Origin of the sequence: Acinetobacter terrae (assembly GCF_013004375.1) — a bacterium.
Lineage (GTDB): Bacteria > Pseudomonadota > Gammaproteobacteria > Pseudomonadales > Moraxellaceae > Acinetobacter > Acinetobacter terrae.
This window is the reverse complement of record NZ_JABERI010000022.1, coordinates 1-57,671: the sequence shown is the minus strand read 5'-3', so window position 1 is coordinate 57,671 and position 57,671 is coordinate 1. Positions and strand designations below refer to the sequence as shown.

Genomic DNA, 57,671 nt, shown 5'->3' with positions numbered 1-57,671 from the left:
ATTGGCAATAACATGTTTATGTGTACGACACATCAACGTTTGATTGCACTTGATCCTGCCACAGGTAAGGAAAAATGGAGTTTTGATCCGAAGTTAAAAGCGGATAACACCTTCCAGCATTTAACCTGTCGTGGTGTTTCTTATTTTGATGCGAACAACACTGTTCAATTCGCAAAAAGTCTAGAAAGCAAACGCTCAACGTCGACACTTTGTCCACGTAAAGTCATTCTTCCTGTGAATGATGGCCGCCTTGTTGCAATCAATGCAGACAATGGTCAGCGTTGTACCGACTTTGGTAACAATGGTGAAGTCGATCTTCAAAAAGACATGCCATTCCCGTATCCAGGTGGTTATGTACCCACTTCACCTCCAGTGATTACCGGAACAACTATCATCATTGGTGGTTCAACCACAGATAACTACTCAACAGAAGAACCTTCTGGTGTGATCCGTGGTTATGATGTAAACACCGGTGAACTGCTTTGGGTATTTGATACTGGCGCGGAAGATCCGAATCTAATACCTGCTCCTGGTCAAAAATATGTTCAAAACTCACCAAATGCCTGGGCACCTTTGGCTTACGATGAAAAATTAGACATCGTATATGTACCAACAGGTGTAGGCACTCCGGATATCTGGGGGGGTAATCGTACTGAGCTTGCTGAGCGTTATGCAAATTCAATGCTTGCACTTAATGCATCTACAGGTAAATTAGTTTGGGACTTCCAAACCACACATCACGATTTGTGGGATATGGACGTACCATCACAACCTTCTTTAGCTGACATCAAAGATAAATCTGGCAACATCGTGCCTGCAATCTACGTATTGACTAAAACAGGGAATGCCTTTGTTTTAGACCGTCGTACAGGTGAAGCAATCGTTCCGATTACTGAGAAACCAGTTCCACAAACGGTGAAACGTGGTCCACAAACCAAAGGTGAGCGTTATTCACCCACTCAACCGTTCTCTGATTTCGATCTTGCACCACAAGATAAATTGACGGATAAACAAATGTGGGGCGCAACCATGTTTGACCAGTTAATGTGTCGTGTTTACTTCAAATCATTGAACTATGATGGTATTTATACACCACCTTCTGAAAACGGTACTTTAGTGTTCCCAGGTAACTTGGGGGTGTTTGAATGGGGCGGTATGTCTGTCAACCAAGACCGTCAAGTTGCAGTGATGAATCCAATTGGTTTGCCATTTGTGACGAAACTTATTCCTGCAGATCCAAACCGTAAACAAACTGCCAAAGGTGCGGGTACGGAAGCGGGTGTTCAGCCGATGTATGGCGTGCCTTACGGGGTGGAAATTAAAGCATTCTTGTCACCACTGGGTTTACCTTGTAAACAACCGGCTTGGGGCTTCGTAGCGGGTGTTGATCTCAATACACATGACGTGGTTTGGAAAAAACGTATCGGTACAATCCGTGACAGCCTACCAAACCTGTTCCAGTTACCAGCACTTAAAATTGGTGTTCCTGGTCTAGGTGGTTCAATTTCTACCGCGGGTAACGTCATGTTCGTTGCGGGTACTCAGGATAACTATATCCGTGCCTTCAATGTGAGTAACGGTGATCAATTGTGGGAAGGTCGTTTACCGGCAGGTGGCCAAGCAACTCCAATGACTTATGAAGCGAATGGTAAACAATACATTGTGATTATGGCAGGTGGTCATGGTTCATTCGGTACTAAAATGGGTGACTATTTAGTAGCGTATGCTTTACCAGATCAAAAAAAATAATTATTAAAATTAAAAAAGCCTGATTCGTCAGGCTTTTTTAATGTCAATATAAAAAATTGGGGCTGTAATAGATAGTATTGTGATAATCTATACTTATAAAGATAACTAGATGTAAATTAAATAGAAAAATTCAAAAAAACTATGAGGATTTTTTGTTGCTTGAAGGCAATAGTACTGCTATTGCGATAGAATTCAGCTGATTTATTAAGAGTACAATCGAATTATGCTAGGTGCTTAGAGGACAAGTCTCTTTATGCAGGTCGTTTTAACTCAGATCTTTAACATCTAAAAACTACAAAAAATTGCTCATATTTAACTTTAAGTATGAGCTTTTAAAAAAAAGAATCTTAAAAATAGGGGGAAATATGGCTACTTCAGGTTCAGTTCTAAAAACGATTTTGGTCATCGTGGCCATCATTTTCGGTTTAGTGCTGCTGATTGGTGGAATATATCTTGCAGTGCTTGGTGGGTCTTGGTACTACATCATCGCAGGTTTATTCTTCATCGCTACTGCAATTTTATTGCAAAAATTAAAAAGTTTGGCACTTCTTGTTTACGCAGCTTTTGTATTAGGTACTGTGGTATGGGGACTTTGGGAGGTTGGTTCTGACTTCTTCGCGTTAGCGCCTAGGTTAGATATTCTCGGTATATTTGGTCTTTTTTTACTCATTCCTGCAGTGACTCGCGGATTCGAAAATACAAAAGGTGCAAAACTTGCCCTGACCGGAACATTGGCAATCACAATTGCAGTAATGATCTACTCTATCTTTAATGATCCTCAAGAAATTCATGGTGAATTAAGCACCAAACAGCCTGCAATATCGCAACCTATTCTGGGTGTTGAAGATGGTGACTGGCCAGCTTATGGTCGTACCCAGTCTGGATTGCGTTATTCTCCATTGGCTCAAATTAACGATCAAAATGTAAAAGATCTTCAAGTCGCTTGGGAATATCATACTGGCGAAAGTAGAACTGAAAATGATTCTGGTGCAACAACCAATCAGGTTACTCCAATTAAAGTGGGTAACAATCTTTATCTCTGTACCATGCATCAACGTTTAGTTGCTTTAGACCCAGTCACAGGTAAAGAAAAATGGAGCTTTGATCCTAAACTCAAAGCGGATAATACTTATCAGCATTTAACTTGTCGTGGTGTGTCTTACTATGATGTCAACAACACGGTTGGTTTCGAAGCAAGCCTGCAAAATAAAAAATCATCATCAGCACTTTGCCCACGTAAAGTGATCTTGCCTGTCAGTGATGGTCGTCTGGTGGCAATCAATGCAGACAATGGTCAACCTTGTAGCGACTTTGGTAAAAATGGCGAAGTTGATCTGCAAAAAGACATGCCATTCCCGTATCCGGGCGGTTATATCCCAACCTCTCCACCCGTGGTTACAGGGACTACCATCATCATTGGGGGGTCAACGAATGATAACTATTCTACTGAGGAGCCATCGGGTGTAATCCGTGGTTATGATGTCAATACCGGTGAACTTCTTTGGGTGTTTGATACGGGTGCTGAAAATCCGAATGCAATTCCTGCACCGGGTCAAAAATTCGTTCAAAACTCGCCAAACGCATGGGCACCATTGGCCTATGATGCTAAATTGGATATCGTCTACGTTCCAACGGGTGTCGGTACGCCTGATGTCTGGGGTGGTCACCGTACCGAGTTAGATGAACGTTATGCAAACGCAATGCTTGCGCTAAATGCTTCAACAGGCAAGTTAATTTGGGACTTCCAAACTACCCATCACGATTTATGGGATATGGACGTACCGTCTCAACCGACATTGACTGACATCAAAGACAAATCTGGCAACATTGTTCCTGCAATCTATGTATTGACCAAAACAGGGAATATCTTTGTTTTAGACCGTCGTAATGGTCAACCAATCGTTCCGATTGAAGAACGTGCGGTTCCACAAACGGTGAAACATGGTCCTCAAACCAAAGGCGAACGTTATTCTCCTACACAACCGTTCTCTGATTTTAATATGGGGCCTAAAGAGAAGTTGACGGATAAACAAATGTGGGGTGTCACTATGTTTGACCAGTTGTTGTGTCGTGTATCTTTCAAAAAATTGAACTACGATGGCATGTATACACCACCTTCTGAAAATGGGACTGTGGTCTACCCGGGTAACTTGGGTGTATTTGAATGGGGCGGTATGTCTGTGAACCCAGACCGTCAAATTGCAGTGATGAACCCGATTGGTTTGCCATATGTGACTAAACTTATTCCTACAGATCCAAATCGTCCAAAAATTGCTAAAGGCACAGGTATAGAAGCTAGTGTACAGCCAATGTATGGCGTTCCTTATGGTGTAGAAATCAGTGTATTCTTTTCACCATTAGACCTACCTTGTAAACAACCGGCTTGGGGTTATGTTGCTGGTGTAGATTTGAATACCCATCAAGTGGCGTGGAAGCGTCGTATTGGTACCATCCGTGACAGTATGTCGAGTATTCCATTGCCGCCACTTAAAATGGGTGTGCCAATGCTTGGTGGTTTAATTTCTACAGCGGGTAACGTGATGTTCATTGGAGCAACACATGATTATTACCTCCGTGCCATCAATGTGACGAATGGTGATGAACTTTGGAAAGGTCGTCTACCTGCAGGTGGCCAAGCAACCCCAATGACTTATGAAGAGAATGGTAAACAATACGTTGTGATTATGGCTGGTGGTCATGCTTCATTTGGTACCAAAATGGGCGATTCCATCATGGCTTATGCTTTACCTGATCAAAAGAAATAATCATTAAAATTTTAAAAAGCCTGATTCGTCGGGCTTTTTTATTGGGTAAATTTAAACATTTTTAAAAATTTCATTTTCTTAATATAAAAATAGAGAAGTTTACTCGCTTAGATTTTTACATTAATGCTTTATATGAAAAATAATGATAAGCAAGTGAAAACAACATCAAATCTGATTAAAGGCAGCATGATTCGGCTGTATCGCGCTATATCAGTGAAATCCCGACATGCTTATCAATAAAACCGCTATTAAATATGTAAAAAACGCATTTTGTTGATAGTTTAAATCTCGTTATGCTGTCAGCCGTTATAATGAACCTACTAGCTGTACGCCATGTATTTATATACTGATTTCGATCAGCAACTGATCAATGAACGTGTTGCACAGTTCCGTGACCAAACGGAACGTTATTTAGCGGGTAAATTGACGGAAGATGAATACCGTCCGCTACGTCTCCAAAATGGTTTATACGTGCAACGCTATGCGCCAATGTTACGTATTGCTGTGGCTTATGGTCTGATGAATTCGAACCAACTTCGTAAAATTTCGGATTTGGCTAAAGAATATGACCGTGGTTATGCACACGTATCAACACGTCAAAACATTCAGTTTAACTGGCCTGCACTAGAAAATGTGCCTGACATGTTGGCAGAACTTGCAACAGTTCAAATGCATGCCATTCAAACATCGGGTAACTGTATTCGTAATACCACAACTGACCAATATGCAGGTGTGGTTGCCGGTGAGATTGCTGACCCGCGTCCGACCTGTGAATTGATTCGTCAATGGTCAACCTTCCACCCGGAATTTGCTTTCTTGCCGCGTAAATTTAAAATTGCGGTGTCTGCATTGGCTGAAACAGACCGTGCAGCAGTTTCATTCCATGATATCGGTGTGTATATCGTGAAAAATGAAGCAGGCGAGATCGGCTATAAAATTAAAGTCGGTGGTGGCCTCGGTCGTACACCAGTGATTGGTAGCTTTATTCGTGACTTCTTGCCACGTGAAGATTTAATTGCTTATCTTGAAGCAGTCCTTCGTGTGTATAACTTGCACGGTCGCCGTGACAACAAATATAAAGCACGTATCAAAATTTTGGTAAAAGCGTTAACCCCTGCAGTATTTGCTGAAAAAGTTGAAGCTGAATTTGCCCATACTATTCAGACCTTGAAAATTCAGCCTGAAATCTTGAAAAAATTGGATGAAGAATTCACGCCATTTGATTATCAAGATTATGCAGATGAAGATTTTGCTGAACAGTTCGCTGCGCATCCTAAATTCAAGCAATGGTTCAACATCAACACCAATGCACATAAAGTGAAAGGCTATCGTATTGTTACGATTTCACTTAAACGTGCCGGTATTGCACCGGGTGATATGACCGTTGAAGAAATGAATTTGATTGCAGATCTTGCAGACAAATATACTTTCGGTGAACTTCGTACCACACACGAACAGAATATTTCATTGGTTGATGTGCCGCAAAAAGACCTGTTCGAATTGTGGCAAATTCTTGAGCAAAACAACCTTGCACGTGCGCATATTGGTTTCTTAACAGACATCATTTGCTGCCCGGGCGGTGACTTCTGCTCGCTAGCAAATGCAAAATCAATTCCGATTTCTGAAGCAATCTCGCGTCGTTTCGATGACTTGGATACCGTATATAACTTGGGTCACATCGACTTGAATATTTCAGGTTGTATGAATGCCTGCGGTCATCACCATGTCGGTAATATTGGTATTTTAGGTGTCGATAAAAAAGGCGCTGAATTCTACCAAATTACTTTAGGTGGTAATGCCGATCATGATGCTTCAATTGGTGACATCTTGGGGCCATCATTTGCAGCAGACCGTGTACCTGACGTGATTGAAGAAATCCTAAATACCTATCTTGATTTGCGTACTGAAGGTGAAGAGTTTATCGAAACCTACCGTCGTGTTGGCATTCAACCATTCAAGGAGCGTGCATATGCTTAATACCGCACTAAAAGTGCTCTCTAAAGATGGCACAATTGCAGACAACACTTATCAATTGATTGGTGAAGATGGTGTTTTACCGCAAGGTGATGTTGTTCTAACTGTAGAGCAGCTTGATCAATTGGCAAATGTATCTGGCAAAAAAGCCTTATACATTACTGTTGATGCTTCTCCTGAAGTCAATGAATTTCCGCTAGATGAGCTTGATGCAATCTTTATTGAATTTGCAGGCTTTAATGATGGTCGCGGCTATTCATTTGCAGCGCTTTTACGCCGTCAAGGCTATCAAGGTGAACTTCGTGCAACTGGCGATATCTTTAAAGATGTGCTGAACTATTTAAAACGTTCAGGCTTCGATACTTTCGTGATTAAAGAAGGTAAAGATATTCATGAAGCTGCTGCGGGTTTAAATGATTTTAAAAATCCGTACCAGGCATCAACTGCGGTTGCACAAGCACATTATCAAACAGGTGTTTAATCTAAATTAAGTTGCTGTAAAAAAAAAGCCGGATTGATTCCGGCTTTTTTATGCATGGTATATAGGAGAATTTAATATCACATTGCTTCTAGTTGACAGTTCACCATCCATTTAATTCCAAACTGATCGGTAAAAGCACCATACAGCGCACCCCAGAAAGTCTTTTCTAAGGGCATTTCAATTTGACCATTCACAGATAAAGCATCAAACAAGCGTTTTGCTTCAGCTTGCTCATCAGCATTCAGATTAATCGAAATATAGTGATTATTACCTTTAGTGAAAGGGCTATTGCTTTGCGCACAGAATTGATCATTGGTATCGGATGCCATCAATTCTGTAAACTCATTGATCGGTAGCGAAACATGCAGAATAAGATTTTTATCTGCTTCAGATAGCGTGACACCTTCTTCAGGCGGCATTTCACCATAACGGGTCAGATTCGAAAACTCGCCACCAAAAACAGATTTATAAAAATTAAATGCGGCTTCAGTTTCACCTTGGAAATTCAGGTAATGATTGAGTTGCATGGGAAAGCCTATTTTTTGTTTTTTGATGGTTCTAATTTAACAGGGTTGAACATAATAAAAGATGAAAAAGTGTAAGCATAAAAAAGCCCTCAAAAGAGGGATTTAAAATGCCCCTCCTTTTTCAAAGGATGAGGAATAAAATTCCGTAAGAGGGGAGGATTGTAAAAGCCCCTCTCTCTAGCTCTCTCTCTTGCATTTCAATTTAAAGCAGTGCTTTAAATATCATTCAGGGAGAGAGCATTAAAAACAATACATTAAAGCAACTCAATCGCTACAGCAGTCGCTTCACCACCACCGATACACAGTGCAGCAATACCTTTTTTACCGCCGGTACGTTTAAGTGCATGAATCAAAGTCAAAATAATACGAGAACCAGTTGAACCTACTGGGTGGCCAAGTGCGCACGCACCACCATAAATATTAACTTTAGCTGGATCAAGCTTGAAATCATCCATTGGACACATAGTCACCATGGCGAATGCTTCATTAATTTCCCAAAGGTCAACATCTTGCGCATCCCAACCAGTTTTGTTTAACACTTTTTGGATTGCGCCAACAGGTGCAATAGTAAATTCAGAAGGGTGTTGAGAATTTGATGCATAAGCCACAATTTTCGCCAAAGGTTTTAAACTTTTTGTTGTTGCATTGTCTGCTGAAGTAAGTACAAGGGCAGACGCACCATCTGAAATTGAACTGGCATTAGCTGCAGTAATGGTGCCATCTTTAGCAAATGCAGGACGTAATGTTGGAATTTTTGCAATGTTGGCATTAAAAGGTTGTTCATCCTTATTTACAACCACATCACCTTTACGTGTAGAAATCGTCACAGGAACAATTTCATCAGCGAAGTAGCCTTCATTGACTGCAGTTTGTGCGCGTTCTAAGGAACGAATGGCAAAATCATCCATTTGTTCACGTGTATAGCCACGTGTATTTGCCATATCTTGTGCAAAAGAGCCCATGAGACGACCTGTTTCAGCATCTTCAAGGCCATCAAGGAACATGTGGTCTTTTACATCACCATGGCCCATACGGTAACCCACACGTGCTTTGGTCAATATATAAGGTGCATTGCTCATTGATTCCATACCGCCTGCAACCACAATTTCAGCAGAACCTGCTTTAATCATATCGGCAGCTTGCATCACGGCTTTCATACCTGAACCACAAAGTTTGTTGATGGTGACTGCGCCAGTTGAATCAGGCAGACCAGCTTGTCGCATTGCCTGACGTGCAGGACCTTGCTTTAAACCGGCAGGAAGTACGCAGCCCATAATGACTTCTTCGACATCAGTTGGTTGTAATCCTGCACGAGCAATGGCTTCCTTAATTGAAGCTGCACCAAGTTCAGGTGCTGTTACATCCGCTAAGCTACCTTGAAAACCGCCCATAGCTGTACGTGCGCCATTTACAATTACGATGTCTGTCATTTTTTTCTCTCCGAGATTTACTTTTTAGTGGATTATTTTCCAAACTTAAGCAGTATATTGAAAAATGAGCAGGAATAAAGTCTGTTTGTTCTACACCTTTAGACTGATAAGTTTTTAGCAGCTCAGTGGATTCTCAATACGGGTATGTCCCATAGGACTAAGAACAATCTTATAATGAGGTTGTTGGTAAATAGAGCAATAATAGAAACTGCCATTTGATCCATTCGGAAGCCCATTTTCAGCTTGAAAAGTTAAGCTGGGAATACTTAACGTACCTCTCCAATCTAAATTTCCATATTTCAGCTCAGTTGATTCTGTAGAGATAATTTTTTCATCAGTATCCGCCTGTCTGTTTTTATTTGTATCTAAAAAGACAATAAAACCTGAATTCCATTGGCTTGCTTGGCAATTCACTTTATTTGGACTGGGACAAATAACGACATTGGTGTGGTGTATAGCAGCATGTGATTTTGCCAATTGAATACTTGAAACCAGTGTGTTGGTAATTTTTTTGATTTCTTGTTTAGCCATTGTTTCGTGAAAAGAAGGTAAGGCTATAGCAGCTATAATCGCTAAAATAGCAAGCGTAACAATGAGCTCAATGAGTGTAAAACCCGTTTTTTGTTTGGAAATCATTAAATTAACCTTGTAATGTATTTTTTTTTAATTGTTTATGTTATTAATATTTTGTTTTTAATGGGTTTTTTTGCGAGTAAGATTTATTACTCAACTTTTAAGAAAGCTGTTAAAATAATCGGCAAGTGACAATAAGCTATTCACAAGAATAAATTGAGTAAAAAATTACCGAATTACAACGGAAATTGTAAGTAATTTTGTCAATAATTTACTTGATTAAAATTATCAAGCACTTGGAAAAAAAATAAAGTGTTTGTATGATTCAAAGTGAATGGCTTAAAAATAAAACTGGGGTATTAGAAAGCCCATCTCAGAATAGCCCAAATTTAGGCTTGAGCTTGAACTTGAAAACAATTGTTATCTCTGGAGGATAATTCCATGAAAATGAGTCGTATTGCATTAGCAATGCTCGTTGCTGCACCTTTGGCTGCTGCTAACGCTGGCGTAACTATTACACCATTAATGCTGGGTTACACTTGGCAAGACACTAAACATAACAATGGTCAATCACAGTTGTTATCTTCTAAACTTGGTCAAGGCGAAATGCAAAGCGATTTATTCGTTGGTGCTGCGCTTGGTGTTGAATTGACTCCATGGTTAGGTTTTGAAGCTGAATACAATCAAGTAAAAGGTGATGTTAATAAATCACTTAACGCAATTGATCTTGACAATTTCCCAGCAGGTTCAACCAAAACTAGCCCAGGTGTGAGTAAAGTTGAAGCTGGTGCTGAGTATAAACAAACTCAAATCAATGGTAACTTCTACGTTACTTCTGATTTAATCACTAAAGATTACGACAGCAAATTTAAACCTTACGTATTAGCTGGTGCAGGTCACTACAAATACAAATTTTCTGGTGTTGATCGTGTAAATCCATCTGGTACGCGTGACCGTGGTAACACTGAAGAAGGTACTTTAGCAAATGCGGGTATCGGTGCATTCTATCGTTTGAATGACGCTTTATCTTTACGTGCTGAAGGCCGTGGTACTTATAACTTCGATGAGCAATTCTGGAACTACACAGCTTTAGCTGGTCTTAATGTCGTTCTTGGTGGTCACTTGAAACCAGCTGCTCCTGTAGTTGAAGTCGCTCCAGTTGAACCTGTAGCTCCAGTTCAACCAGCTCCACAAGAGTTGACTGAAGACCTTAACATGGAACTTCGTGTGTTCTTTGATACAAACAAATCAAACATCAAAGATCAATACAAACCAGAAATTGCTAAAGTTGCTGAGAAGTTAGTTGAATATCCAAACGCTACTGCTCGCATCGAAGGTCACACCGATAACACTGGTCCACGTGCATTGAACGAACGTTTATCTTTAGCTCGTGCTAACTCTGTTAAATCTTCACTTGTAAATGAATACAATGTAGATCCAGCTCGTTTGTCTACTCAAGGTTTCGCTTGGGATCAACCGATTGCTGACAACAACACTAAAGAAGGCCGTGCTATGAACCGTCGTGTATTCGCGACAATTTCTGGTAGCCGTACAGTTGTTGCAGAACCTGCTCAAGAACAAGCTCCAGCAGCTCAATAATTTATTATTGAATTGATATAAAAAAGCAGCCTTAGGGCTGCTTTTTTATATCTGCTACATAAGCATAACTTGTTTAATACACTGTTTTATTTTTATCTTGTTCTAATAAACACCCTAAACAATAAAAAGAGGGTAAAACAATGAGCCAGATGTTAACGACGAAAGATGGTACCTCAATTTATTATAAAGATTGGGGAAGTGGAGCTGTAGTTGTTTTTTCACATGGATGGCCTTTATCGAGTGATGCTTTTGAAGACCAAATGCTATTTTTAGCTGAGCATGGTTATCGGGTCATTGCATTTGATCGGCGTGGACATGGGAGGTCAAGTCAACCTTGGGCTGGACATACCATTGATCAATATGCAGAAGATTTACATCAATTGGTTGAACATTTAAATTTGGATCATTTTGCGTTAGTGGGGCATTCTACGGGTGGGGCGGTAGTCACACGTTATACTGCAAAATATGGACAGCAGAAGGTCACTAAACTTGCGTTGATTGCTGCTGTGACTCCATTAATGATTAAGCGAGATGACTATCCAGACGGCGTTGATCCAGAAGTATTTGATGAAATGCGCGCAAATTTATTGGATAACAGAGCTGATTTTTATCTGGATTTTGCTAAAAAATTTTATGGTTACGATAAATTACTCAATAAAAACTCTGAAGGTGTGGTGCAAAATTTTTGGCGTATTGCTATGCAAGGTTCAATCAAAGCACATTACGATTGTATTGAGGCTTTTTCCGAAACAGATTTACGTGAAGATTTAAAACAGATTACAGTGCCGACTTTGGTGCTTTATGGAACCGCAGATGAAATTGTACCACCCGAAATTTGTAGTCAGCAGGCGGTAAAGCTTCTAAAGCATGGCGTAGAAGAGCAAATTAAAGGGGCGCCGCATGGTTTATGTACTACCCATAAAAATGAAGTTAGTTTTGCTTTAAAACAATTTTTTGCTGAAGATTCATTATTATAGAAATAAAAAAAACAGCCTGAAGGCTGTTTTTTTTATTTAAATAGAATAGAAACTTAATCACGTTCTACGTTCATAGGTTGAACATCCATTTCTTTATATGGAATAAGTTTGGTTTTATATTTCCATTTATAACCTAACCAGATCGCAAGAAATAACGGAATACTGATATAGGTTGAAAGTAAACCTAACCAATCAATTTTTCCACCAATCACTGCTTCATAGTTCTGACCTAGAATAATGATCGAGCAAAGGATAAAAGCAAACCAGGGTGCAAAAGGGAAGAACTTGGCTGTATATGCCAAATCTTCGAGTTTATAGCCTTGTGCTAAATAGCCTTTACGGAAACGGTAATGTGAAATTGCAATGCCTAACCAGACAATAAAACCACACATCCCTGACATGTTGAGCAACCAGTTAAAAACTTCTTGTTCGCCAATAAACGTGGTTAAAAAGCAGAGTGCAGCAATTGCAGTGGTGGCATAAAGCGCATTCATCGGTACGCCACGAGGGTCAAGTTTAGCAAACCATTTTGGTGCGCGTCCCTGACGTGCCATATCAAATAGCATACGGGTGGATGAATACATGCCTGAGTTGCCTGCAGACAATATTGCAGTCAGGATTACCGCATTCATTAAGCTTGCAGCAAAAGCAAAACCTGCTTTTTCATACAACAATGTAAATGGTGAAAGGGTAATGTTGTCGCTTGCAGCAGCTTGTAAAAGACGAGGATCATCATAGGCAACTAAAGTCCCGATGATGAAAATACACACCACATAGAACAATAAAATACGCCAGAAAATTTGCTTAATGGCAACAGGAATAGTTTTTTTAGGATCTTTAGATTCACCTGCGGCAACACCCACCATCTCGGTTCCCTGGAACGAGAAGCCGGCAATCATCGCAACGCCAATCATCGCTTGTAAGCCGCCAACAAAAGGCGCATCGCCTTTGGTCCAGTTGGAGAAAGTGACCATATTCGGTGTCAGCATGATTTTCGCAATCATGGCAATACCAATAATGATAAAGACAATAATCGCAATGACTTTGACGAGAGAGAATAAAAATTCAGTTTCACCAAAGCCTTTGACGGTCAGGGCATTAATACCAAAAATAATGGTAAGGAAAATGGCACTCCAGTAGAAACCTGGAATATCCGGGAACCAGAACTTCATAATAAACTGTACCGCAACCAGTTCAAAAGCAACGGTAATGGCCCAGTTATACCAATAGTTCCAGCCTAAGGCGAAACCAAAACCACCTTCCACATATTTAGTCCCATAGGTGAAAAATGCACCTGAAGTGGGGTTGTGCGTGGCCAGTTCGCCCAAACTCGTCATTAAGAAATAAATCATTAAACCAATAAGAGCATAAGCAAGCAATGCACCACCGGGACCTGCATTGGCAATGGTTGCACCAGAAGCCAAGAATAAACCTGTACCGATGGAACCACCAATGGCGATCATATTAAGATGGCGAGCACCAAGCTTACGCTGTAGGTGTGGTTGATTTGTTTCGCTCATCATTGTTCCTTAACATTTTTTTTCGTGTTGGCGAACAACACTTTAAAGCCTTGTTGGTCTGCTTTAGTCGTACACTGACCAAAATTTTGCTCAATTAAAAGTGGATAATTCAGAAAGCGGTTTGCCACAATCCATAATTCACCGCCCGATTTTAAATGACGTCGTGAAGTTTTACATAAGCTTTCACTGGCGTTGTAATCGGTATGGATGCCCTGATGGAAAGGCGGATTGCTGACGATGGCATGTAAAAATAGCGGCGCATCTTCAATACCCGTCACTGCGGTAATTTCAAGTTGCTCTGGCGAAAGACTATTTTTTTCAAAGGTCATTCGGGTAGAAGCCAATGCAAAAGCATCGACATCCATCGCAAAAATTCGATTTTTCGGATTTAGTTTGGCTAGATAAGCACTGATCACACCCGCACCACAACCAAAGTCAGCAATTTTTCCTGAAGTCACTTGCGATAAAAAAGGCAAGAATACGGCTGTACCTACATCTAGACGATTCTGACTAAACACACCCGGAAGGGCACAAATGGTTAAATCACCATTTGGCGTCGCTACTGTATATTCTTGCGCCCAATCTGCCAAAGCTTTCGCAGTCACTGTAGAGTCAATGGTGACTTGCCACATTTGGCAATGACGTGCGCTGTCGAGTTTTAGTGCTTTGCCATAAGGCTGTAATTGCTTGGCTGCACGTTCGACCCCCGCTTTCTTTTCACCCACCAGGAAGATAGAAGCACCTAGACCTAAACGGCTCACGACATTATGTAAGATGTAATTTAATAATTCTTTTGACTTAGGCACAAAAATGATCGCTTGATCAAAACTGCCTTCAGGAAGGTCGACACCAAAATGTACATTGGCTTGTTGCGACTGAAAATATTGAAACTCATTATAATTCCATGTCCACAAACATGCAGTGATGTCTTTCTCTAAATTGGAAAGTAAGTCATCTGTCGGTGCATTAACAAGTAACACACGTCCAGAAAGATATTCGTGCTGTCGAATGACAACTTCACTTCTTGGATCCATTTTTTATCTCGCCATTGAAAAATTCTGCCCAGACAATGCTGGGCAGAATTGATGCTGAAATGAAATTATTTCTTCGATTCAGGAAGAATAATATTTAATAACAATGCTGCAATACCACCAGTCGCAACACCAGAACTGAAGATGTTACGGAATAACTCAGGCAGGTGTTCAAGAATTTGTGGCACTTGTGCAACACCTAAACCCAATGCCAGCGAGATTGCAATAATCAATAATGCACGGCGGTCTAATTGCACACCTGAAAGGATGTTAATCCCCGAAGCTGCAACAGCACCGAACATCACCATAACAGCACCACCCAGAACGGCTTGCGGAACCGCTTGAATGACACCGGTAACCGCAGGAAGCAAGCCAAGGATCACCAATAATGCGGCAATCCAGATGCCTACATAACGGCTGGCAACACCAGTCAGTTGAATGACACCGTTATTTTGTGCAAATACAGAACTTGGGAAAGTGTTGAAAATACCTGCTAGGAAAGAGTTTGCACCATTTACAAGTACACCACCTTTAATACGTTCCATCCATTTCGGACCGTCTACCGGCTGGTTTGAAATCTTGGAAGTCGCGGTGATATCACCAATCGCTTCTAGTGACGTCACCAGGTAAATAAAGGCCATTGGAATAAACAAACTCCAGGAGAAACTTAATCCAAAGTGCATTGGGGTTGGAATTTGAACAATCGGTGCATCTTTCAAGCCCGAGAAATCAAGATGTCCCATGAAACCGGCAAGAGTATAGCCAATAATTAAGGCAATCAGAATCGCTGAGCTTTTTACCCAGGTAATACGGACACGATTCAAAATGATAATGATCGCCAGTACGGTACATGACATGATCAGGTTATCAGCGTTAGCAAAAGTTTTATCGCCCATGGCTTGATAACCACCACCCATACTAATCAGACCTTCTTTAATTAAGGTCAAACCAATAAGCAGTACAACAATACCTGTAACCAGTGGAGTAATCAGCATTTTCACCCACGGTAAAATGCGTGAAACACCCATTTCAATAAATGAACCTGCAATCACCACACCAAAAATAGAGGCCATTACCGCTTCAACAGGGGTGCCCGCAGCGACCATTGCTGAACCAATACCAATAATTGGACCAATAAAGTTGAAGCTGGTTCCTTGAACAATCAGCAAGCCTGCACCAAAAGGACCGACTTTTTTACATTGTAGAAAGGTTGCAATACCCGAGATCACCAATGACATCGAAAGAATCATGTTGGTGTCTTCTCTTGAAACACCGAGGGCTAAACAAATCAGCAAGCCGGGCGTGACAATTGGGACAATAATTGCAAGTAAATGTTGCAGTGCAGCTAAAAAAGCGATGAATGGTTGAGGACGATCGTTCAATCCATAGACCAAATCAAGGCGATCTTGTTGCTCGGGAGAGTTATTCAAATCAGACATGTAGAAAGGTACAGCAGCAATTTGTCGTTATTCTAATCGAGTTACAGGACATTACAAATGAAAAAAAGAGTGATTTGTCAAAAAAACTTGTAACTGTCAATAAACTGTCACTACTAAAACTTTGTATTTTTCTGTATAATTTGCCCTCAAATTAAATACGCATCGAATTTACATGTCAGATATTAAAACTCTCCGTAACATCGCCATTATTGCGCACGTCGATCATGGTAAAACCACTCTTGTAGACAAACTTTTACAACAATCAGGTGCTCTCGGTGATCGCGCGGGTGAGATCGAGCGTGTCATGGATTCAGGCGCTATTGAAAGCGAACGTGGTATTACCATTCTTGCAAAAAACACTGCAATTAAATGGACTGATGCACGTACTAACACAGAATACCGCATTAACATCGTGGACACCCCGGGACATGCTGACTTCGGTGGTGAAGTTGAACGTGTAATGTCTATGGTTGACTGTGTATTGCTTCTTGTAGACTCACAAGAAGGTCCAATGCCACAAACTCGTTTCGTAACGCAAAAAGCATTCGCACGTGGTTTGAAACCAATCGTAATTATCAACAAAGTTGATAAACCAAGCGCGCGTCCAGACTGGGTAATTGACCAAGTATTTGACTTGTTCGATAACTTGGGTGCTTCTGACGAACAGTTAGACTTCCCAATCGTTTACGCTTCAGGTTTACGTGGTGTTGCTGGTCCTTCTCCAGAAGAACTTGCTGATGACATGACTCCATTGTTCCAAACAATCGTAGACATCGTTGAACCACCAGCAGTTGACGTTGATGGTCCATTCCAAATGCAAGTTTCATCTCTTGACTACAACAGTTTCGTAGGTGTAATCGGTATTGGTCGTATTCAACGCGGTTCAGTGAAATTAAACACTCAAGTAACCGTGATCGACAAAGATGGCAAAACACGTAACGGTCGTATCTTAAAAATCATGGGTTACCATGGTCTTGACCGTGTTGACATCGAAGAAGCAAATGCAGGCGATATCGTTTGTGTAACAGGTATCGATGCACTGAATATTTCTGACACGATTTGTGATCCGAAAAATGTTGAAGCTTTGCCACCATTGTCTGTAGATGAACCTACTGTTACGATGACATTCCAGGTAAACAACTCACCGTTTGCTGGTAAAGAAGGTAAATTTGTAACTTCACGTAACATCCGTGAACGTCTAGACCGCGAATTGATTCACAACGTTGCATTACGTGTTGAAGACACTGATTCTCCAGACCGTTTCAAAGTGTCTGGCCGTGGTGAGCTTCACCTTTCTGTATTGATCGAAAACATGCGTCGTGAAGGCTTCGAGATGGGTGTTTCTCGTCCGCAAGTGATCATGAAAGAAGTTGACGGTCAAATGCAAGAACCGTTTGAAAACGTGACTTTTGACGTTGAAGAACAGCACCAAGGTTTCGTTATGGAACAAATGGGCTTCCGTAAAGGCGAAATGACCAATATGGAAGTAGACGGTAAAGGCCGTATCCGTATTGAAGCAACTGTTCCTTCACGTGGCTTGATTGGTTTCCGTTCGGAATACCTAACCATGACTTCTGGTACAGGGATCATGACGTCAAGCTTCTCGCATTATGGTCCTGCTAAAGCGGGTACTGTGGCGAAACGTCAAAATGGTGTGTTGATTTCTATGGTTCAAGGTGTATGTCTTGGCTATGCGTTATTCACACTGCAAGACCGTGGTCGTCTATTCGCTAAACCACAGTTAGAAGTTTATGAAGGTATGATCGTAGGTATTAACTCACGTTCTGACGACATGGCTGTTAACCCGACTAAAGCGAAACAGTTAACCAACGTACGTGCATCTGGTACAGATGAAGCGTTAACGTTAGTGCCTGCAATTGAATACACGCTTGAACAAGCGCTTGAATTCATTGAAGATGACGAATTAGTTGAAGTAACACCTAAATCGATCCGTATCCGTAAACGTTGGTTGACTGAAGGCGAACGTAAACGTAATCGCGGTAAATAAGATTTAAAATAATTTTGCTCCTTGTGAGCAAGCTTATGAAAAAATGCTATCAATTTATTGGTAGCATTTTTTTTGTTTACAATTAGCAATTTAATATATTAAAAATAAATAATTCCAAGTAAATTAGAGGGAATTATGAGCTGTGATAAACGCATTACAGCGTGATACGGTTCTCAAAATATTTTAATGAAGAAAGAATAGCTTTAAAGATAAACTGGAGAAAGATATGAGTATTGTTCAAGAATTTAAAGAATTTGCCATTAAAGGCAATATGATGGATTTAGCGATTGGTGTCATCATTGGTGGCGCTTTCGGTAAAATCATTGATTCATTGGTTAAAGACATTATTATGCCTTTAATTACCGTCATTACAGGTGGTGGAGTCGATTTTACGCAAAAATTCTTTGTATTAGGAGATAACCCAGATAATTTACAATCTTTAGATGCCTTAACTAAGGCAGGTGTAAACGTACTGACTTACGGTAACTTTTTAACAATTTTAATTAACTTCTTAATCTTGGCCTGGGTCGTATTCTTGTTGGTTAAATTTATGAACCGTTTACGTAAACAGGAAGGCCCAGTTGAGGAAACTCCGACAACACCAGCCGATATCGAATTGCTGCGCGAAATTCGTGATGAATTGAAAAAACGTCCACCACTGTAATTTTATTTATATAAAAAACGGCATCTTGAGATGCCGTTTTTATTTGTGATTTACCTCTCCCTAACCCTCTCCTAAGAGGAGAGGGAACATCCATTTATAAAACACAGATAAGTTAATTTTATAATGAAAACTCCCTCTCCCTATGGGAGATGAGTAGCACTGCTGCGCAAGGGGTGAGGGGTCACGAATAGATCTTTTTCCTTGAGAAATATTTTCCTCGCTTCCTAAAAGGAGAGAGAATTTAAACCATTAGGCTTAATCCATCCGAAACTTAATTTCGAGCAAATGCCAGCCAAACTGACTTTTGATTGGGCCGTGTAATTCACGCTCTGGCAAGGTAAATACAGCTTTATCAATTGGGCCAACTAACTGACCTTTTTTAATCTCTCCAAGTTCACCGCCTTTTTTACCTGATGGACAAGTCGAATGCTGTTTGGCAATTTTGGCAAAATCTGCGCCGGCTTTAATTTTCTTTTTTAGCTGTTCACACAGCTCTTTATCTTTGACTAAAATATGACGGACGATGGCAGATTTCATGCTTTATTCCCTTTAGATGGAGTCTTGGTCGCTATTTTAACTTTTTTTAAAGGCTGACACTGCGGACAAAATACACTAGCGCGTTGTCCAAGCTTTAAATTTTCCAAAGTAGTTTCACAGTTTACGCACATCTCGCCAGCACGACCATAAGCCAACAGGGTTTGCTGGAAATAACCATTTTCACCCATCGCATTACTATAGTCACGTAGGGTAGAACCACCTAAATCAATGGCTTGCTTTAAAATTCGTTTAACTTCGATGACCAATTTTTCAATTTGATCAGGTGTCAAACTTGATGCGGGTTGAGCGGGGTGAATGCCTAAATTGAACAGGCTTTCGGTGGCATAGATATTTCCAACACCGACTACAATATGATTGTCCATAATGGCCACTTTGGCAGCGACATTTTTCTTTTTAAATTTTTCCGCTAAATATTCAGCATTGAAGGCTTCACTTAAAGGTTCTGGTCCTAAAGTATCAATCAGCTTGCTTTGTGAGTTGGGATCCAACCATAAAATACAGCCGAAACGACGCGGATCATGATAACGCAATTCTAAATCTTCAAACTGAATGATCAAATGATCATGCTTGCGCAATTCTGTATCGGCATCACAAAGACGAAAACTGCCAGACATACCGAGATGCCAGAGCATGGTGTCGTGTTCAAATTCCGCCAAAATATATTTGGAACGGCGGGTGAGTTTCAGTAATTTCTGTCCCACCAACTTTTCTATATTTTCAGGAATGGGCCAGCGTAAACTAGGCTGATGCACTTCAACTCTTAGGACTTTTTGGTCAATTAAAGGCAATAAACTGGTTTTGGTGGTTTCAACTTCTGGTAATTCGGGCATGTTGGATTCTAGTGTGAGTAGATAAAGCTAATATCGGGTTGCAAGGGCTTGAATGCAAGTTTTTATTTTGAATGGAAATAGGCAAAAAAAATAACTTAATCTATAAATATATATCTTTAAAATTGGTTGAAAATATATCAATTGGTCTAATTTTTAAATGCCATTTTTAACAAACGTAATTATTTTTTAAATTGAATGTTTTTAGTTAATACATTGAAAAATATTAATATATTTAATATTAATTAAACTTATTGTTATTTGTTTTACTTTATATATAACTTTTTGTTTTTTCTATAATAAAAAAATTGATGAGATTAATGTGTAAAAGTTATGTAATTTTCACACAATATATACAATTTATTTAATTGTAGTCTCTCGAATGTTGCTGTGGTTTTCCTTATGAAAAAATTTAGTCTGGCTTTATTACCCACCTTGATGTTAGTTGCCATGACACAAACTCACGCTGAAAATGCTTTTGATCCAAATGGTCAATATTTATTGGGTGACTGGAACGGTAAACGTACTGAACTTGCTGGGCAAGGGGTGAAATTTGATGCCAATATTGCGGCTGATGCTGCCTATTTAGCAGATGGAGGGCGTGATGAGGGGAATGATGCGACTGTAGCGAGCCAATTGTGGTTAGGCTCAACTTTCGATATGGAAAAACTCGCAGGTTGGGATGGCGTGACTATTCGTGCTGCGGTGAGTGCACGTCAAGGGCAAAGTACCACAGTTGATGATTTACAAGGTGAGGTACCGCAACTTGCAAACGTTCAGGCAAACTATGGCCGTGGGAATCAAAAAACACGTTTAAGCGAATTGTCGATTGAAAAGAATTTCAAAGCGCAAGGCGTGAGTGTCAAAGTCGGTCGTTTAGGTCTGGGTATGGACTTTAACGTGATGGCCTGTGATTTCCAAAGCACGGCATTTTGTGCAGCACAAATGGGGAAATGGCAAGGTAATATCTGGATGAACACGCCTGTTTCACAATGGGGTGGTCGTGTGAAATATCAGGTGACTCCTGAAGTGTTTACTCAAGTTGGTGTATATGAATACAACCCTGAAAATGCTTTAGAGCGTCATGGCTGGAACCTGGATACCGACAATGCTGATGGGGTAACGATTCCAGTTGAAGTGGTATGGCAACCTAAATCATTGGTGAATGGTTTTCCGGGTAGCTACCGTGTAGGTGGAATATATAACACTGCAGATGAAGCTAAAAATCAATATGATGTTGCTTATGCAAAAGGCACTGTTGGCGAAGACCGTACCTATGCTGGCTGGTTGGCAGTAGAACAACAATTGACATCGACGGGTTCAGGTAAACAAGGTTTGCATAGCTTTGCTAACTTTACCTGGCATGACCGTACCACCAATAAAGTGGATAATTCACAACAAATCGGTGTGAAATATATTGGCCTATTTGATTCTCAGCCAAATGACATTTTAGGTCTGGGTGTCAACCGTATACACGTGAATGACCGTGTTGCGTTTAATGCCAGTGCTGAATACAATGTTGAATTGAACTACAGCTATTACCCAACCAAATGGTTAATGCTTCGTCCGAATATTCAATATGTTATTAACCCGGGTGCGACAAATAACCTAGACGATGCCTTGGTACTTGGTTTAAGCTCTAAAGTATTATTCTAATATGAAATAGAGAACAGCCTATGCAAGGTAAATATCACCTGATGCCCATCAATATGACTTTACTTTGCCTGACGGCATGTATCTGCCAAAACCTATATGCTGAAACAGGTTCTACGGAACCTGTTTTGTTGCCCACCTTAAAAATTGAAGCGACACGTACAGATACAGACTGGTTGCAAACACCGGCTTCGGTGTATCGAATCGATCAAAATAAAAATGAAAATAATCTAGGGGTGAATTTATCTGAAACCTTAAAAGGTGTTCCCGGCTTACAACTGAATAACCGTGAAAATTATGCACAAGATTTACAAATCTCGATGCGAGGATTTGGTGCACGTTCAACTTTTGGGGTGCGTGGCATTCGCTTATATGTCGATGGTATTCCTGCAACCATGCCTGATGGTCAGGGACAAACCTCAAATATTGATTTAAGTAGTTTGGATCATATTGAAGTATTGGGTGGACCATTTTCATCGCTTTACGGTAACTCTTCTGGCGGTACGATTTTAACCACCACTAAAGAAGGTGAGGGCCGTGACTCTATCCAGTTAGGTTACTCGAGGGGTAGTCATAACAAAGGTCGTGCAGATATTGTTTTGCAAGGTGGGACAGATCAAGCCAATGAACCGAGTTATGTCATCAGTTCTTCTTATTTTGATACCGATGGCTACCGTGAGCATAGCGCTGCCAAAAAAGTGTTAAGCAATGCCAAACTCACTTGGGATTTGGATGACGGTTCTAAAGTGAACTGGATTGTAAATCATGTCGATATTAATGCCGATGATCCACAAGGTTTGACCCGAGTTCAATGGAAAGCTAACCCTAAACAACAAGTTCCATTTTTAAAACAGTTTGATGTACGTAAAGAAATTAATCAGACTCAAACAGGTCTGACTTGGTCGAAACCAATTAATGATCAGCATGAAATATACGGTATGGTCTATGCAGGACACCGTGAAGTAACACAGTACCAATCGATTCCTAAAGGAGTGGCCTCTCCCGATTTAGGATTGGATGATAATGGAAATCCTCAGCCTTCCACATCGCAAATGAACCCGCGTCATGCTGGTGGTGTGATTGATTTTAGCCGTGATTATTACGGTACAGATTTACGTTGGACAGGAAAAGATTTGCTGCCAAATACTCGTTTGACCGCAGGACTGGCCTTTGATTATATGGATGAAAACCGTCAAGGTTATGAAAATTTTGATGCCAATAATCAGTTTGGGGTAAAAGGGAATTTACGTCGTGATGAGAAAAATACTCTTTGGAATTTAGATCCATATTTGCAAGCGTCTTGGAGCTTTTTACCCAATTGGACTTTAGATACTGGTCTTCGTTATAGCAATGTGCATTATGAGTCTAAAGATGCTTATTTCAAAGCAGCCGAATATTCTGCTGATCAAGATAATGGTGATGACAGCGGAAAAACAGATTATGACAAAGTTTTGCCATCAGCTGCTTTAACTTGGAAAATCAATGATCAGCTCAATGCCTATGCAAGTTATGCCAAAGGTTTTGAAACACCAACTTTTACAGAAATGGCTTATTCGAAAAATGATGGAATGAATTTTGATTTAAAACCTGCAACTAGTGATAAATATGAACTGGGTTTAAAAAGTCAAAATCAACTAGGAAATTTCACTGCCGCAATTTTCCAAAGCAATACTCAAGATGACATTGTTTCTGCTGGAACTGAAAACGGTCGTGCGACTTATCGTAATGCCGATAAAACTTTACGCAAAGGGCTAGAGCTGTCCTGGAATAAAAATCTATGGCGTGATTTGACTGCTCAAGCCAGTTATAGTTTTATCGATGCTACTTTTGATTCAGACATTTCCAATACTGATCCTGCAAAGGTTGTGGCGAAAGGGAATTATATTCCGGGTGTCGCTAAGAATCAGGCTTTTGTCGCTTTGGCTTGGCAACCTGAAACGGGCTTTAATGCCGGACTGGATGTTCGCTATATTGATAAATTATATGTCGATGACATCAATTCTGATGCTGCGCCAAGCTATACCTTAACCAGTGCCAATGTGGGTTATGTCTGGAAAAATGCAGACTGGAAAGTGCGTACTTTTGCCCGAGTCGATAATCTCTTTGATGAAGATTATGTGGGTTCCATTATTGTCAATGACGGGAATGGCCGTTTCTTTGAACCAGCAGATGGTGTGAACTGGAGCGCAGGTTTAAGCCTAACTAAAGCATTTTAAGGAGAATAAGTGTGTCTTTATTATTTGAATCAATTCAATTTGGCTCTTTAAAACTTGATAATAAAATTGTGATTGCACCGATGTGCCAGTATTCAGCAACTGAACAGGGCGAAGTGACTTATTGGCATGAGCAGCAATGGGCAAACTACGCTCTATCAGGTGCGGGCTTATGCATTGTCGAAGCGACAGCGGTACAGCCTGAAGGGCGTATCAGTTATGCAGATTTAGGTTTGTGGAATGATATTCAGCGCGATCAGATCAAAACATTATTGACAAAAATAAAGACACTTTCGCCTATGCCTTTTGCCATTCAGTTAGCGCATGCTGGCCGTAAAGCCTCTACCGATAAACCTTGGGATGGAAAAGGTCAATTTAAGCCGGAAGAAGCCCATGGCTGGCAAACTGTTTCTGCCAGTGATCTGCCATTTAACCCAACCGATCACCCACCGCATGCGCTGAGTCAAGATGAAATCCAAAAAGTGATTCAGGACTTTGCTGATGCAGCTGTTCGTGCCGTTGATGCGGGTTTTGATTTAATTGAAGTACATGCAGCACATGGTTATTTACTGCATCAATTTATGTCGCCACTGTCGAACAAGCGTAGCGACGAATATGGTGGCAGTTTTGAAAACCGTATTCGTTTAACCCTTGAAGTTTTTCAGGCGATGAAAAATGCTGTACCTCATGATTATCCAATTGGGGTGCGTATTTCCGCAACCGACTGGATGAATGGACAAGACAGTTGGGGTGTGGATTCTTCTGTCGGTTTATCAAAAGCTTTAGAACAGTTGGGTGCAGTGTACATCCATGTTTCAAGTGGCGGCCTGCATGCAAAGCAAGAAATTAAAATTGGTGCCAATTATCAGGTGCCTTTTGCTGAAGCAGTAAAGAAAGTGGTTCACATTCCAGTGATTGCAGTGGGAATGATTACAGAAGCCCAGCAAGCTGAAAATATTTTAAAATCCGAGCAAGCCGATGCAATTGCTCTGGCTCGCGCCATGCTTTATGAACCACGTTGGCCTTGGCATGCTGCGGCAGCATTGGGTGCGAATATCGAAATTGCACCCCAGTATTTACGCTGTCAGCCGCATGGGCTGAAAGAGCTGTTTAAAGCCTTTTAATTTCATCAATTTTGCAACTGCCATCAACGTTTATATATGAGCACCAAGGTTCATATATTTCGTTGATCGTTCATTTTTACAGGACATTTTTAATATGGTCTTTGCGGTCATTGTACCTATCTTTTTTCTATTGGCTTTAGGTTATTTGTCCGTAAAACTGCAACTTTTAACCAAAGAACAGGTCAATGCGATCGGTGCTTTTGTCATTAAAATCGCATTACCTGCTTTATTCTTCCAGTCTTTGGCTTCAAAAGATTTACGTGAAATCTGGTATCCGGAATATTTCTTTATTTATACCGGTGTGACTTTCATTTTATATATTTCAGCATTTTTTATTGTTTCGCAGTATTTCAAAAACAATCACTCTCAGTCATCGGTTTTGTCCTTAGGCGCTGCGATGTCCAATACCGGACTCATTGGTACAGCAGTGTTGTCTTTGTTGATGGGACATCGGGCAATGACTTACACCTCTTTAGTGGTGATTATTGAAAGTGTCCTGCTTATTCCAGCGGTTTTGATTTTGGCAGAATTGGGTACCCGGCAAAAGGCAAATGTTGCAGTCATTGTTAAAAGTACATTATTGACCTTATTAAAAAATCCATTGTTTATGGGGGTCATGCTGGGGATTGCTTGTGCTGTTTTTCAGATACCTATTCCTGAACGGTTAGATCAGGTCTTGTTACTGTTGGGACAAACTGCATCACCTCTGGCGTTATTTTCCATTGGCGGCGGCATTGTTGGCCTAACCTTAAAATATGTAAATGTGCAGAGCTGGTATCTGGTAATTTCCAGTAACTTGATCATGCCTTTACTGATGTTTTTAGGATTAACGTATTTAACTGATGTTAGTCAGGAAATGGTCTATGCCGGGACAATTATTGCGGCCTTACCGATGCCGACCATTTTTGGAATGTTAGGCCAGGCCTATGGATTGAATGAAAAAACCTTAACACCATTGCTGATGAGTACAATTTTAGGCTTTGTGGTGACCAGTATTTTAATTAGCGTGTGGTGGGCTTAATTTTTTAAATATCTGTAATATTTATCAAGCTCATAAAAAAGCCCCTAATTTAGAGGCTTTTTTATTGGAGAAAATTTAACTTTTCTTTGCAGCTTTTGCTGGAGTTTTCGCTTGTTCAGCAATCATTTTGTCCACTACCGCTAAAGATTCTTTGGCTTGCGGGATATTTTCTTTTGCCAGGGTAGAGAAAATCTTTTTCGCTTCAGGCAGGTTTTGCGGAACAATGTTGCCATTCGCAAACATATTTCCCACCGCCATCAAGGCTGGAATATAGCCTTTTTGCGCTAAGTCCTGAATACTTTTTAAACCTTGTTTAATCGGAGCTTCATTTTTATTTTTAAAACCCTGACTAATGTCATATAAAGCTTTGGCATGAATCGCTTGATAGTTATCTTTTTTAATTAAAGGATTTAATTTTTGCAATGCCAATTTATCTGAAGCAGGTGTACCTTCAGCAAAAAGTAACACGGCTAAATCGACAGTCGCATCAGCAAACCCTTGGGCAGATGCTTTTTCTAAATATTGTTTGGCTTTTTTAGTGTCTTGTTTAAGACCTAAAGTGCCTCCTATATAGTTTTTACCCAATACATAGTTGGCAACGGGATAGCCTTTGCTTGCAGACTCTTCGTACAGCTTAATCGCTTTTTTCTCATCTTTGGCTGTACCTTGACCGGTTTGAGTCAGATAGCCTAAGTTATAAATGGCTTGAGGGTTACCCGCTTTGGCCAATTTTTCCAGTTCTTGGTATGCACCCTTCATATTATTGGCTTTAACCAATGCTTCAATTTTGGTAAATGCAGGATCAACAGAGTTGGTTGCCATTTCTGCCATTGCAAGATGTGAAGATAAGGCGATGATGCTAGCAAGTATAATTTTTTTCATAGTTTTAAAACCTTTTTATAAACATGCACATAATTCCATTTATGTGTTTAAGAATGTATGTGGAAGACTCAATACAACATCATAAGTTTAATTATGTGAATGTAAATATATGATTTGTGTATTGCAATAAAATTTTGTTGATATTTGCATAATAAGTGCTTAAGTAAATAGTGAGCAGCTTAAATCAGCCTTAAGTGCTTATCGGTTTTAGCATGAATTGTTTTTCTATAGTTAAGATTTTTGCTTAAAAAGTGAAATTTCATGCCATAAAAAGGCGTAGAGAAAGCAACTACACTTTGCTTTTTCGTCAATGTTTGTTTAAATCGCGGCTGAATAAAATTGTGAGTATATGAATGTTCATCAAAGGTATTAAACGGGCATATGATCAGATTAATTTGGATGAAACTATTCCAGATGAAGACAAATTTGATGCATTGTTGATGAAATTAGGCAAAAACTTTTTGGTGAGCAAAGAAGACCGTGTTTATATCTTTGAACATGAGGGAAAGACTGCGCGTATTGATGCAAAACATGCGCGTGCATTCCATTTTAAAGAATATGTCATTAAAGACATGAACAAACTTTTTCACGATTTTAATTTGTGATTGAAAAAGCCTCCAATTTTGGAGGCTTTTTAATGATGTTTCTAAACTTGAATATTATTGCGGGCGTGCTACATCGCCATTTAAAGCTTCTGGTAAATCTACAACTTGTAATCCTAGTTCTTCTAGTGCCGCAGGTTTTGCAACAACAAGTGCTTTAAAACCACCATCAATCGCAATGCTATTCACCACTTCTACATCATTGCTCAATTTACTTGCAACAGCAGGGGTGTCACCTGTACCTTGAACCAGATGCAACCAGTGTTTTGGTTTGGCTTTAAACCAAAGACGCGCAATAATTTCCTGGCCCAAATAACAGCCTTTGTCGTAATGAACGCCTTCACGTTGATGCAAACGAAGTTCTTGCGGTTGGAACTCTTGTGAAGTTGCTGCTTCAATCCAAGCCTGACCTGCTTCAATGGCTTGAAGTTGCCAAGCTGCAATATCGGTTTCAGTGGTAGAAAAATCGGTAGTATCGCCATTTAGAATAGGGAAAACTTGACCGACTTGTTCTAGCTTCATTTTTGAAAATGCACCAAACTTTTTAATGTGTTTGGAAAATTCTTCAGCCTGATCTTGAGTCGTCACGATTTCAAAACTTTCTGCATTGATTTTTTTGAGCCATAAACCAAACAGAATACGGCCTTTTAAACTACAGATTGCTGTATAGCGAGTCAGGTTTTCTGCTAAGGCTTCGGTATTTAAAGTCACTTGACCTTGAAGGAATTTTTGCGCATCTACACCATTTAAAGTGAATGATGTAAAAGCAGTAGACGTTGTCATGCTTGGCCTCAGTTTCAATACCACAAATCAATCAAGCTATTGTGCAGCAAGCACTAAACAGAGGCAAATAAAAAAGCCAACAATATAAATTGCTGGCTTTTGTGGAACAGAGATGAATTAGTGGTGAGAGGATGTTGGTAGCGGTGAATTACAAGGGAATTTGCCTCCACAGACTCGCACGGTTTCCATCATCCCTTGATCTTCATGGTCGAGGATATGGCAGTGTTGTACGAAATCGCCTTCAAACTTCTTGTAATGGCTTCTGACAATCACTCGATAACCTTGTTTCACAAAGATAGTATCTTTGAACTGTCCTTTTAAACCCCGGTACTGCACGTCATCCAGATTATTGTCATTTGGATCTGGTGCAGTATCACTGACATCAATCTCCTTATCGCCTACAGTTTTTAAAATTTTGACAATCTGGAAAGGGTTGACGTGGATGTGGAAAGGATGCCCAGCAAGATCACTCGTCAGTTCCCATTCATCAATTTTCCCAATTTGTAATTGACGGACATACTCACCTTCAACGGCACCTTCTCCATCAAAGAAATCTCCAAAACTTATTGGCGGGATTGTAGGAGGGGATACATCCTCTTTAATATGGCGGAATCCAAATTTAATACCTCCAGGCCCAAAGGAAAGAGAAAGTGCGGAGAATTGCTGTGGTCTGTTTTCAATCACTTTATCCACTTCTGCAGTCATCAGTGATGCATGATCTGTAAATGCAGAAAGATTATGTTGAGATAATTGAGTCTGAATTTCTTTGCTTAAACCCATTTTTTGCGCCTGATCTTTCAGATATTGGGCAGCAGTTTGTTGCTTTAATTTGCTGGCATTCACATTGACCCATCCAATCAGTTGAGCATTTAACGGATTGCCTGGCGCGAGTTGTGGTGTCGTTTGTCCCGTCGACAAAGGTGCATTGATTTGATCATCCACATTTAATTTAGTGTCATAAATACAATATTTATTGGTGGTCGGGAAGGCAACCATAGCATCGTGACGATAACCGGGTTGGAATACAGAAAGCGTTCTGGTTTGTACCTGATTCATGGTTAAGCCATCTTGAGCAATGGTATTAACAGTTAAACTTTTTAGCTTGTCAAATTCTGCTTTTTTGTCAGTGGTTTGATATTCTGAACAAGCTTTAATGGTTTGTTCGGCAGTATATTTTTTAGAGTCTGGAAGCTCTTTAATCATTAAGCCAATGGTATCTCGAACACCACCATGAATCATACGCCAGCGATTAAATTGATTCTGTTCTACTTTCATTTCGCCTAAGACTTTGCCATTGATAGAGGTGTAATATAAGCCTGCTCCCCAAGATCCGGGATTAGCAAGACCAACATAATCTTCCAGAATACCGGGGATACACTTATCATCATCTAACTCGGTACATTTTTTATATTGAATTTGTTGGAACAACACAATTTTTTCATTCTGATAGCTGTTTTTGGCTTTGTCTTTCCACAGAATGTCCATGTCTCCGGTTTCGGTGATTTTGCCATTTTTAACTTTTGGCACTCTGGAACCTTCGACAATGAGAGCACCTGCCATACCACTAGAAACCTGAATGGCAGTTGAGCCATGCAGATGTGCATGATACCAATAGGTACCCGCTGGGTGGTTGGGTTCCATTTTGAACTGATAGTCAAATTTTTCTTGAGGTTTAAATTTCAGGAAAACATTATCACTGTTGCCTTGGGGACTAACCCAGAAGCCATGGGTGTGTATGTTGGTGGTGCTAAAACAATGCGGCTCGTTGACATTATCCATTTTATCTGGACAGGTCTCTTTCGACTCAGCTGGAAGCTGGTTATTTAAATTGATTTGAAGCGTTTCACCTTGTTTTACCCGAATCTGTGGACCTACCAGAATATCCTCGGCATATGCTTTCTTTTTATCAAATAAACTTGGTTTGGTTAAATATCCACGTAAAAATACAGGATCCCATAATTTGGTATTGGGGTTATATAATTTATTAAGTTTATAAGCCACGATAAGTTCGTGCTTGCCCTTGGCATTTTTTTGTAATAAGGGCGGGTTACTAATCACAGTGTCCGATGCTGTTGGAACGGGATGTGATGGTTTAGGCGGGTTGGATGGATGTGATGGGTTGGATGGATTTGAAGGATTAGAGGGATGCGAAGGATTAGAGGGATTTTTACCTCCATTCCAACTCGATATCAATACTGCTATAACCGCAGCGATGACTCCAATAATAGCTATCTGTAACATTTTATTTCACCTTTATCTTTTTTTTGTACTTGGATTATTTTTAGAAGAACAAAATTTTAATTGTTTAATGCTTCTTAACTATATTGAGAACCAGCTCACTAAAAAAGAGGGTGTTTAAAAGATACGACGAGTGACAAACATGCTTAAAAGGACGTTTTAAAGGTGAGAGTAAAATAATTTTATGAAAATCATCTTATATTTTTAAAAAACAAGTTTAGAAATACTAAACTATGCATGTAAATGAGAAAATTTTAAGTAACATAATAAAAGTACAACTTAAGGTTGTTTTTTATCCTAAAAAACATATCTAATACTAAAGAATGAGGCTGATTTCCCGCTATTTTTCCCAAAAAAGCATCTTTAGAGCAAATATTCCAATGCTTGTGTAACTAAATATTTCAAAAATAGGGGTTTGGTAGGTTAAGTTTATGAAATATATAAGATTTGGGAAATGGCTTTTTCACAGCGTACAATGCCATCGAAACGATTGTGATTCGTCAACAACAATTACGTAGTAAAGAAAAATGATTCAAGAGGCAGGTAAGCTATGAACAACAACTACCGTAAACCACTGCAAGGCACCCAGCTCGAATATTTTGATGTGCGCCAAGCCGTAGAAGATATTCAGCCAGGCGCATATGCCAAACTTCCTTATACCTCCAAAGTGCTTGCAGAACAGTTGGTACGCCGTTGTGACCCAGCCATTTTAGAGCAGTCATTAAAAGAACTTATTCAACGCAAACAAGATCACGATTTTCCTTGGTATCCGGCACGTGTGGTATGTCATGACATCTTGGGTCAAACCGCACTCGTAGACTTGGCGGGCTTACGTGATGCGATTGCTGACCAAGGCGGCGACCCGTCTAAAGTTAATCCGGTGGTGCCAACACAGCTGATTGTCGACCACTCATTGGCGGTGGAGTATGGCGGTTCCGATCCTGATGCGTTTGAGAAAAACCGCGCCATTGAAGACCGTCGTAATGAAGACCGTTTTCACTTCATTGAATGGACCAAAACCGCTTTTGAAAATGTCGATGTAATTCCTGCGGGCAATGGCATCATGCACCAGATCAATCTGGAGAAAATGTCTCCGGTGATTCAAAACCGAGATGGCGTGGCTTATCCAGACACTTGCGTAGGAACGGATTCGCATACGCCACATACCGATGCTTTAGGCGTAATTTCAATTGGTGTGGGTGGTCTGGAAGCTGAAAATGTAATGTTGGGCCGTGCATCGTGGATGCGTCTTCCAGATATCATTGGTGTAGAGCTGGTAGGTCAGCGTCAGGCGGGCATTACTGCAACCGATATTGTATTAGCCTTAACTGAATTCTTGCGTAAAGAACGTGTGGTTGGTGCGTATCTTGAATTCTTCGGTGAAGGTGCAGACAGCATGTCAGTGGGTGATCGTGCAACGATTTCTAACATGACGCCTGAATATGGCGCAACGGCTGCGATGTTCTATATAGACCAGAATACCATTGATTATTTGACTTTAACCGGTCGTGAATCTGAGCAAGTGAAACTGGTTGAAGCTTATGCCAAAGAAATTGGTCTTTGGTCATCTGAGATGAAACAGGCGGAATATCCGCGTGTATTACGTTTCGACTTATCGACTGTGACCCGTAATATTGCAGGTCCATCAAATCCGCATGCGCGTGTATCGACCAGCGACCTTAAAGAGAAAGGCATTGCCGGTGTGGTTGAACACCGTACCGATGGTTTAATGCCTGATGGTGCCATCATCATTGCTGCAATTACCTCTTGTACCAATACTTCAAACCCACGTAACACTGTTGCGGCAGGTTTACTTGCACGTAAGGCAAATGAACTGGGTTTAACCCGTAAGCCTTGGGTGAAATCATCTTTTGCACCGGGTTCTAAAACCGCAGCACTTTACCTTGAAGAAGCGGGTGTATTGCACGATTTAGAAAAGCTCGGCTTTGGGATCGTGGCCTATGCCTGTACCACCTGTAATGGGATGTCTGGCGCGCTTGATCCAAAAATTCAGCAAGAAATTATTGACCGTGACTTGTACGCGACTGCGGTGCTGTCAGGTAACCGTAACTTCGATGGTCGTATCCATCCTTATGCGAAACAGGCATTTTTGGCATCTCCGCCTTTAGTGGTTGCTTATGCAATTGCCGGTACCATTCGTTTTGACATCGAAAAAGATTCACTTGGCAATGATAAAGACGGTAATCCAATTTACTTGAAAGACATCTGGCCATCTGATGCAGAAATTGATGCTTTGGTACAAAAGTCAGTGAAGCCTGAACAGTTCCGTAAAGTTTACATTCCAATGTTTGATTTGGGCGAGCGAGAAAAATCCGTAAGTCCGCTGTATGACTGGCGTCCGCAAAGTACCTATATCCGCCGTCCGCCATATTGGGAAGGAGCGCTGGCTGCACCGCGTACTTTAAGCAATATGCGCCCGCTGGCAATTTTGGGTGACAACATTACCACCGACCATTTATCTCCATCGAATGCGATTGTGTTGGACAGTGCATCTGGTGAATATTTGGCGAAAATGGGCGTGCCTGAGGAAGACTTTAACTCTTACGCAACTCACCGTGGTGACCATTTGACTGCACAGCGTGCGACGTTGGCAAACCCGAAACTGTTTAATGAAATGGTACGTCGTTCAGATGGTACGGTGAAGCAAGGTTCGAAAGCGCGTGTAGAGCCGGAAGGCGAAGTGATGCGTATGTGGGAAGCGATTGAAACCTACATGAACCGTAAACAGCCTTTAATTGTGATTGCAGGTAAGGATTATGGTCAGGGTTCTAGCCGTGACTGGGCTGCGAAAGGTGTACGTCTTGCCGGTGTGGAAGCGATTGTAGCAGAAGGTTTTGAGCGTATTCACCGTACTAATCTGGTTGGTATGGGCGTGTTACCACTTGAGTTTAAACCGGGTACAGACCGTAAAACATTAAAGCTTGATGGTACTGAGCTATATAGCGTGATTGGTAATATTGCGCCACGTTCGACTTTAACTTTAGTGATTGAACGTGCTACAGATGATGGTAAGGAACAGATTATTGAAGTACCTGTGACTTGTCGTTTAGATACCGAAGAAGAAGTGCATGTGTACGAAGCGGGTGGGGTATTGCAACGTTTTGCACAGGACTTTTTGGAAGGGCAAGTAGCTTAATTATTTAGTTTGAAAGTTGTTGATATTGTGTGAAAAAGACCCTACTGTGAAGTGGGGTTTTTTAATTATTTTGAGTTAAACATGAATAATGCTATTACAAAAAAAGATCGAGAATTTATTCTTGAAGTGAGTGAAGAATTTTTTGCAAAGGAGGACATTGTTAGAAAATTAAATGATTTCTATGGGTTTCAAGTCAAAGGGTGGGAAATTTGGCTTCAGGTAGAATATTATTTGTTTTTAACAAATCATTCAAAAGTAAAAAAAGTAGATAGAGAAATTCGTTGTCCATTAGATGGTAGAAAAAGTAAAACAAAACGATCAGCAGTGCTGGATTTCATGATTCATCAAAAACAAAAAACTTCATCTATCCCATTAGAAATTAAACAGGATATTAGTCCTACTTCTTGTCTAAGACATATGGTAAATGATGTGAAAAAATTTGACAATATTAGGTATTCAGGACTAGATACCTCACGTTCTTTATGGTGTTTGGGCATACATTTAGGGCCAATTAATGAAGCAAAAATCGAAAATTGTGTATATGACGTAACCACCCAACGTATAGAGAATACGGAATACTTTTTTACTTTAATTTAAAAAATTGTATTAGCTGTAATATTTAAAATGTGGCATTTTGCACAGGACTTTTTAGAAGGTTTTGTTGCTTAAGAGTTTAAGCTAAAGTTATTGATATTGTTTGAAAAAGACCCTACTGTGAAGTGGGGTTTATTTTTTAGAAAGAGATATTTAGAGATAACTGATGAATTACGATGATGATATTAATGAGTTAACCATTAGTGACTTGGAGAAAAATGGTTTACAAGTATATAGAAACTATAAAAATAGCTTTTATGAGCATGAAATAAAATTATTTATTGAGGAGTGTGACAGCAAAAATTATGAAAATTTAGAAGATTTAAAGCAAGTTTTACACTTAATTGTTCAGGAAGATATAAAATATTTACCTATTATATTATGTTCATTTGCTGATGAATGCTTAGAGAAACTTCTTAAAAGAATTATACCAGAAGGAGTTCCAGGTGGTTCAAAGTCAATTTTAGATGGTTTTGGGAGTTTATCTAGTTTTTCAAATAGAATTCAAATAGCATATGTTTTCAATATTCTTAGCAAAGATATATTGCTTGAACTTAATAGTTTTAGAAAAATTAGGAATGATTTTGCTCATCAGTGGAATCTTGAGAAAAGCAAAATAAAGTTAAAAACTATTATTAATTCCAGATTTATTAAAGTAGAGAAACTCTTACTAGAAAGTGGAAAAATTAGTGACAGTTTAGATGAGGATGATCAATGGAAATGTCATTTATTATTCTTTGTTGGAAGGATTTATTATGAAACAGAGCTATATTACAGTTGTGTGCAAAAGGGGCTGAATCCAGATGCTGTTCTTTATAGTGGGAAGAATACTCCTAAACTATTTAAAGAGGTAACCGAATTGATTCACCAATTTATAGAAAAATATAAAAATTAATTCTAAATCAATATTTGATAATTTCTAAATTTTAGCAACTTCGCCCAAACGCCACCATCACCTGTCGAAATGGACAATAGACAATCATCACAGTAGGGTTATACTAAGTTCACCATTTCTATAAACACATGGAGAACAAAGATGGTTACTGCTGGCGAAAAACCCGGAATAGGTTTCTATTTTTGTATTCAATGCGGACATCGCGTTTACTTAGAAATTGGTACAGACCGTTTACCCCCGTGTACCAAATGCCTTGGCACTGAATTTAAAAATAACAATGCCTAAGCGACATTCATAAAACAGATATCCCTGTTTTAGACAAAAGCCCTATTACTCCATAGGGCTTTTTTGTTACTTAAGCATAGCCGTTTATCACTTGAGTTTTGATTTAAAGTTAATCAATTTGTCCCCATCTAAAATTCTAGATTTATTGTTTTTCGGGACTGCTTACTTGGAACATTATCTTGATCTCAATCACGACTCAGGTATTGCCAACTACGAGATTGGCAATGAGTTTATTCGGGTTCAATTCAAGAAAAAATCAAAAATTTATACTTATAGTTATGCCAGTGCTGGCTATCAACATGTCGAGAACATGAAACAACTGGCACAGTATGGTGATGGCTTAAATGCTTATATCAATCAAAATGTTCATCAACTTTATGTGAAATAGTAGAACTCAATTTCATGGCTTAAATATTGCTTGATAAATATGCCTGAGTGGCGAGCATCGATTCAAAGGGGCATGCTCGTAGCAAAGGGCAAGATATATTTAAAAAAAGCAGAAGGGAAATTAAAATGGAACAAGCCAGCGAAATAATGGAAATTGAAAAAACACCGAAATATGTGCATTTAATTGCAGGTTGGCCTTTTGTCTTGGTGCTCTTTGGAGGCTTGATTGGTGGTGGTTTGGGCGGACTAGCTTATATCATCAACTTAAAAATCTACAATTCCCAGCTCAGCAAAATCAATAAAATATTGGCCAATATCATGTGCGGTATGGTCGCCATCAGTGCATGGTGGTTTATTGCAGGTGCAGTGCAAAACACTTTTTTTAATTCTTAGTGGTCATTTTCGTGCATATGAGAACATTCAGATTCTTATGTGTGCTAATTGCTAAACATACAAAAATAAAGCCTAGGAGTCTGCAAATGGGATAATAGAAAAAATGCAAAGTGAAAAAGTAAAAATTATCTAAAAAGCTGAATAATCCGCAATAAAAAACGGTAATTTATGCTCTTGTGATTAAATATTCCGTAAATATTAATTTTTAAGAAAATAATTTCCAAAAAATATTTAAATTGGCTTTTCTTAGGGAAATAATCCCGACCGTACCTTGGTAAATTATATCTCAAGGGTGTGACGGGGATCGAAAAGAGTAGATTGCTACCAGTTGCGTATAACGTGAGTGTAGTACTTACCCAAAAGGTCTCGATTCGGCTTAGGACGCTATAGATCACGAGTTTATAGGCATAAGGTTATCGCTTACAAAGCTATAATTGTTGAAGTTAAACAATATGTTTTCCCTAACACCCTAAAAATTATCTACCGAATAAAAAACAATAAAAATATAAAAAAGAATTAAAAATCATAACTATAAGATGGATTTTAAACCGAAAATATAGATACAAATCAGCAACTCATTTCAGCATATCAAATCTGTTATTTTAGAAATCATAAGCTACCACGTAGAGAATCAATATGAATCTCGATTTTTGGTTTCGTTTTTTACTTTCCTTAGTATTGATCAATTACATCATTTTAATGATCTGGTTTTTGGCCATTATTTTTGCCCGTGACTGGATTAAACAAGTACACGGAAAATGGTTTAATTTGTCAGATGCGACCTTCGATGCGATTCATTATGGAGGGATGGCAGTCTATAAAATTGGTATTTTACTGTTTAATTTAGTCCCTTTAATTGCTTTATATTTTATGGATAAAAGTTAAAATTTAAAAACCATCTTAAAATCTTAAATACAAAGTAAAACGCGCTACTATTATAATAATTTAATCAATATTTTCATGCTGTTGCTTTACATATAAAAACTGAAAAAATTAAATTAAAGTCATACCTAAAAGGAATTTAGTCAGATGAATCAGCTTAAACCAGCACTTATTTTAGGTGTTTTTATTTGCTTGGGGATGGTTATTGCGGGATGGATTTTAGGCAGTAGCGCACTGAAAATTAAACAATATGAACGCATTGTTTCAGTCAAAGGTTTGTCTGAACGCGAAGTTAAAGCCGACATTGCGGTTTGGCCGATTCGCTTTAGTTCTGCCAGTCAAGACCTGGCTCAGTTGTACGACACCATGGAAATAAACACCCAGCAAATTCAGGCATTCTTAAAAGGTGAAGGTTTTACTGCCGAGGAAATTACCACAGCTTCACCGAGTATTACGGATAAATACGCCCAGCAATATGGGGGTAATGAAAATGTCGCATTACGCTATACCGCACATCAAACCATAACCGTATATACCCACAAAATAGACGCAGTACGTGCTGCACAAAGTCGCCTGGTGGCTTTGGGTAAAAAAGGCATTGCCTTTGGTGGCGATGACTCTGGACAAAAAACCGAATATTTATTTACCAAACTCAATGACATCAAACCTGCCATGATTGAGCAAGCCACCGAAAATGCACGCAGTGTTGCAGAAAAATTTGCTGCAGATTCTAAAAGCGGTTTAGGGAAAATTAAATCGGCAAATCAGGGCTTGTTTAGTATTGAAGATCGGGATAGTAATACACCGTATTTGAAAAAAGTACGTGTGGTTTCAACGGTCGATTATTATCTCGCAGATTAAAGTTATGGGGTACGCACATTGATTGACAGCCTAAACTGAGCTTGTTATTTTGCGCTCATTCTCCCAAATGCTGTACATCCATGCCTATCAACAACAACTTTGTTTATATGCCACCGCAAGAACCACTTTCTATTGTCTATGAAGATGAAGATCTGGTAGTGATAGAAAAGCCTGCGGGGTTGTTGTCAGTACCAGGACGTTTGCCTGAACACCATGACAGTGCATATTTACGTGTCTTGGAAAAATATCCTCACGCTAAAATCACCCATCGTTTAGATATGGCAACATCAGGCATACTCATGTTTGCCAAACACCGTGATGCAGAAGTGGCGGTGAGTAAAATGTTTCAGGCGCGAACGGTAAAGAAAAACTATATCGCTTTGCTACAAGGCAAGCTTGAAGGTGAGGGAAGTGTCGAAGTTCCACTGATGACCGATTGGGAAAATCGTCCGCGTCAAATGGTGCATTTTGAATTGGGCAAAGCTGCCAAAACCTTGTATCAAGCTTTGGACTATTTTGAAACGGTAGATATTACCCGTGTATTGCTCACGCCTATTACAGGACGTTCGCATCAACTCCGGGTGCATATGCAATATATCGGACATCCGATTACTGGCGATAAGTTGTATCACCCAGAACCCTATCAAAGTCCATTAAAACGTATGGCTTTACATGCAAGTTATTTGGCATTTAAGCAACCGTTAACGGGGGCGAATGTTGAAATTAAAGGCAATGTTCCTTTTTGATCTTACGACCCTGCATGATATGCACTGTATAGCTAATCTATGGATTATTGGTCAGAGTAAACAGTGTCATACGGACTGGAATCGTGGATAATTAATAAGCAAACTTAAAATATTTTAAATAATTAATAATTTGAAAAATATAGTTTTTTATATTTATTCAATAATTTTATGGGATACAAATAGAAATAATATCCCTTGTTTTGGTGATTGAAAATTGATTAAAAAATGACTAGTGTAGGGTGGGGTTTTTGGGATAATAATAATGATTTACCTATCAGTCATAACTATCATAACAATAATTATTTTAGCAGTATTGCTTTATCGTGCAATAAAACTGGTCAAAGAAAAACAGGTTAATCTGGAGTCTTTGCAAGCTAATCTGGATCGAACACGAACAAATTTGGCAGTACACGAACAAAAAAATGATGAGCTGCATCATGAATTAAACAGGTTTCGTGCAGAGGCGGGAACGTTAAGGAATAAGGTTGAAAAACTCAGCCAGTTTCAACATATTCTAAACATTGAGCAGTATGTAGCCGAACGACAAAATCAAGTTGAGAACTTTGTAGAAGCGACCAAAATTGAAGCAGAGTCGTTGCTACAGGGCATGAAAGCTTATATTGAGAAAGTGAGGCATTATCTGGACAGTTATGAAAAAAATAGTAAGCAGAAGCTGGAAATAGAAGCCAGAGAACAATTACATGGTTTCTATAATCAGGCCATGCAACAGCAAAATTTAACTGCCATTTCGCGAGCACTGGAACATAAAATTAATGGTTATGGCAGTGAGTATTTATTTCCTGCTCACACACTTTTAGATGAGTTGATCGACGGATATGACCATATAGATTCAGCACTTCATTTAGATGAAGTTCGTCGCAAAATAAAAAATGCTATTGATCATCATGGTGTTGGTGATTGTGATTATGTGGAAGAAAAGCGCCGTCTTTCAGCCATTGCTTTGGTGACCCATGTTTTTAACAGCAAAGCTGACTTATATTTATCACGCTTACGGCATGACAATTTGGGTGAACTCATTCAATCGCTTCAAGATGATTTTATTCTGATTAATCATTATGGTGCGGCATTTAGTTATGCACGCATTCATGAGTCATTTTTAAACTTGCGTTTAGAAGAGTTGAAGTTTGCAGCATTGGTTTTAGAGTTCAAAGAAAAACAACAAGAACAGCAAACTCAAATGCAAGTACACATGATGGAAGGGTAATGACGTGTATGGTTTTGAATGGATGAAATAAAAATATACTTTAATGAATGAGCAAGAGAATGGATCTTTTAAATCGCCAAACTGAAACAAACTTGAGCTAATCTGCGTACAATGATATAGATTTAAATGATTATGATAAGGAAACTCTCCATGACACGCGATTTTGAACAATTCCCAGATGACGAAAACGGTAACGTACTTTGGCAAATGGCTGAAGATGGTGACGATCTGACTGAAGCACATGAAATTGAATTTTCGATTGCTTTTCAAACCCAAGAGCAAGCTGAAAAATGTGCGCTTTATTTGCTGAAAGAAGAACAAAAAATCAGCCTGTTTGAAGATGAAGAAGCCGATACGCTAGAGTGGATTATCACTATTTATGTGTATATGGAACCTGACTATTCAGACATCGTCGACATTGAAGAATGGTTCACTAAAATTGCTGAACAACACGGCGGTGAATACGATGGCTGGGGTTGCATGGCGTATGTCTATGACGATGAAGACTTGGAAGATGAACTTCAAAGTTAATTCAAATCACTCAATAATAGTCTGAAAATAGTGTCTGGATTCAAGTAAAACTGAAGTCATACTTACTCTTGTTAAATGAGATACCAAGAAACCCTAACCGTGCAAACGGTTAGGGTTTTTTAATGCCCAAATATTTCACAAAGAATAAAAGATAATCGGCTTGAATTGAAAATGGTATGAGGAAAAGAAGGATTTTATTTACAGTAATTCTGTAGAATTTCAGCACATATGAGTAAAGATGATTTGGTTTTATTGAATCAGCTTGCAGAAGATTTAATTCAGACGCTGAGTAATGATAAAATGAAAATAAAAAAGTTAAATCAAATCAGTGTATTATAACAAGAAGCGTCTATTCATGATTGACTTGGTTGAAAAATGGCTTCGCTTAAATTTGTATATGGCAAAGATCATCAATTGGCTAAATACGGTCATGGGTATTATTTTTAACAAATAAATAGCATGTGAACCTCGCATGCTATTTTATGAAAAACATAATCAGACCCATACCAAAGCCATACATAGCCATAAATGAACAGCGATAGACTGAATAAATAAAACAACAAAAAGTGAGAAACAGGAAATGCCCAATACTGTCAAACTTCACCGTGTATTTAGCGCACCACCAGAACGGGTGTTTAAAGCCTTTATTGATCCAGATGCCTTGGTGAAATGGATGGCACCGCATGGTTTTACCGCTAAAGTTCATCATCTGGATGCGAAAGTCGGTGGCACCTATAAAATGTCCTTCAGCAATTTTTCTACAGGTACCAGCCAATCCTTTGGTGGAACCTATCATGAAATTATTCCAAACCAATTGTTACGTTATACCGACCAGTTTGATGATCCAAACTTACCGGGTCAAATTGAAGTCACTATTCAATTAAACCCTGTTTCTGTAGGAACCGAAGTTTATATCACCCAATCCGGTATTCCAGATGTGATACCAGTAGAAGCCTGTTATTTGGGATGGCAGGAATCATTGCAACTGCTCACTTTATTGGTTACTCCTGAAATACCGGATCAATAGAAGTGAATGTAATGCAGATTCAAATCAAACGTGCTTATGCCGAAGTTTTACCCTCAGATGGCAAACGGATTCTAGTCGATCGACTTTGGCCCAGAGGCATCAAAAAGGAAGATGCTAAAATTGATCTATGGCCCAAGGAAATTACGCCATCGACTGAACTTCGAAAATGGTACGCGCACGATCCCGAACATTGGGACGTCTTTCAACAATGCTATAGAGCGGAACTTGTTGAGCAAGCGAAGATGCTGCAGCAAATTAGAGCGATGGCTAAACAAGAACAAGTCACTTTAATTACCGCTGCAAAAAGTAAAGACTATAACCATGTGATTGTACTCAAACAGGTTTTAGAAGAAGGTTAAAATTAATCTTGCCTACTTTTATTCCATGAAATAAATAGGGTTTTAAGCAAGAGATTGACTTATAAAATGCTATAGTAGAGTTTTTGAGGTTTTTTATGTCTTTGCCAAATTGCCCCAAATGTAATTCAGAATATGCTTATGAAGATGGCGATTTACTGATTTGTCCAGAATGCTCTTATGAGTGGAAAGAGGGTGAAAGCAGCACCGAAGCAGCAACGATTATTAAAGACTCAAATGGCAATGTTCTTGCCGATGGCGACACGGTTACCCTGATTAAAGATTTGAAAATTAAAGGTTCTTCATCTGTGATTAAAGTGGGAACCAAAGCGAAAAACATTCGTTTATTACCTGACTCAAGTGATGGTCATGATCTTGATTGTAAAGTTGATGGGTTTGGTGCAATGAAATTAAAATCTGAATTTGTGAAAAAAGCTTAATTCACACAGATGGAAATTTAAAAGCTCTAGCTGAAATGCTAGGGCTTTTTTATGAGGCTAGAATTAATTTTTGAACCGTTATTTTTGTGGATAGATATTTTTGGATTCAGTTTTATTAAAAGGGTGCAGTCATTCTTATTATCTCTTTTATAAACAGCGGCACTGTTGATTAAACATTGATTCATTGGCCTTATGATTGAGCAAATGACATGTTATAACAACAGCAATCCTTTAAAGAATTTTTGGTTATGCCACACATCCATCTGGAATATTCAGACAATATTGAAAACCTGGAAACCAAACCTATCCTGCTTGCGTTGAACAAAGCCTTGGTAGAAGGTGCATATGTAGGCTCTGCGAATGAGGTGAAAAGTCGTACCATTTGCCAGCATGATTATGTCATTGGTTTTGGGGATGCTTCACAAGCTTATGTACATGCCAAAGTCTCTTTATTGAATGGACGCAGTGTGGAATTACAACAGGAAATTTCACAATTGTTATTAACTACACTCGAGCAGCACTTACCCAAACAAAGCCAAGTGAGCTTACAGATTTGTGTGGAAATTTTGGAAATGCAAAAAGCTACTTATTCTAAGAAAATTATCTAGATCTTAATAGCGATCAAGAGACTAGATCTCCCTTTACTCTCTTGATCTTTATTTTTTTATTTAATAAATTTAAGCCAAATTTACCTTTGTGGAACGCACTTTTATTTATTCCATCCAGATAGGGATGTTACTGATTACAAAACAGCCACATTAAAAAAATAAAAATTATTTATATTTTATAAAATAACAATATGTTTTCAAAACTAATAATTAAGATGTTTTTTATAAATTTAAAAATAATAAAGGGGTTTTTATATGGCAGGATGGTATGAAATCAGTCAAGCAAACGATGGGCAATATCGCTTTGTGTTAAAAGCTGGAAATGGGGAAGTGATTTTGGCCAGCGAATTATATAAGGCAAAAGCTTCTGCACAGGTTGGCATTGAATCGGTTCAGAGAAATAGCGTAGATGATAGCCGCTATGAGCGCTTAGAAGCGAAAAATGGTAAGCCTTATTTCAACTTAAAAGCGGCGAATTATCAGATTATTGGTCGCAGCCAATTCTATTCAAGTGAGCAATCACGTGAGAAAGGCATAGAGTCAGTTAAAAACAATGGATCGACGACCAAGATTAAAGAACTCATTGCTTAGCTTTAGATGATGGGCATGATAAGGCAGGTATTGATACATGCCTTATTTTTTGAGTAGCGCAATAAAATCCAGATTTTAGCGACTAAAATGAGTGCAAAAAAAACCTGATCTCAAACGACATAAAAGCAATTGGTGGTCAGGTTTATCAACATGTTTTTAGAAGCGCTTAGGAATTTTCTGACCATTGGGCACAGGGGTTTCCGCTTTTTTAAGCACTCCAAACAACCAGGTTTCGGCATGATTCACGGCTTGTTTTAAATCATCACCTTGTGCCAAACGACCTGCAATAAAACTGGCCAATGAGCAACCTGAACCATGGTATTCACCTTCAAGGCGTGGACATCTGGTTTCGGAAACCAGCTTGCCATTCATATATAAAGCATTGCGAATATAGTCCGGCGTATCTTCATGTCCACCTTTGACTAAAATGGCTTTAGCACCCATTTCAAAGAGTTTTGCAGTGGCCTGGTCGATATCTTCAATACCGGTTAATGCACGAAGCTCTACTGTATTAGGCGTAAGAACTGTGGCAAGTGGAATCAGCTCTACAAATGCTTTGACCAGCGTTTCTTGATTGCCCAGTGAACCCCCACTATTGGCAACCAGTACTGGATCGAGCACATATAGATATTCAGAATGTTCGCGTAAAAATTCTGCTAAAGCTGCAATATTATCTGTAGTGCCCAACATGCCTGATTTAACGCATTTAATCGGTAAATCACCCACCACTGCATTGGCCTGAGCCATCAATAATTCTTTCGATGTTGCCTCAAAACCAAACACCTGTTGCGAGTTTTGAATGGTGAGAGCGGTACAGGCAATTGCTGCATGTGCACCACTTTGACCAATCGCTTCAATATCTGCCTGCAAGCCAGCTCCACCCGATGGATCTAAACCAGAAAAGCAAAGTACAGTAGGGCGCACAATGATGTCCTTAAATCACTAAATTTACGTTAGTATAGGCAACTTTGAGCCAAGTCTCGATAGTATTTGTTAAGTAAAAATTTAAGTTGAAGGGTCAGTCTGTGATTAGAAATATTTTGATTGATTTAGATGGAACATTAACTGATCCAAAAGTGGGTATTACTACCAGTGCGCGTTATGGTTTAAATAAAATTGGCCATCCCATTGCCGATGATGTCAATATTGACTGGATTATTGGTCCACCATTGCAAGCTTCATTGGCGAAGATTTTAAATGTTGCAGTGGATGATGTTTTGGCTGAACAAGCATTGATGGGTTACCGTGAACGATTTGCTGTCACGGGTTTATATGAAAATCATGTATTTGATGATGTGGCTGAAACTTTAAAAACATTGCAGCAACAAGGCTATCGTTTATTTTTAGCCACCGCGAAGCCTGAAGTATATGCGCGACAAATTTTAGAGCATTTCGAACTATTACAATATTTCGTTCATCCTTATGGCAGCGAACTCAATGGCGAGCGTACCAATAAAGCTGAATTGATTGCTTATATCATTGAAAAAGAGCAGTTAGATCCAGCTGAATGCGTAATGGTCGGTGATCGTGAGCATGATATTTTCGGTGCGCGACATAACGGGATTGAAACCATTGCCGTGGAATATGGTTATGGTGCAGATGAAGAGTTAACTGCAGCAAAACCCAAAGCCAGAATCCAGAACTTTGCCGAGTTGCTGGATCATTTAAATTAGCTTGGACGCTAAAGTAAAACCTATTTTCAAATCCATAAAAAAGGATCTAGAGATCCTTTTTTAATTTCTGGAATTAAAATCAGGCATTAAATGAATCAACCAAGATCCAAGTAAAAAGTTTCTTTGACTTCTTCCATGACAATATAACTGTGTGAGGAAGCAGACGAAGGCAATTTTTTTAACAAGTCACCCAACAAGCGTCTATAAGCGCTCATTTCTTTAAGGCGTGCTTTGACCAGATAATCAAACTCGCCTGAAATGAGATGACATTCTAAGACTTCCGGAATTTCGACCAAGTCACGTGCCACTTGATCAAACACATCTCCCGATTTGGCAGACAATTTAATTTCTAAAAAAACCAGCAAATTTCGATCGACCAGTTCCGGGTTTAAGCGTGCGTAATAGCCCATGATAATGCCATCACGTTCCAAGCGTTTTACACGTTCTGAACAGGGCGTAGTCGATAAATTTACCCGAGCCGCCAATTCGCTAATGGCAATCCGTCCGTCTTTTTGCAAGATGTCTAAAATCTGATGATCGATACGGTCTAATTTACGCATCAGTTTTTCCCTTTTTTTAGATTTTTTTCACGATAAATCCATCGAATTACCTAGATTATAGCCAACAAAACAGTGAAATAAACTATTAAACCAAAAATATACTAGGTAAATAAACTAGATGTTGCTCGAGGGATTGAAAATGCGCGTAATTGTATTGGGTAGTGGTGTTATTGGTGTTGCAAGTGCGTATTACCTCGCGCAGCAAGGTGCCAGCGTGACTGTATTAGATCGCCAGGCAGGTCCAGCAGAAGAAACAAGTTTCGGTAATGCGGGTCAAATCTCTCCCGGCTATTCAACGCCATGGGCAGCACCAGGTATTCCCTTTAAAGCAGTGAAATGGATGTTTCAACATCATGCGCCGCTCGCAATCAATATGGATGGCAGCATGTGGCAATTACAGTGGATGGCGCAAATGCTGAAAAACTGTAATCCGCAAAGTTATGCCATTAACAAGGAACGCATGACCCGCGTAGCCGAATATAGCCGCGACTGCTTAAGAGATTTGCGTAAGGCCACCGGTATTCACTATGAAAACCGTTCTAAAGGCACCTTGCAAGTCTTTCGTAACGAAGCACAGCTTGAAGCGGTACAGCGTGATATTCAAGTCTTGAAAGAATGTGGCGTAGATTATGAATTGTTGCTTAAAGAAGACTTGGCTAAAGTTGAACCGGCCTTAGCTTTTGCCCAAGATAAATTGGTGGGTGGTTTACATTTGCCAAATGATGAAACAGGTGATTGTTACTTGTTCACCAATGCTCTAGCCAACTTGGCCAAAGATATGGGTGTTGATTTTAAATTTAATCAGAACGTTGAAAAACTTGTGCTTGAAGGCGATGAAATCAAAGGTGTACTGGTCAATGGTCAAGTGCTTACCGCAGATCGTTATGTGCTGGCTTTTGGCAGTTATTCACGTGATTTCTTAAAACCGCTGAATCTGGATTTACCAGTTTATCCGGTGAAGGGCTATTCCCTCACCATTCCAATTGTAGACCCGGCTTTTGCCCCGCAATCTACGGTACTTGATGAAACTTATAAAATTGCGATTACCCGTTTTGACGAGCGTATTCGTGTCGGCGGTATGGCGGAACTCAGTGGCTTCAATCATGGCTTGAATGAAAATCGCCGTGCGACCTTGCAAATGGTGACTCAGGATTTATTCCCGGGTGGCGATATGCAGCAAGCGACATTCTGGACCGGTTTACGTCCAATGACGCCGGACAGCACGCCAATTATTGGTGCGACCCGTTTCAGTAACCTGTTTTTAAATACCGGTCATGGCACCTTGGGTTGGACCATGGCGTGTGGTTCAGGCAAATTGATCAGTGATTTGGTACTCAATCATAAAACCGACATTAATACCGAAGGTTTATCGATTCAGCGTTATCCGAGCGCGGCTTAATTTACCCCAAACCCATATTCAAGGATGAATAGATGTCACGTCCCATTACCGCTGTGATTCATCAGGCGGCATTACGCAATAATTTAGCGGTTGCACGTCAGATGATGCCTGACAGCCAGATTTTTGCCGTGGTCAAAGCCAATGCCTATGGTCATGGCATCGAGCGTGTTTACGATGCTTTTCAGCAGGCAGATGGTTTTGCCTTACTTGATATTGCGGAAGCGAAGCGTATTCGCAGACTTGGTTGGCAGGGTCAAATTCTGCTTCTAGAAGGTATGTTTACCGCACAGGATTTGCATGATTGTGCTGAATTAGATCTCAGTTTTACCGTACATAGCCAGTACCAACTTGAGTGGCTACAGCAGTTTGAAGGTTCCGTACAGTTTGATGTGTTTCTGAAAATGAACAGTGGCATGAATCGCTTGGGTTTTAATCCTGATGCATATCAAGCGGCATGGCACAGCTTGAAGCAACTGGCGTGTGTGAAATCTGTAACGCATATGACACATTTTTCCGATGCTGATGGTGAACGCTTGGGTGAGCCCGGTATTTTCTATCAACAACATATCTTTGAACAAACCATTAAGGATTTACCGGGAAAATGCTCGATCAGTAATAGTGCCGCCATCTTGCGTTATCCCCAACAACTACATTCCGATTATATCCGTAGCGGCATTATGCTTTACGGTAGTTCCCCAGATTATCCAGTGCATAGCATTCAAGATTGGCAGCTTCAACCGACCATGTCGCTACGAAGCAAGATCATTGCAATACAAGATATCAAAGCCAGTGAAAGTGTTGGCTACGGTTCGCGTTTTATTGCCTTCGAACCCTTAAAGATTGGCATTGTCGCCTGTGGCTATGCCGATGGTTATCAGCGCATATCGAAAACCGGTACGCCTGTGCTGGTTAATTCAGTTCGAACCCAAACCTTGGGTCGGGTCAGCATGGATATGCTGGCCGTTGATCTGACCCATATTCCCGATGCTGAAATTGGCAGTGAAGTGGTGCTTTGGGGCACATCTTCAGCAGGTAAGGTTTTAGCCATCGATGATGTGGCAGTAAGCTCGGGAACGGTCGGCTATGAATTAATGTGTGCAGTCACGGCTCGTGTTCAATTTGAAATTGAACATTAGAATCTCAGCTTGATTTATTCAAGATCCAGTCATCAGTTATCCACAATAGGGAAATTAATATGTCACATTCAGATATCCAAAAGATCAACAGTACAGAAGTCATGAGCGCAGTCACGATTTTTAATCAAGTCGTGTATTTATCTGGGCAGGTACCGAAAACCACCGCACAAGATATTGAACTGCAAACTCAGGATATTCTTGCCACAATTGACAGCTTATTGGCGCAAGCAAATAGTGATAAGTCACGATTATTGTCAGCGCAGATTTATATAAAAAACCTTGAAGATTTTAAAACTGTGAATACGGTTTGGGTCGATTGGTTAAAAGGCTGCGTAGCGCCATCACGTGCCACCATTCAGGCGAATCTGGTAAATCCAGATTGGTTGATTGAAATTGCTGTGACCGCAGCACAAAAGTAATTTTTAGCTTTAACTTTTTAAAATTCATCTCCCGCAAATAGATAAGGAATAGTGCAACTGTCTTGATTAAAGCAGAAATTTATCAAGAGGCAGGATTGAGCGCAGCGGAAGCCTCCGCTCAATTCAGAATGCCGGATTTATACAGTGCTATAAGGATATTGAAATATGAAAACGAATCAATTGGATGATTCATCTTCTCCGCATGAATTACAAAGGAAACTCTCCAACCGTCATTTGCAGTTGATTGCTATTGGTGGTGCAATTGGTACAGGTTTGTTTATGGGTTCCGGGAAAACCATTTCCTTGGCCGGACCGTCTATCCTGATTATTTATATGATTATTGGTGGGATGTTTTTTTTCCTGATGCGTGCATTAGGTGAAATCTTGCTTTCCAATCTGCATTACAAATCCTTTATCGATATGGCGCATGATCTGATTGGCCCGGCTGCGGGTTATTATATCGGCTGGTCATATTGGCTGGGCTGGGTTTTGGTGGGCATTGCGGATTTAGCTGCCATTATCAATTATCTTGGTTTTTGGCTGCCGCCCGGAGAAGCTTTTACCCCTATGGGACAGGCCGCCATCAGTGCTGGTTGCGTGCTGTTGGTGTTAGGCATTAATCTGCTCACCGTGAAACTGTTTGGTGAAATTGAATTCTGGTTTGCACTGATTAAAATTTTAGCCATTTTGGGCTTGATTGGTATTGGCGGATATATGGTATTTATGCAGTTCCAGCCGCCGCAAGGTGCTGTAGCAAGCTTTAGTCATGTCTGGTCACATGGTGGCATGTTTCCGAAAGGAGCAACCGGGTTTTTGGCTGGATTCCAAATCGCGCTGTTTGCCTTTGTCGGGGTAGAGCTGATTGGAACCATGGCAGCTGAAACTAAAGACCCTGAAAAAAACTTGCCAAAAGCGATCAATGCGATTCCTACGCGAATTATTCTATTTTATGTTCTGTCCCTCTTTGTAGTGATGTCGGTTACACCGTGGAACCAGATTCCAGCGGATCAAAGTCCATTTGTGACTTTATTCCTGCATGCCGGAATTCCAACTTCCGCCATTATTATGAATCTGGTGGTTTTATCTTCGGTGATGTCATCCATGAACAGCGGGGTCTTCTCCACCAGTCGTATGCTGTTTGGTTTGGCCAAAGATGGTCAGGCACCACAAACATTAAGTCAGTTGTCCAAACGTGCAGTTCCGGCCAAAGGACTTATTTTTTCTTGCTGCTTTATTATGGCTGGCGCGGCATTGCAGTATTTTGTACCCAATACCATTGAAGCGTTTACCTTGGCTAGTTCATTATGCGTAATCCTGTTCATTAGTATCTGGAGCTTGATTATGGTCTGCTACATTCGCTACAGAAAACGTAGTCCTGAATTGCATGCCAAATCGACTTTCAAAATGCCGGGTGGGGTATGGATGTCGTATGTTATTTTAGCTTTCATGCTGTTTGCTTTAATTATTTTGAGTTTAGAACCGGATACTTTAAAAGCCCTGATGATTAGTCCGCTTTGGCTCGTGATTCTGGGTGTAACGTATCAAGTGCTATATAAACCACGGATGAAAAAGCGTATTCAGTCTTTAAAAATGCAGTAGTCATTAATTCCGGTAATTAAAAAGAGAGTGGAAGAAACCACTCTCTTTTTTTTATGAGGATTATTTTCCATGAGGATTGAAAATTTAGTCAGTAAAAAAACATAAAAAAAGCCTCCAATAGGAGGCTTTTTAAAATCAAGATAACTTAGAACTGCGGTTTAACCACCACTAAAATGACCACTGCAAATAAAATCAGCGTTGGCATTTCATTAAAGTAACGCCAAAATTTGTGTGATTTGTAATGTGCATCGACCATCAGTTTTTTACGGTAATAACCACAGACGAAATGGTAAATCACCAATAGCCCCACCAATCCAACTTTCAGGTAAAACCAAATAGCTTCATGGTAGTGTTGTGTTGCATCACCCCAATCCACTAAAAAGTGCGCCGTGATGAAGGTGGCAAGCATTGCTGGCCACATGATGCCGCGGTACAACTTGCGTTCCATAATCTGGAAACGCTGATGACTGGTGGCATCCTCACTCATCGCATGGTAAACATATAAACGTGGCAGATAGAACAAAGCAGCGAACCAACAAACCACAGCAATAATATGTAATGCTTTTACCCATAAAAAAGCATCAGTAGGAGCATCCATTAAGTCACCTTAAAATGGGCGGCTTAGCCTTCCCATTTTTTAAAGATGAGACAAGCATTTACGCCGCCGAAACCGAAACTGTTACTCATCACAGTATTCAGTTTTGCATCGCGTTTTTCAAGTACGATATCAAATGGTTTTGCGCCTTCATCCAGTTCAGTCACGTTGATATTTGGTGCAATAAAGTCATTTTGCATCATCAATACTGAATAAATTGCTTCTTGAACACCCGCTGCACCTAAGCTGTGACCGGTCATAGACTTGGTTGAACTCAGTGGAGGAACTTGACCTTCACCGAATGCACGTTCCATCGCTTTAAGTTCAGTCACGTCACCCGCAGGGGTAGATGTACCATGTGTATTCACATAGTCAATTTTATCTACACCGTGCTGTTTTGCTTCTTCTAAAGCCATAAGCACACAGCGTGTTGCACCTTCACCGCTTGGCGCAACCATGTCTGCACCATCACTGTTTGCAGCATAACCAACCACTTCAGCTAGGATGTTCGCGCCACGAGCTTGGGCATGTTCAAGTGACTCAAGCACCACGAAACCACCACCACCCGCAATCACAAAACCGTCACGGTCAGCAGAGTATGGGCGAGAAGCTGTTTCAGGCGTGTCATTGTATTTAGAGCACAGTGCGCCCATTGCATCAAACAACAAGCTTTGTGACCAGTGATCTTCTTCACCGCCACCGGCAAGCATTAAATCTTGTTTGCCCAATTGAATCAGGTTGTAAGCATAACCAATTGCATCTGCAGAAGTTGCACATGCGCTGGTAATGGTATGCGCTACACCTTGTAATTTGAATGCAACGCCAACGTTTGCGGTAATCGTGTTGGTCATGTTACGCGGAACAAAGAAAGGGCCAACTTTACGTGCCCCTTTGGTTTGCAACAATTCGTTCATTTCAATGACAGAAGCGGTTGAACCACCACCTGAACCACCCGTAATACCGTAACGTGGGTTGCCCGCTAAATCATCAGCCTGTAAACCCGCATGTTCGACTGCAGCAAGGGCTGAGTTGTATGCATACATCGCACAAACGCCCATAAAGCGTTTTAATTTACGGTCGATATTGTCAAAGTTTTGTTCTGCTGCTGCACTCACGTGGCTTTTAAAGTTGAGTTCAGCATAAGTCGGGTTAAAACGTGTTCCAGAAATACCGTTTTGCAAAGAATTTGTTACTTCTTCTAAAGAATTACCAATACATGAGTTAATGCCCATGCCAGTGATTACAACACGTTTCATCTACAGATCCCTTATATGGTGGTGATTTGAGCAAATGCAGCTGAATGAATTGTTTGCCTTAAGCAAAACCCAGCGCCTTACTCATGTATTTCAATTACATTCATAATAGCAGAAAGATTTTTGAATTCTTATGGCAAATATTATGCCTATTTCCCTCTGTACGTATTTGTGAAAATTACCCGGTTTAATTAACTAAAAGATACACATTAATATTGAGATAAACTTAGACTATGCCTAGTATTTATCAATAATTGTAAGAATTGAAAATGAGGATAAAGAATGACTGATATCAATAATAAACATTCGCATGGATTCTTCTCAAATGCCTTTGGAGTGGCTAAAAAGATCAGTGCAGCTGGAATGGGTGTGCTGAACCATGCCGCTCCGAATGCTGTGACTAAGGCCATGCAGCCATCAAGAAATGGTAAGGTGATGGATGGGAGTGCTCGTCAATCAAATACTTTTGAAGCCCAAAAATATGAAAATCCTCAACAAATGCTGCGCGAGTATTTACCCGGTGTCTCGAAACAATTACTCGGTCGTCAGTATGGTAAAGTGACTCGGGTCGCCAATTTTGTTTCTCCACAATTTTCAGATAAATTATCGGATTATTTTTTTGAGCAGTTGAATCAATTTACCTCAAATCTAAGTTCAGTCGATGCCGTGCTTGATCAGGCTGGTGCAAAAGATTTACAAGAACTGACCCAAGACGTAGATCGGTCAAAGCGAATTAGTCAGGCCTTGGCAGAACAGAATAAATGGATTGCCTCTATACAGGGTGCTGTAACCGGGGCGACAGGCGTGGTGGGTTCAGCGATTGATGTACCGTTGTCTTTAATCATGTCTTTGCGCATGATTTATCAGGTTGGACGTGCGTATGGTTTTGAACTCAATAAAGAAACAGAACAAGATATTGTTCAGTTTGTGTTTAAACAGATTGATTTAGGCCAGATTGCGGAAAAACAGAGTGTATTGATGGCGCTAAAAGCATTATCCAGTATGTTAAAAACACAAGATATGACTCAGTTTCAACAAATGTTGGGTTCAAGTAACGATATTACAGCCCTAAAAAAATGGTTAAGTAATGAAAATGGTGAAATGAAATGGGATTGGTTGAATCATATTCCTAAAATTTCCATCATCAGTAAATTGACACCTGTTGCAGGAGCGGGCATTGGTGCAGTCTATAGTTGGAAACTGGTTGAAGACGTCAACCAGAAAGCGCAACAAATTTTTTCCCACGCCCGAAGTTACTTGCAACAACATCAAGGGGTAGAGATATCCCCGATTGCAGCTTATGAAAAATCTTTGGCATTATTGGCTCAGGCAACTCCAAAATTATTAGAACATTTATCTAAAGTGGATGCGAAGCCGAGTGAAATTAAATTGGATCAGGATATTCAAGTGACTGATAATAAAAATATTTCAAATGTCACAATCAAAAAGAAAACAGAAGTTCCCAAAGTGGATGAAAACAGAAAGGATGAACGAGTTGAACAGGGCTTGGAATATTTAGCTGAGCATATGGTTGAATCACATGAACAAGTGGAACCACAAAAACCAGCAATCACTCCGGATGAATCTGAGTTGGATGAATATACGCAGGCAGAACAGGCAGTGAATGAACAAATTCTTGCTCAACCTTCTGCTACGGAATCCCAATCAAATCAGGAATCTGCACCTATAAATAAAAAAGTTACAAAAAAGAAATCTTAAAAGTCAAACCGAAGCCTAGTAAATGGTTTCAAACGCCCTAAATATAAGGAAATGGTTAATATTTGATATGGTCTCGAATATTGACCATTTTTCTATCTTCGCTTACAATTGTCTGCCCTCGAAAAGTAGTATTTTTTTGAGGCTTTTTATTAACGGGAGAATTGCCAAATGGCAACAACAAATCAGTTGATCCGTAAGGGTCGTACTACTTTGATTGAAAAATCAAAAGTTCCTGCGTTGAAGGCTTGTCCACAACGTCGTGGTGTTTGTACACGTGTTTACACTACTACACCTAAAAAACCTAACTCAGCAATGCGTAAAGTTTGCCGTGTTCGCTTAACTTCTGGTTTTGAAGTATCAAGCTATATCGGTGGTGAAGGCCATAACCTACAAGAGCACAGTGTTGTTCTTATCCGTGGTGGTCGTGTTAAAGACTTACCAGGTGTACGTTACCATACCGTTCGTGGTTCATTAGACTGCGCTGGTGTTAAAGATCGTAACCAGTCACGTTCTAAATACGGTACTAAACGTCCTAAAAAATAATCTTTCGAGATTAGCTTCTTAAGAACGTAGAACCGCAATCCTTTATCGTCTCGCTTGTCTGATTTCTGCATTTAATTTTGTGAAATTCAAGCGACGTGTAGTAAGGCCAGCGAACAGTACATGACACTTTGTACTCATGCTGGATAAACCTGAAGTGTCATATTTATAGGTGTTAAAATGCCAAGACGTCGCGTAGTTGCTGCCCGTGAAATCCTTCCGGATCCTAAGTTCGGCAGCCAAACAATCGCTAAATTCATGAACCACGTAATGCAAGATGGTAAAAAATCTATTGCTGAAAGTATCGTTTACGGTGCTTTAGACCGCGTTCAAGAAAAATCTAAAGTAGACCCAGTTGAATTTTTCGAGACTACTCTTGAAAAAGTTCGTCCTATGGTCGAAGTAAAAGCACGCCGTGTTGGTGGTGCTACTTATCAAGTGCCTATGGAAGTACGCCCATCCCGTCGTACTGCCTTAGCTATGCGCTGGTTAGTAGATGCTGCTGCTAAGCGTTCTGAAAAAACTATGGCTTTACGTCTTGCTGGTGAGTTGCTTGATGCAGCTGAAGGTAAAGGTTCAGCGATTAAGAAACGTGAAGATGTGCATCGTATGGCTGAAGCCAACAAAGCATTCTCTCACTACCGTTTCTAATAGGTTTAAAGACCTTAATCAGGGTGAGGATAGATCAGTCTTACTGAGCTGTTGTCAAAACGCTTTAAGTTGCTAGCAACTTAAAGCGTCCTGTTTTAAACAACAAATTTAGGAATGCAAGAAATCATGGCTCGTCAAACCCCAATTTCTCGTTACCGTAACATTGGTATTTCTGCTCATATTGATGCTGGTAAAACCACTACTTCAGAACGTATTTTGTTCTACACAGGTGTATCTCACAAAATTGGTGAAGTACATGATGGTGCAGCAACAATGGACTGGATGGAACAAGAGCAAGAACGTGGTATTACAATCACTTCAGCTGCTACAACTTGTTTCTGGTCTGGTATGGCTAAGCAATACCCAGAACACCGTATCAACGTAATTGATACCCCGGGACACGTTGACTTCACAATCGAAGTTGAGCGTTCTATGCGTGTTCTTGACGGTGCATGTATGGTTTACTGTGCTGTAGGTGGTGTACAACCTCAGTCAGAAACTGTATGGCGTCAAGCAAACAAATATAAAGTGCCTCGTTTAGCATTCGTGAACAAGATGGACCGTACTGGTGCAAACTTCTTCCGTGTTGTTGAACAAATGAAAACACGTCTTGGTGCACACCCTGTACCAGTTGTAATCCCTGTTGGCGCTGAAGAAAACTTCACCGGCGTTATCGACTTGATCGAAATGAAACAGATCATTTGGGATGAAGCTTCTCAAGGTATGCAGTTCGAATACGGTGAAATCCCGGCTGAACTTCAAGAACTTGCTGAAGAATGGCGTACAAACATGGTTGAAGCTGCGGCTGAAGCATCTGAAGAATTGATGGATGAATACCTAAACAATGGCGACTTGTCGAAAGAACAAATCGTTGCTGGTATTCGTGCTCAAACTTTGGCTTGTGAAATCCAACCAATGCTTTGTGGTACAGCATTCAAAAACAAAGGTGTTCAACGTATGTTGGATGCTGTTATTGATTTCTTACCATCACCTACTGAAGTTAAGCCTATCGAAGGTATTCTTGACGACAAAGCTGAAACTAAAGCTATTCGTGAAGCATCTGACGAAGCTCCGTTCTCTGCACTTGCATTCAAAATCATGAATGACAAGTTCGTAGGTAACTTGACTTTCGTACGTGTTTATTCTGGTGTGCTTAAACAAGGCGACCCAGTATACAACCCAGTTAAATCTAAACGTGAACGTATTGGTCGTATCGTGCAAATGCACGCGAACGAACGTCAAGACGTTGAAGAAATCCGCGCTGGTGATATCGCTGCATGTGTAGGTCTTAAAGACGTTACCACTGGTGATACACTTTGTGATGAGAAACACGTCATTACACTTGAGCGTATGGAATTCCCTGAGCCAGTAATTTCTTTAGCTGTAGAGCCTAAGACAAAAGCTGACCAAGAGAAAATGTCTATCGCACTTGGTCGTTTGGCTAAAGAAGATCCATCGTTCCGTGTTCGCACAGACGAAGAATCTGGTCAAACGATTATTGCTGGTATGGGTGAGCTTCACCTTGACATTCTTGTTGACCGTATGAAACGTGAATTTAACGTTGAAGCGAACATTGGTAAACCAATGGTTGCTTACCGCGAAACAATCAAAAAGACTGTTGAGCAAGAAGGTAAATTCGTACGTCAAACAGGTGGTAAAGGTAAATTCGGTCATGTATATGTTCGTTTAGAACCTATGAATGTCGAAGAAGCTGGTAAAGAATACGTGTTCGCTGAAGAAGTTGTCGGTGGTACTGTACCTAAAGAATTCTTTGGCGCGGTTGACAAAGGTATTCAAGAACGTATGAAAAATGGTGTATTGGCTGGTTACCCTGTTGTGGGTATCAAAGCGACATTATTTGATGGTTCTTACCATGATGTCGATTCTGACGAATTATCGTTCAAAATGGCAGGTTCTTACGCGTTCCGTGATGGTTTCATGAAAGCGGATCCTATCCTTCTTGAACCGATCATGAAAGTTGAAGTAGAAACTCCAGAAGACTACATGGGCGACATCATGGGTGACTTAAACCGTCGTCGTGGTATGGTTCAAGGTATGGAAGATTTACCTGGTGGTACTAAAGCAATTAAAGCTGAAGTTCCATTGGCTGAGATGTTTGGTTACGCAACTTCTATGCGTTCTATGTCTCAAGGTCGTGCGACTTATTCTATGGAATTTGCTAAATATGCTGAAACTCCACGTAACGTGGCTGAAGGCATCATTACTAAGTTCCAGTCTGGCGGTAAAAAAGGTGACGACGAGTAATCTTTCGATTACTATAAGCCCCAAACTAATTCATAGTTAAAAACCAAAATCGCTTATGGAGTTTTCCCTCCATAAGCAGTTTAAAAAGGAAGATCTCATGGCTAAGGCTAAGTTCGAACGTAATAAACCACACGTAAACGTGGGCACAATTGGTCACGTCGACCATGGTAAAACAACTTTAACTGCTGCAATTGCAACAATTTGTGCAAAAAATTACGGCGGTGAAGCTAAAGATTACGCAGCAAT

The 57,671-nt window shown here is 40.0% G+C and carries 55 protein-coding genes (1 of these 55 running past the window's edge); 40 read left to right on the top strand and 15 right to left on the bottom strand.

The genetic code is table 11. The annotated features are described in order from the left end of the window. From HLH14_RS10025 to HLH14_RS10010, 4 genes are all read left to right on the top strand, one after another. Window positions 1–1,749 carry the 3' portion of a glucose/quinate/shikimate family membrane-bound PQQ-dependent dehydrogenase gene (locus tag HLH14_RS10025; RefSeq protein ID WP_067723656.1) on the top strand. Its footprint begins 660 nt before the window's first position, so the window shows 1,749 of its 2,409 coding nt (coding positions 661–2,409); its start codon lies off the left edge, out of view; it ends in the stop codon at window positions 1,747–1,749. 365 nt (window positions 1,750–2,114) lie between these two features. Beyond that, on the top strand, window positions 2,115–4,514 hold the full coding sequence (locus tag HLH14_RS10020; protein ID WP_171533033.1) for a glucose/quinate/shikimate family membrane-bound PQQ-dependent dehydrogenase: 2,400 nt from the start codon (window positions 2,115–2,117) through the stop codon (window positions 4,512–4,514). Window positions 4,515–4,847: 333 nt separating this feature from the next. Then, window positions 4,848–6,491 carry a nitrite/sulfite reductase gene (locus HLH14_RS10015; protein ID WP_067723654.1) on the top strand — a complete coding sequence of 548 codons (1,644 nt, stop codon included), beginning with the start codon at window positions 4,848–4,850 and terminating at the stop codon, window positions 6,489–6,491. Beyond that, window positions 6,484–6,969, top strand: coding sequence for a DUF934 domain-containing protein (locus HLH14_RS10010; protein ID WP_067723653.1), 486 nt, complete (start codon window positions 6,484–6,486; stop codon window positions 6,967–6,969). The genes HLH14_RS10015 and HLH14_RS10010 overlap by 8 nt, the downstream gene beginning before the upstream one ends. A gap of 77 nt (window positions 6,970–7,046) precedes the next feature. Here the strand turns inward: HLH14_RS10010 and HLH14_RS10005 are convergent, their stop codons facing one another. From HLH14_RS10005 to HLH14_RS09995, 3 genes are all read right to left on the bottom strand, one after another. Further along, on the bottom strand, window positions 7,047–7,496 hold the full coding sequence (locus HLH14_RS10005; RefSeq protein ID WP_067723652.1) for a VOC family protein: 450 nt from the start codon (window positions 7,494–7,496) through the stop codon (window positions 7,047–7,049). A 254-nt stretch (window positions 7,497–7,750) separates the two neighbouring features. Next, window positions 7,751–8,926: a thiolase family protein gene (locus HLH14_RS10000; RefSeq protein ID WP_067723651.1), complete on the bottom strand. Its 1,176-nt coding sequence runs from the start codon at window positions 8,924–8,926 to the stop codon at window positions 7,751–7,753. Window positions 8,927–9,040: 114 nt separating this feature from the next. Continuing rightward, entirely contained in the window at window positions 9,041–9,562 is a 522-nt protein-coding gene (locus tag HLH14_RS09995) for a GspH/FimT family pseudopilin (RefSeq protein ID WP_067723650.1), read from the bottom strand. A 378-nt stretch (window positions 9,563–9,940) separates the two neighbouring features. Between HLH14_RS09995 and omp38 the strand changes: the two genes are divergently transcribed. Together omp38 and HLH14_RS09985 are read left to right on the top strand one after the other, a co-directional pair. Then, window positions 9,941–11,098 (top strand): outer membrane protein Omp38, encoded by a 1,158-nt coding sequence (omp38, locus tag HLH14_RS09990; protein ID WP_067723649.1) that lies wholly within the window; start codon window positions 9,941–9,943, stop codon window positions 11,096–11,098. 140 nt (window positions 11,099–11,238) lie between these two features. After that, window positions 11,239–12,075, top strand: a complete 837-nt coding sequence (locus tag HLH14_RS09985; protein ID WP_067723648.1) for an alpha/beta fold hydrolase — start codon at window positions 11,239–11,241, stop codon at window positions 12,073–12,075. Window positions 12,076–12,128: 53 nt separating this feature from the next. On the opposite strand, the gene HLH14_RS09980 is transcribed toward HLH14_RS09985, so the two are convergent. The 3 genes from HLH14_RS09980 to HLH14_RS09970 all read right to left on the bottom strand — a co-directional run bounded on the left by HLH14_RS09980 (window position 12,129) and on the right by HLH14_RS09970 (window position 16,065). Then, on the bottom strand, window positions 12,129–13,595 hold the full coding sequence (locus tag HLH14_RS09980; RefSeq protein ID WP_067723647.1) for an amino acid permease: 1,467 nt from the start codon (window positions 13,593–13,595) through the stop codon (window positions 12,129–12,131). Further along, window positions 13,595–14,629 (bottom strand): class I SAM-dependent methyltransferase, encoded by a 1,035-nt coding sequence (locus tag HLH14_RS09975; protein ID WP_067723646.1) that lies wholly within the window; start codon window positions 14,627–14,629, stop codon window positions 13,595–13,597. The genes HLH14_RS09980 and HLH14_RS09975 overlap by 1 nt, the downstream gene beginning before the upstream one ends. 65 nt (window positions 14,630–14,694) lie before the next feature. Next, the gene (locus HLH14_RS09970; protein WP_067723645.1) at window positions 14,695–16,065 is read right to left on the bottom strand and encodes a uracil-xanthine permease family protein; all 1,371 of its coding nucleotides are present in this window, start codon (window positions 16,063–16,065) and stop codon (window positions 14,695–14,697) included. 172 nt (window positions 16,066–16,237) lie between these two features. On the opposite strand from HLH14_RS09970, the gene typA reads away from it, so the two are divergent. Beyond that, the gene (typA, locus tag HLH14_RS09965) at window positions 16,238–18,073 is read left to right on the top strand and encodes a translational GTPase TypA (protein ID WP_067723644.1); all 1,836 of its coding nucleotides are present in this window, start codon (window positions 16,238–16,240) and stop codon (window positions 18,071–18,073) included. Window positions 18,074–18,299: 226 nt separating this feature from the next. Further along, the gene (mscL, locus tag HLH14_RS09960) at window positions 18,300–18,737 is read left to right on the top strand and encodes a large conductance mechanosensitive channel protein MscL (RefSeq protein WP_067723643.1); all 438 of its coding nucleotides are present in this window, start codon (window positions 18,300–18,302) and stop codon (window positions 18,735–18,737) included. 255 nt (window positions 18,738–18,992) lie between these two features. Here mscL and HLH14_RS09955 read toward each other — a convergent pair whose 3' ends face one another. Both HLH14_RS09955 and mutM read right to left on the bottom strand, forming a co-directional pair. Next, complete coding sequence (locus tag HLH14_RS09955) at window positions 18,993–19,274, bottom strand: peptidylprolyl isomerase (RefSeq protein ID WP_067723642.1); 282 nt, start codon at window positions 19,272–19,274, stop codon at window positions 18,993–18,995. Beyond that, the gene (mutM, locus tag HLH14_RS09950; protein ID WP_067723641.1) at window positions 19,271–20,125 is read right to left on the bottom strand and encodes a bifunctional DNA-formamidopyrimidine glycosylase/DNA-(apurinic or apyrimidinic site) lyase; all 855 of its coding nucleotides are present in this window, start codon (window positions 20,123–20,125) and stop codon (window positions 19,271–19,273) included. The genes HLH14_RS09955 and mutM overlap by 4 nt, the downstream gene beginning before the upstream one ends. 399 nt (window positions 20,126–20,524) lie before the next feature. Here mutM and HLH14_RS09945 point away from each other — a divergent pair, with 399 nt between their 5' ends. The 4 genes from HLH14_RS09945 (at window position 20,525) to HLH14_RS09930 (ending at window position 26,133) form a co-directional block, all read left to right on the top strand. Beyond that, window positions 20,525–21,778, top strand: coding sequence for a carbohydrate porin (locus tag HLH14_RS09945; RefSeq protein WP_067723640.1), 1,254 nt, complete (start codon window positions 20,525–20,527; stop codon window positions 21,776–21,778). A 20-nt stretch (window positions 21,779–21,798) separates the two neighbouring features. Beyond that, window positions 21,799–23,991: a TonB-dependent receptor gene (locus tag HLH14_RS09940; protein WP_171533032.1), complete on the top strand. Its 2,193-nt coding sequence runs from the start codon at window positions 21,799–21,801 to the stop codon at window positions 23,989–23,991. A gap of 11 nt (window positions 23,992–24,002) precedes the next feature. Then, complete coding sequence (locus HLH14_RS09935) at window positions 24,003–25,112, top strand: NADH:flavin oxidoreductase/NADH oxidase (RefSeq protein WP_067723638.1); 1,110 nt, start codon at window positions 24,003–24,005, stop codon at window positions 25,110–25,112. Between the two features lie 94 nt (window positions 25,113–25,206). Continuing rightward, window positions 25,207–26,133 carry an AEC family transporter gene (locus HLH14_RS09930; RefSeq protein WP_067723637.1) on the top strand — a complete coding sequence of 309 codons (927 nt, stop codon included), beginning with the start codon at window positions 25,207–25,209 and terminating at the stop codon, window positions 26,131–26,133. 75 nt (window positions 26,134–26,208) lie between these two features. Here the strand turns inward: HLH14_RS09930 and HLH14_RS09925 are convergent, their stop codons facing one another. Further along, window positions 26,209–27,015: a tetratricopeptide repeat protein gene (locus tag HLH14_RS09925; RefSeq protein WP_067723636.1), complete on the bottom strand. Its 807-nt coding sequence runs from the start codon at window positions 27,013–27,015 to the stop codon at window positions 26,209–26,211. A 353-nt stretch (window positions 27,016–27,368) separates the two neighbouring features. Between HLH14_RS09925 and HLH14_RS09920 the strand changes: the two genes are divergently transcribed. Continuing rightward, window positions 27,369–27,620, top strand: coding sequence for a hypothetical protein (locus HLH14_RS09920; RefSeq protein WP_067723635.1), 252 nt, complete (start codon window positions 27,369–27,371; stop codon window positions 27,618–27,620). Between the two features lie 54 nt (window positions 27,621–27,674). Here HLH14_RS09920 and ygfZ read toward each other — a convergent pair whose 3' ends face one another. Both ygfZ and HLH14_RS09910 read right to left on the bottom strand, forming a co-directional pair. Continuing rightward, on the bottom strand, window positions 27,675–28,400 hold the full coding sequence (gene ygfZ, locus HLH14_RS09915) for a CAF17-like 4Fe-4S cluster assembly/insertion protein YgfZ (RefSeq protein ID WP_067723634.1): 726 nt from the start codon (window positions 28,398–28,400) through the stop codon (window positions 27,675–27,677). Window positions 28,401–28,517: 117 nt separating this feature from the next. Further along, window positions 28,518–30,401 carry a multicopper oxidase family protein gene (locus tag HLH14_RS09910; RefSeq protein ID WP_228139718.1) on the bottom strand — a complete coding sequence of 628 codons (1,884 nt, stop codon included), beginning with the start codon at window positions 30,399–30,401 and terminating at the stop codon, window positions 28,518–28,520. A gap of 58 nt (window positions 30,402–30,459) precedes the next feature. Here HLH14_RS09910 and HLH14_RS16190 point away from each other — a divergent pair, with 58 nt between their 5' ends. The 17 genes from HLH14_RS16190 to HLH14_RS09830 all read left to right on the top strand — a co-directional run bounded on the left by HLH14_RS16190 (window position 30,460) and on the right by HLH14_RS09830 (window position 43,616). Next, entirely contained in the window at window positions 30,460–30,759 is a 300-nt protein-coding gene (locus tag HLH14_RS16190; RefSeq protein ID WP_228139717.1) for a hypothetical protein, read from the top strand. Between the two features lie 429 nt (window positions 30,760–31,188). Continuing rightward, complete coding sequence (gene acnD, locus HLH14_RS09905; protein WP_067723632.1) at window positions 31,189–33,795, top strand: Fe/S-dependent 2-methylisocitrate dehydratase AcnD; 2,607 nt, start codon at window positions 31,189–31,191, stop codon at window positions 33,793–33,795. A gap of 81 nt (window positions 33,796–33,876) precedes the next feature. Continuing rightward, a complete protein-coding gene (locus HLH14_RS09900) occupies window positions 33,877–34,392 on the top strand; it encodes a hypothetical protein (protein WP_067723631.1) in 516 nt (171 codons plus the stop codon). Between the two features lie 163 nt (window positions 34,393–34,555). After that, entirely contained in the window at window positions 34,556–35,284 is a 729-nt protein-coding gene (locus HLH14_RS09895; RefSeq protein ID WP_067723630.1) for a hypothetical protein, read from the top strand. A gap of 141 nt (window positions 35,285–35,425) precedes the next feature. After that, window positions 35,426–35,569, top strand: coding sequence for a zinc ribbon-containing protein (locus HLH14_RS09890; protein WP_081406206.1), 144 nt, complete (start codon window positions 35,426–35,428; stop codon window positions 35,567–35,569). Between the two features lie 166 nt (window positions 35,570–35,735). Then, on the top strand, window positions 35,736–35,957 hold the full coding sequence (locus HLH14_RS09885; RefSeq protein WP_067723676.1) for a hypothetical protein: 222 nt from the start codon (window positions 35,736–35,738) through the stop codon (window positions 35,955–35,957). 125 nt (window positions 35,958–36,082) lie between these two features. Continuing rightward, the gene (locus HLH14_RS09880; RefSeq protein WP_067723629.1) at window positions 36,083–36,349 is read left to right on the top strand and encodes a hypothetical protein; all 267 of its coding nucleotides are present in this window, start codon (window positions 36,083–36,085) and stop codon (window positions 36,347–36,349) included. Window positions 36,350–36,985: 636 nt separating this feature from the next. Next, window positions 36,986–37,234 (top strand): DUF6868 family protein, encoded by a 249-nt coding sequence (locus HLH14_RS09875; RefSeq protein WP_067723628.1) that lies wholly within the window; start codon window positions 36,986–36,988, stop codon window positions 37,232–37,234. Window positions 37,235–37,378: 144 nt separating this feature from the next. Continuing rightward, window positions 37,379–38,092, top strand: coding sequence for an SIMPL domain-containing protein (locus tag HLH14_RS09870; RefSeq protein WP_067723627.1), 714 nt, complete (start codon window positions 37,379–37,381; stop codon window positions 38,090–38,092). Window positions 38,093–38,172: 80 nt separating this feature from the next. Continuing rightward, the gene (locus tag HLH14_RS09865) at window positions 38,173–38,838 is read left to right on the top strand and encodes an RluA family pseudouridine synthase (RefSeq protein WP_067723626.1); all 666 of its coding nucleotides are present in this window, start codon (window positions 38,173–38,175) and stop codon (window positions 38,836–38,838) included. Window positions 38,839–39,100: 262 nt separating this feature from the next. After that, window positions 39,101–40,063, top strand: coding sequence for a DUF4041 domain-containing protein (locus tag HLH14_RS09860; protein ID WP_067723625.1), 963 nt, complete (start codon window positions 39,101–39,103; stop codon window positions 40,061–40,063). Between the two features lie 150 nt (window positions 40,064–40,213). Beyond that, window positions 40,214–40,594 carry a ribonuclease E inhibitor RraB gene (locus tag HLH14_RS09855; RefSeq protein ID WP_067723624.1) on the top strand — a complete coding sequence of 127 codons (381 nt, stop codon included), beginning with the start codon at window positions 40,214–40,216 and terminating at the stop codon, window positions 40,592–40,594. A gap of 580 nt (window positions 40,595–41,174) precedes the next feature. Next, the gene (locus tag HLH14_RS09850; protein WP_067723623.1) at window positions 41,175–41,621 is read left to right on the top strand and encodes an SRPBCC family protein; all 447 of its coding nucleotides are present in this window, start codon (window positions 41,175–41,177) and stop codon (window positions 41,619–41,621) included. A gap of 11 nt (window positions 41,622–41,632) precedes the next feature. Further along, complete coding sequence (locus tag HLH14_RS09845) at window positions 41,633–41,980, top strand: DUF488 domain-containing protein (protein WP_067723622.1); 348 nt, start codon at window positions 41,633–41,635, stop codon at window positions 41,978–41,980. 95 nt (window positions 41,981–42,075) lie between these two features. Next, complete coding sequence (locus HLH14_RS09840; protein ID WP_067723621.1) at window positions 42,076–42,417, top strand: zinc ribbon domain-containing protein YjdM; 342 nt, start codon at window positions 42,076–42,078, stop codon at window positions 42,415–42,417. A 248-nt stretch (window positions 42,418–42,665) separates the two neighbouring features. Further along, the gene (locus HLH14_RS09835) at window positions 42,666–43,025 is read left to right on the top strand and encodes a 5-carboxymethyl-2-hydroxymuconate Delta-isomerase (protein WP_067723620.1); all 360 of its coding nucleotides are present in this window, start codon (window positions 42,666–42,668) and stop codon (window positions 43,023–43,025) included. 255 nt (window positions 43,026–43,280) lie between these two features. Next, window positions 43,281–43,616, top strand: coding sequence for a YegP family protein (locus tag HLH14_RS09830; RefSeq protein WP_067723619.1), 336 nt, complete (start codon window positions 43,281–43,283; stop codon window positions 43,614–43,616). Window positions 43,617–43,772: 156 nt separating this feature from the next. Here HLH14_RS09830 and HLH14_RS09825 read toward each other — a convergent pair whose 3' ends face one another. Further along, complete coding sequence (locus HLH14_RS09825) at window positions 43,773–44,540, bottom strand: hydroxymethylpyrimidine/phosphomethylpyrimidine kinase (protein ID WP_067723618.1); 768 nt, start codon at window positions 44,538–44,540, stop codon at window positions 43,773–43,775. A 101-nt stretch (window positions 44,541–44,641) separates the two neighbouring features. Here HLH14_RS09825 and HLH14_RS09820 point away from each other — a divergent pair, with 101 nt between their 5' ends. Beyond that, a complete protein-coding gene (locus HLH14_RS09820; RefSeq protein ID WP_067723617.1) occupies window positions 44,642–45,289 on the top strand; it encodes an HAD-IA family hydrolase in 648 nt (215 codons plus the stop codon). A gap of 95 nt (window positions 45,290–45,384) precedes the next feature. On the opposite strand, the gene HLH14_RS09815 is transcribed toward HLH14_RS09820, so the two are convergent. After that, window positions 45,385–45,849: an Lrp/AsnC ligand binding domain-containing protein gene (locus HLH14_RS09815; RefSeq protein WP_067723616.1), complete on the bottom strand. Its 465-nt coding sequence runs from the start codon at window positions 45,847–45,849 to the stop codon at window positions 45,385–45,387. A 139-nt stretch (window positions 45,850–45,988) separates the two neighbouring features. Here HLH14_RS09815 and HLH14_RS09810 point away from each other — a divergent pair, with 139 nt between their 5' ends. The 4 genes from HLH14_RS09810 to HLH14_RS09795 all read left to right on the top strand — a co-directional run bounded on the left by HLH14_RS09810 (window position 45,989) and on the right by HLH14_RS09795 (window position 50,402). Further along, the gene (locus HLH14_RS09810) at window positions 45,989–47,248 is read left to right on the top strand and encodes a D-amino acid dehydrogenase (RefSeq protein ID WP_067723615.1); all 1,260 of its coding nucleotides are present in this window, start codon (window positions 45,989–45,991) and stop codon (window positions 47,246–47,248) included. A 32-nt stretch (window positions 47,249–47,280) separates the two neighbouring features. Continuing rightward, window positions 47,281–48,384, top strand: coding sequence for an alanine racemase (gene alr / locus HLH14_RS09805; RefSeq protein WP_067723614.1), 1,104 nt, complete (start codon window positions 47,281–47,283; stop codon window positions 48,382–48,384). Window positions 48,385–48,443: 59 nt separating this feature from the next. Further along, window positions 48,444–48,803 (top strand): RidA family protein, encoded by a 360-nt coding sequence (locus HLH14_RS09800; RefSeq protein ID WP_067723613.1) that lies wholly within the window; start codon window positions 48,444–48,446, stop codon window positions 48,801–48,803. A gap of 165 nt (window positions 48,804–48,968) precedes the next feature. Then, complete coding sequence (locus tag HLH14_RS09795) at window positions 48,969–50,402, top strand: amino acid permease (RefSeq protein ID WP_067723612.1); 1,434 nt, start codon at window positions 48,969–48,971, stop codon at window positions 50,400–50,402. A gap of 145 nt (window positions 50,403–50,547) precedes the next feature. Here the strand turns inward: HLH14_RS09795 and hemJ are convergent, their stop codons facing one another. After that, the gene (gene hemJ / locus HLH14_RS09790; RefSeq protein WP_067723611.1) at window positions 50,548–51,000 is read right to left on the bottom strand and encodes a protoporphyrinogen oxidase HemJ; all 453 of its coding nucleotides are present in this window, start codon (window positions 50,998–51,000) and stop codon (window positions 50,548–50,550) included. Between the two features lie 23 nt (window positions 51,001–51,023). Further along, the gene (locus HLH14_RS09785; protein ID WP_067723610.1) at window positions 51,024–52,253 is read right to left on the bottom strand and encodes a beta-ketoacyl synthase N-terminal-like domain-containing protein; all 1,230 of its coding nucleotides are present in this window, start codon (window positions 52,251–52,253) and stop codon (window positions 51,024–51,026) included. 279 nt (window positions 52,254–52,532) lie between these two features. On the opposite strand from HLH14_RS09785, the gene HLH14_RS09780 reads away from it, so the two are divergent. From HLH14_RS09780 to HLH14_RS09760, 5 genes are all read left to right on the top strand, one after another. Continuing rightward, window positions 52,533–53,969, top strand: coding sequence for an EcsC family protein (locus HLH14_RS09780; RefSeq protein WP_067723609.1), 1,437 nt, complete (start codon window positions 52,533–52,535; stop codon window positions 53,967–53,969). Between the two features lie 168 nt (window positions 53,970–54,137). Continuing rightward, window positions 54,138–54,512, top strand: coding sequence for a 30S ribosomal protein S12 (gene rpsL, locus HLH14_RS09775; RefSeq protein ID WP_004648013.1), 375 nt, complete (start codon window positions 54,138–54,140; stop codon window positions 54,510–54,512). Between the two features lie 177 nt (window positions 54,513–54,689). Then, a complete protein-coding gene (rpsG, locus tag HLH14_RS09770) occupies window positions 54,690–55,160 on the top strand; it encodes a 30S ribosomal protein S7 (protein ID WP_004648014.1) in 471 nt (156 codons plus the stop codon). A 126-nt stretch (window positions 55,161–55,286) separates the two neighbouring features. Next, the gene (gene fusA / locus HLH14_RS09765; RefSeq protein ID WP_067723608.1) at window positions 55,287–57,425 is read left to right on the top strand and encodes an elongation factor G; all 2,139 of its coding nucleotides are present in this window, start codon (window positions 55,287–55,289) and stop codon (window positions 57,423–57,425) included. Between the two features lie 97 nt (window positions 57,426–57,522). Next, the coding region (locus tag HLH14_RS09760; protein WP_235940460.1) for a GTP-binding protein at window positions 57,523–57,671 on the top strand (149 nt) is incomplete at its 3' end.

Coding starts and splice junctions, on each gene's coding strand:
- mscL (WP_067723643.1), top strand. CDS start 18,300: ATGAGTATTGTTCAAGAATTTAAAGAATTTGCCATTAAAGGCAATATG.
- acnD (WP_067723632.1), top strand. CDS start 31,189: ATGAACAACAACTACCGTAAACCACTGCAAGGCACCCAGCTCGAATAT.
- HLH14_RS09865 (WP_067723626.1), top strand. CDS start 38,173: ATGCCTATCAACAACAACTTTGTTTATATGCCACCGCAAGAACCACTT.
- omp38 (WP_067723649.1), top strand. CDS start 9,941: ATGAAAATGAGTCGTATTGCATTAGCAATGCTCGTTGCTGCACCTTTG.
- HLH14_RS09840 (WP_067723621.1), top strand. CDS start 42,076: ATGTCTTTGCCAAATTGCCCCAAATGTAATTCAGAATATGCTTATGAA.
- hemJ (WP_067723611.1), bottom strand. CDS start 51,000: ATGGATGCTCCTACTGATGCTTTTTTATGGGTAAAAGCATTACATATT.
- HLH14_RS09835 (WP_067723620.1), top strand. CDS start 42,666: ATGCCACACATCCATCTGGAATATTCAGACAATATTGAAAACCTGGAA.
- HLH14_RS09975 (WP_067723646.1), bottom strand. CDS start 14,629: ATGGATCCAAGAAGTGAAGTTGTCATTCGACAGCACGAATATCTTTCT.
- rpsG (WP_004648014.1), top strand. CDS start 54,690: ATGCCAAGACGTCGCGTAGTTGCTGCCCGTGAAATCCTTCCGGATCCT.
- HLH14_RS09880 (WP_067723629.1), top strand. CDS start 36,083: ATGGAACAAGCCAGCGAAATAATGGAAATTGAAAAAACACCGAAATAT.
- HLH14_RS09955 (WP_067723642.1), bottom strand. CDS start 19,274: ATGAAATCTGCCATCGTCCGTCATATTTTAGTCAAAGATAAAGAGCTG.
- HLH14_RS09815 (WP_067723616.1), bottom strand. CDS start 45,849: ATGCGTAAATTAGACCGTATCGATCATCAGATTTTAGACATCTTGCAA.
- fusA (WP_067723608.1), top strand. CDS start 55,287: ATGGCTCGTCAAACCCCAATTTCTCGTTACCGTAACATTGGTATTTCT.
- HLH14_RS09945 (WP_067723640.1), top strand. CDS start 20,525: ATGAAAAAATTTAGTCTGGCTTTATTACCCACCTTGATGTTAGTTGCC.
- HLH14_RS09780 (WP_067723609.1), top strand. CDS start 52,533: ATGACTGATATCAATAATAAACATTCGCATGGATTCTTCTCAAATGCC.
- HLH14_RS09855 (WP_067723624.1), top strand. CDS start 40,214: ATGACACGCGATTTTGAACAATTCCCAGATGACGAAAACGGTAACGTA.
- HLH14_RS10010 (WP_067723653.1), top strand. CDS start 6,484: ATGCTTAATACCGCACTAAAAGTGCTCTCTAAAGATGGCACAATTGCA.
- HLH14_RS09860 (WP_067723625.1), top strand. CDS start 39,101: ATGATTTACCTATCAGTCATAACTATCATAACAATAATTATTTTAGCA.
- HLH14_RS09900 (WP_067723631.1), top strand. CDS start 33,877: ATGAATAATGCTATTACAAAAAAAGATCGAGAATTTATTCTTGAAGTG.
- typA (WP_067723644.1), top strand. CDS start 16,238: ATGTCAGATATTAAAACTCTCCGTAACATCGCCATTATTGCGCACGTC.
- HLH14_RS09980 (WP_067723647.1), bottom strand. CDS start 13,595: ATGAGCGAAACAAATCAACCACACCTACAGCGTAAGCTTGGTGCTCGC.
- HLH14_RS09875 (WP_067723628.1), top strand. CDS start 36,986: ATGAATCTCGATTTTTGGTTTCGTTTTTTACTTTCCTTAGTATTGATC.
- HLH14_RS09970 (WP_067723645.1), bottom strand. CDS start 16,065: ATGTCTGATTTGAATAACTCTCCCGAGCAACAAGATCGCCTTGATTTG.
- HLH14_RS09930 (WP_067723637.1), top strand. CDS start 25,207: ATGGTCTTTGCGGTCATTGTACCTATCTTTTTTCTATTGGCTTTAGGT.
- alr (WP_067723614.1), top strand. CDS start 47,281: ATGTCACGTCCCATTACCGCTGTGATTCATCAGGCGGCATTACGCAAT.
- HLH14_RS10005 (WP_067723652.1), bottom strand. CDS start 7,496: ATGCAACTCAATCATTACCTGAATTTCCAAGGTGAAACTGAAGCCGCA.
- HLH14_RS09870 (WP_067723627.1), top strand. CDS start 37,379: ATGAATCAGCTTAAACCAGCACTTATTTTAGGTGTTTTTATTTGCTTG.
- HLH14_RS10020 (WP_171533033.1), top strand. CDS start 2,115: ATGGCTACTTCAGGTTCAGTTCTAAAAACGATTTTGGTCATCGTGGCC.
- HLH14_RS09850 (WP_067723623.1), top strand. CDS start 41,175: ATGCCCAATACTGTCAAACTTCACCGTGTATTTAGCGCACCACCAGAA.
- HLH14_RS09940 (WP_171533032.1), top strand. CDS start 21,799: ATGCAAGGTAAATATCACCTGATGCCCATCAATATGACTTTACTTTGC.
- HLH14_RS09890 (WP_081406206.1), top strand. CDS start 35,426: ATGGTTACTGCTGGCGAAAAACCCGGAATAGGTTTCTATTTTTGTATT.
- HLH14_RS09920 (WP_067723635.1), top strand. CDS start 27,369: ATGTTCATCAAAGGTATTAAACGGGCATATGATCAGATTAATTTGGAT.
- ygfZ (WP_067723634.1), bottom strand. CDS start 28,400: ATGACAACGTCTACTGCTTTTACATCATTCACTTTAAATGGTGTAGAT.
- mutM (WP_067723641.1), bottom strand. CDS start 20,125: ATGCCCGAATTACCAGAAGTTGAAACCACCAAAACCAGTTTATTGCCT.
- HLH14_RS09925 (WP_067723636.1), bottom strand. CDS start 27,015: ATGAAAAAAATTATACTTGCTAGCATCATCGCCTTATCTTCACATCTT.
- HLH14_RS09800 (WP_067723613.1), top strand. CDS start 48,444: ATGTCACATTCAGATATCCAAAAGATCAACAGTACAGAAGTCATGAGC.
- HLH14_RS09985 (WP_067723648.1), top strand. CDS start 11,239: ATGAGCCAGATGTTAACGACGAAAGATGGTACCTCAATTTATTATAAA.
- HLH14_RS10015 (WP_067723654.1), top strand. CDS start 4,848: ATGTATTTATATACTGATTTCGATCAGCAACTGATCAATGAACGTGTT.
- HLH14_RS10000 (WP_067723651.1), bottom strand. CDS start 8,926: ATGACAGACATCGTAATTGTAAATGGCGCACGTACAGCTATGGGCGGT.
- HLH14_RS09845 (WP_067723622.1), top strand. CDS start 41,633: ATGCAGATTCAAATCAAACGTGCTTATGCCGAAGTTTTACCCTCAGAT.
- HLH14_RS09795 (WP_067723612.1), top strand. CDS start 48,969: ATGAAAACGAATCAATTGGATGATTCATCTTCTCCGCATGAATTACAA.
- HLH14_RS09995 (WP_067723650.1), bottom strand. CDS start 9,562: ATGATTTCCAAACAAAAAACGGGTTTTACACTCATTGAGCTCATTGTT.
- HLH14_RS09785 (WP_067723610.1), bottom strand. CDS start 52,253: ATGAAACGTGTTGTAATCACTGGCATGGGCATTAACTCATGTATTGGT.
- HLH14_RS09810 (WP_067723615.1), top strand. CDS start 45,989: ATGCGCGTAATTGTATTGGGTAGTGGTGTTATTGGTGTTGCAAGTGCG.
- rpsL (WP_004648013.1), top strand. CDS start 54,138: ATGGCAACAACAAATCAGTTGATCCGTAAGGGTCGTACTACTTTGATT.
- HLH14_RS09830 (WP_067723619.1), top strand. CDS start 43,281: ATGGCAGGATGGTATGAAATCAGTCAAGCAAACGATGGGCAATATCGC.
- HLH14_RS09895 (WP_067723630.1), top strand. CDS start 34,556: ATGAATTACGATGATGATATTAATGAGTTAACCATTAGTGACTTGGAG.